Source organism: Desulfovibrio inopinatus DSM 10711, assembly GCF_000429305.1.
GTDB classification, from domain to species: Bacteria; Desulfobacterota; Desulfovibrionia; order Desulfovibrionales; family Desulfovibrionaceae; genus Alteridesulfovibrio; species Alteridesulfovibrio inopinatus.
Genome location: NZ_AUBP01000006.1, coordinates 1 through 57,671 on the forward strand (window position 1 = coordinate 1; position 57,671 = coordinate 57,671).

A 57,671-nucleotide genomic window follows, 5' to 3' on the forward strand; every position below is an offset into this window, starting at 1 on the left:
AATTTGTAGCCGCCGACAAGGCTTATGACTGCAACAGCTTCATAAGTCTCATTATCGGACAGAATGCCAAGCCTGTTATTCCGCCCAAAAAGAATCGTCGCAACCAGCGGAAATACGACAAGCACATTTACAAAGAACGACATCTCGTAGAGTGCTTTTTTTGCAAGCTCAAAGAGTTTAGACGAATCGCTACTCGTTACGAAAAATTGCAGATGACTTTCTTGGCAATGGTTACTATCGCCTCATGTCTCATCTGGTTGCGGTAATTTAGAAACACGCCCTAGACAAATCCTTCCTAATAGCTGCTCAAAAGCATTAAATATAAATATTTATTAATTTATACTGATTTATATTAGATTGTCTACACATCCTCCATGAGGAGGATGTGTTCAGGCTGTGCAACAGTGCCCTGCAGAATGTAAATCTTTCGCATCGACTGATGGCTTCTGTTGCGATAAATTCTGCGTTTCATTCATACATGAACGTTCAGGGCTCGAAACAAATGGAAAAGTTTCTTACGATCAGTATATTTGTCGCAATGGGGGCGTTCTTCAAACGCCTCCCGATTTTTCCCGCGCAGACAGCGCAAGTGTTGAATATGGTCGCCTTATATGTGGCGCTTCCGGCTGTCATTTTGTTGAAGGTTCCCCATATTCAATTCACATCCGAAATGATCGTCCCGGCAGTTCTTCCTTGGGGGATGTTATTGCTCTCTGCTGGATTGGTGTGTTGGGGAGGAAAGGTCTTTCGCTGGTCGCGGGAAACCATTGGGGTTCTTTTGCTTATTGTCCCCATCGGGAACACCTCGTTTATGGGGGTTCCGATGGTCACGGCATTCTTTGGTGAAGTGGGGATTCCACACCTGATTATTTATGATCAGGCCGGCACCATGTTGATTTTTGTCCTGTACGGCTCTGCCATTCTCGCATTGTTTGGGACGAACACCAAAATACAATTGTCACAAATTGTCAGCCGGATTGTTTTCTTTCCCCCCAGTATTGCGCTTATGGTCGGACTGATCATGAAGATGGGGGTGTGGTCCTACCCGGAGCCGTTGCTTCGCAGTCTTACGTCATTGTCCGAAATGCTTACTCCGCTGGTCATGATCGCCATTGGCCATCAATTGAAAGTTCGATTGAGTCCGGACACGCTTCGCCCGATGGGGTTTGGTCTTGTTGTAAAATTGATCGTTGCTCCCCTTGTGGCGCTTTTGGGATGTCGCATGCTTGGTTTGAACGGATTGGCTGTGAACGTTGCTATTTTCGAAGCTGCGATGCCCCCTATGGTGACCGCAGGGGCGCTTGCGATGGCGGCGGGGTTGGTGCCGGAACTGGCTGCTGCGATGGTCAGTCTGGGAATGATTCTGTCATTTTTGACGTTGCCGGTGTTGTATTGGATTCTTTGAACACGAGAGCTGTCTTTCTCTCGGAAACCATGCTGGGCAGATGATGATGTCTTGCCATGAGCAGGTTTGGATTCTTTGAAACCGTCGACCAGAGTCACGTAGCGTGTCATGAAAAACCTTGTCGGGGCGGGGGCATGCGCGTGTACGGCTTTGGGTTAGCGTGAAAAGAGCGCGTGTGTCTTGGGGGAGAGAGAGTTGCTCGGCGTGTAAGGTGTCAGCGTGTCAGCGGTTAGCGGGCAGGAATCAAATGGCATCTGAGGAAAGCTTTGTAGCACGTATGAGTCCAGGGCCACGACGTTCATCGCGGCCCTTTTCCTCGTCTTGCTCCAGCGGAGTAATTCCTCTTTGAGGGGAGCGTACTTATCTATCTCGTGGCTTTTATGATGCTGTTGTGTTCAAGGAATGCAATCACTTCATAGGAAAGAATGTCAGGGCTCTTTTCGCCTGATAAAAGAACGAGTTCCGGCGAGAGCGGGAATTCATACGGTGCATCAATCCCTGTAAAACCCTTGAGTTCACCCGCCCGTGCCTTTTTATAGAGACCTTTGGGATCTCTTGCTTCACATATTGTAATCGGCGTATCCACAAATACTTCGATAAATTCCCCTGGCAGGAGCTTTTTTCGAACGCGATCACGATCGGCGCGGTAGGGACTAATAAACGCGGTAATGGCGATGATTCCCGCCTCCGAGAATAACTTGGCGACTTCGCCGATACGTCGAATGTTCTCTTCTCGGTCTGTGGCGGAAAATCCTAAACCAAACTGCTGGGAAAATTCTTCGTCATGGTGTTGTTGAAGCGTCTGTACACCGGCATTAAGCCCATGGCGTACATTGTCGCCATCTAAAACGACACTGTGGATACGGTGTTGGTGAAGTTTGCAGTCAAGAATGTTGGCAATGGTGCTTTTTCCTGCCGCGCTCAACCCTGTGAGCCAGATCACGCAGCCTTTATGCCCGTTCAATGATTCTCGTTGAGCACGAGATACGATATGATCATGCCAGTATACATTGGTATCGGTATTCATTCATTTTTCCTTTTTAAAATCTGATTGTTATAGTTTGATGTCGTACGATGAATCATGCCAAATACATTGCGTCTGTTCATAAGCCTCACCTGAAAAAATCCTTGTCGTACCAGCGTTACTCCAACCTCATGCATCCTTTACTTCTTTATGCATCAATATCCCGTTCGCGTCGAAACAGACAAGTCCTCCGAGAAGAAATTTTGTAAAAAAATATCGGGGGGAATTTCAATGATCATATCAGAGGGGGGACGGAGAGGAGGATCGGTGTCTATTGAGGTCACGAATTTATTAGTTACAAAGTTCAGAGACTTATAATTCTATGCACGTTGACGCTAAGGGTAATTTGTTTGTGTCATAATCTTTTTCCAGTAAAGGAAAATGATGATACGTAATCTTTCCATGGTATTGGTTTTCGTGTCCATAACGTCTTCAACGTTTGCGGGAACAGCTCTTATTCCAGAACTTGAAACTTCAAGAACGATAAACGGCGCAAAGATAAAAAATTCAATGACGTATCTTCAGTTGACGAATATTCGTAACGAAGATGTTGCTGTCATTATTAAGATATATGATGAAAATGGAAATTTGAATACTGACGATGGACAAAACACAGAAGGTATTATTACAACAGGAAAGTGGCCATTTGTAGCCACAGATTATAGCGATAATATCGTGGATGGGAGCGTTTCATTTACGCTCCCGGCCAATTCAAGCATTAGACTCATGTATTTTGGAGAATCAACGTCGAACTCATATCATACTATGGGGTACAGCGAGATACAACGTGGTGCTCCAGATTCAATTATTGCGACAGGATCAATTGTTACAGGATATACAGATGGAGTGCATGGACGTTTTGCATATCAACAGAATGTCGTCATAAACGATAATCATTCTTTCTAACGTATGGATCAACATGGCTTCAGCCTATGGTGAAGAGCGCTCATTATATTCCTTGCGATGCACTATGGAGCGTAGCCCCGTAGGCGCCGACCATGTCGGGATTGTCCGGAATAACCGGCTGCTCGCCAAGAGCTTTGGCCAATAGTGCGACGATACAGGGATTGTTGGCCACACCTCCGGCAAAGACGAGGGGGGCTTTCATGCCCACGCGTTGTATCATGTTGACCGTTCTTTTGACGATGGACGCATGAAGTCCGAGAGCGATATTGTGGGGGGAATGTCCTTGTGCCATCAGGGACGTTGCTTCCGTTTCCGCAAACACCGTGCACATGGAATTGATCGTCAGCTCTTCGGTTCCCTGGAGGGCATATTGACCGAATTCATCAATGGCTATTTGGAAGACATTGGCAACATGTTCCAAAAATTTGCCCGTCCCCGCCGCGCAACGGTCGTTCATTTCAAACTTAAGGACACGACCTTTTTCGTTCAACAAGATAGCTTTGGTGTCTTGGCCTCCGATATCAACCACGGTGCGGGCTTCGGGGACCAGAGCTGAGACGCCGAGACCATACGCTTTGATCTCCGTGAGAGTCTCCACGACACGTTCTCCACTGTCGGAAAGAACTTGAGAGGCAAGCGTTCTTCCGTAACCTGTCGCCGCAATGGCGTCGAGTTGCAGCCCGTCAATGAGTTTCAAAAGCTGGGAACGGGGATCAAACGTGGTTGGGAGGCGACGGGTCAGTGTTATGTGACCATCTTCCAGACACACCAGTTCGATGGATCGCGACCCGATATCAATTCCTGCTATCATTGAATCCTACCGAAAAACGCGGCGAAACAGCCTGTTTCGCCGCGTTGATGATTGATTATTTTAACATTTCCACAAAGGCTTCAACGCGAGTTTTTAACTGCTCGACATCTTCCATGGAGTAGTCCGTGGAAATGGAGAGCGCCGGGATCTCTTCCGATTCGAGTGTCTTCCCGACTTTGATGGATTCATGCTCGTAGGGTTGGCAAAACATGAGAGAATATTGGATGACGCCGTCAGCATGTTGCGCTTTCGCCATGGAGACGACATTGTCCGTACGTTCCTCATTGGGTGTGAAACAGGCACAGTCGATGCGCATGTAGCGATCCACGATAGCATCAATCATGTCGTCCAGAGTTTCGCCGCTTTCATCCACGAGATCACGTGTGTTGCGTTCGCCGATGCACGACTCCTCTCCCACAATGACAGCCCCGGCACTTTCCACAACATAAGGAAGTTTCCAGTTAGGGACAGCCATGGGACAGCCCGCGAGAAGAAGACGAGGGGTGTTTGCAGGAGCCACGCCTTCACCTGCCGCAATGCGCTGTTCGATCTGGTCACACAGCGCGTTGATGGCACCGGTAAAGCGTATCGGGTCATCATAAAACCCAACCTGGTTGATCAGCAAGGCATCTCTTCCCGATATGGGAGCAGGGTTGGCGGAGCGCAGTTTGCTCAATCGTTGCAAAACCCGCCGGCGGTCATTGACGGTTTTGATACTTTTCTTGAGCGTTTCCGCTGTAATGGTTTTACCCGTGAGTTTTTCCATTTCATCTTTGTAACGCAAGACTTCCGCCTTGAATAACGCGCGATCGGCATCACGTTTTTGCTGCGGAACTTCCATCACGTACATGGGAGCATGCTCGGCAAACGCCTCGTAGGCCTTTTTCTTCCCGTCGCAGGTTGTTTCACCCACGATGAGATCGCATGACTCAGTGTATGGACAGAGCTTGGCCAGCTTGAAACCGATGAACGACTTGATCAAAGCACAGGTGTTGCGCGGAACGAGCTTTTCCGCTTGTTCTGTCCCGGCATCGGCACCGGAGCACAGACCGACGTGCACGGCCTCGGCGGCCAGCGTCAGTTCTTCCGGGACAAAAACGCAAAATGTGCCGACAATTTTCCGGCCTTCGGCTTTGGCGTCCTGAAGTTCTTTGATACGCAGGCCATGCACCTCGGAGAGGACAAAGTCCAGGTACTCCATGCCTTGAAGTCTGCCCTGTTGTGACATGTAAATATCACCGTAGAATTTTCCAAGGACCTCCAGCAACGCATCGTGTGCTGATAAATCCAGATCGAGCTTCTCCCACATTTCGCGGTATGACGCCTCGCCCATATCTGCCTCCTCAAAAAAATGATGTGACGAAAAAAAAATTGTTAAGGGAAAGGCCAGTCGATGACAAATATGTCAAGTAGATACATGTGTCGGCTTTCTATTTGAAAAACAAATGAGACATGGGCTTGCCTGCTATGATCTGGATATGTTGCCTTGGCAAAATTTCGTACTATGGACATGAAATCGAGACTTTTGTGCTTGTTAACCCCGGAGTGGTTCACAACGGTCGCGATGGACGGCGTGGCTCTTTCTTCTTCTACGTTTCATGATTTCCCCCTCACTTTGAGGGAGGAAATTCGGTCTCTTTTCCGTATGTCATGCAATCTTATTGACCTTCTTTCAATTCTCCTGATCTGGCGAGGGAATTGCTTAATCCAAGTGGTGTCATGTGCCCGGCAATTTTTGCCGTCTTGAGAACCCTATTACCAGAAGGAGAGCATCATGAGCATCTCGTCGGTAACTGGATCAAGCATCTTTGGCTCAGGGTTTGACTTTAGCCAGGTCTTGAATTCCTCCAGAAACAAGGGGATGAGTTCGGATGACATCGCTAACGCTATCGTTGGGAAAGACGATGCGGACGGTGATGGACTGTTAAGTCTCGAAGAGACTCCTCTTGACGAGGACCGGTTTAGTGCCATTGATACGGACGGTGACGGATTCGTCTCAGCCGAAGAGTTGAGCGCCAGTGCCATGGAGCACGTGAACGGCCAAAATTCGATGATCGGGCAATTGACCCTGGCCATGCAAGGAATTGATCTCGAAAAATTGGCCTCATCCATTGTTAAAAATGCCGATGGTGACGGGGATGGTCTGTTAAGCCTTGAAGAAACCCCTCTTGACGAAGACACGTTCAATTCCATTGATGCCGACGGTGATGGATTCATCACGGCCGACGAACTGAGTGCCAACATGGGAACGAACATGGCCGAAGGCATGCCCGCGCCTCCTCCTGAAGCGCAAGCTGCTGCAGGATCTGGCGGCGGGGAACAGGCCTCGGCGGCAAATTCTTCCGGTTCGGAGAGTGAAGAAGAATACGACGAATATGATGTGAATGAAGATGGTGTCGTCACGTACGACGAACTGCTTCAAGCATTCGACAATGGCGACAGCAGTCTGACTTCGTTGTTCCAAAACACGGGCGTCGCGACTCCGAATTTGACAAGCCGTCTCGCCATGAAGGCCTACCAAGCGCAGATGGCGTAATATCGGATTCGTCCCCCGATACGCCCATTGGGCGCCTCGCAATGGCCCTCTGCATAGTCTTTCACCGCTTCGCAATGGAATGCGGACAAATGATTGTGCAAAAGGGCATCTCCCTCAGGGACGAGAGAGATGCTATATGAGTTCATGCTCGTATTGTTTTTGTGAAAAAAATCGGTAGGTATCCGGGGTTGGAACTGTATTGTCTCATCGTACAGGAAGCGTTTCCCCTGATTTTGAAAACGGCGACGAACGATGGTCAGGATGACAAACTGTTCTAACACATAAGTTTGCTATAGCTTTGTACATGTTTATGACGTCAACCTTGGAATATATGGGGCGTCTTCTTATACTCCTATCGGCTCTATTCTGAGATTTTTTTCCTTTTGCCATGGTTTTCGAACTCATTTCGTATTATACTCCAGTGAGAGTGCTGCGCTCATGTTCCTCCCGATTGCTCATGAGGAGAGGAGCGACGTATTGACAATGTTGAGACCCGATCAGACTCAAATCAAATTCGCTTGCTTCGAACTGAGGGCTTTGATCTGGTAACTTACGTTTGATTTGATATTTCTTTTTCGAGCTAATGGCCTGGTATCTTTTTTGTTAAACATAAGAAATGCCTTTTGGGATAAATGAAGATACTCTTTTTTGAAACAGGCACTCAAAAGTAGGTAGCTGTAAGATTTGCAAGTCGTTTGTGATATTGTATGCTATAAAGGTATTTGTCCATGCATAAGTCGAATATTGCATCAAGAATGAAGACTGAGGATGTCCAGGGTAATAATAATCATCTCGGAAGGGTGTTTCCAATTGTTGGGATCGGTGCGTCTGCAGGAGGGCTGGAAGCTCTCGATAAATTTCTGGGAAATTTAGACGAAGAACCAGGGATGGCTTTTGTCATTGTGACGCATATGGACCCGCACCATAAAAGTTTGATGAGTGAGCTGTTGTCAAAGCGGACGACCATGGGAGTGTTCGAAACCGAAGACGGGCAAGAGGTCGTGCCGGACAATGTGTATATCATCCCGCCGAATCGAGATATCATCATTGAAAAAGGGGTGCTGCAACTCCGCCCTCCAGCGACATCCCGAGGGGTTCGCCAGCCTGTAGACACTTTTTTCAGATCGTTGGCCATTGACCGAAAGGAGGAAGCAATTTGCATCGTCCTATCCGGGACCGGCAGTGATGGAACTTTGGGACTCAAGGAAGTCAAGGGTGTCGGCGGCATGGTCATGGTACAGAACCCTGAGTCCGCCAAATATGATGGTATGCCGCGCAGTGCCGTATCGACTGGAATGGTGGACTTCGTTCTTGATGTGGAGGAAATGCCGGCCAAGTTGCTGGAATATGTCACACGGTCCAGACGCATCCGTACCCCTGACGATGGTCAAACAAAGGCTGTCAAAATTGATGATGCTTTTGTGAACATCCTCACCTTAGTCCGTCATCGTCTTGGACACGATTTCACACATTACAAACGGAGTACCATTAATCGCCGCATTGAAAAACGGATGTTAGTCAAAAATACAGAATCATTTGAAGCATATTATGACGTGTTAGAAAATGATAAGTCTGAGGTGGAAGCTCTGTTCAAGGATCTTCTCATCGGAGTAACTAGCTTTTTTCGAGATATAGAAGCATTTGAATTTATAGAAAAAATAGTAGTTCCGAACTTATTTAAGGGCAAGAAACCCGAAGATCCTATTCGTATTTGGGTCGCAGGTTGTTCAACAGGTGAAGAAGCCTATTCCATCGCGATTCTCGTCAAAGAATACATGGACCGTATCAAACGCACCTATGACGTGCAGCTTTTTGCCACGGATATCGATAAACATGCAATTGAGACAGCTCGGGCTGCGTCCTATCCGGAAAGCATCGCTGGAGATATCAGTTCTGAACGCCTGAAGCGCTTTTTTCGTTTTAAGGATGAACGATACAGCCTCATTCAAAGCATTCGGGAAATGATCGTTTTTGCGCCACACGACATATTGCGTGATCCTCCTTTTTTTAAGCTCGATATGGTGAGCTGTCGGAATCTGCTGATTTACATGACGCCGGAAATTCAGAAAAAGATCCTTCCGCTGTTCTTCTATTCGCTTAATCCCGGCGGACATTTGGTTTTGGGACCGTCGGAAACTGTTGGACAGTTTAACGACCTTTTCAAAGTCATCGACAAAAAATGGAAAGTTTTTCAACGGAGCGGGGTGGAGGCAAAGGCGCCCGTAGATTTCCCCCTTTCTCCAAGACGATTTGTGCATCATGATCATGAACGCATACGAGATTTGGCGCTCAATCGCATAAGTCCGTCCAACGTATTGGAAAAGCAGCTTTTGAGACGATATGCCTATCCGTCCGTGTTGATCGATCGGGACATGGATATTTTGTATTATTTTGGTGACACTTCACCGTTTTTTGTCTTTCCTGAGGGAGTGCCGACAGAGAATCTGATTAAGATAGCGCGCAGAGGACTCAAGCTTCGGTTGCGGGCGGCGGTACAAAAAGCCATCAAGACCGAAAAACCTGTCACCATAAAAAATGCAAAGCTTGAGACTCAAAGAGACAAGTACTTCAAAATTTTCGTCGAACCTATTCAAGATCCCATGCAGGCCAAAGATCTGCTGTATGTCGTATTTGAAGAATACGCAGATACTCCCGTGGCCGAGCCCACGAGTGAGCTGCAACTCGATCAATCTTCTGCGATATTACATCTGGAAGAAGAGCTGAAGATCACGAGCGAGGAGCTGCAAAACACCATTGAAGAACTTGAGACGACCAATGAGGAATTGAAATCTTCCAACGAGGAACTCATGTCCATGAACGAGGAATTGCAATCCTCGAACGAAGAGCTCGAGACCTCGAAGGAAGAACTCCAAGCCCTCAACGAGGAGCTCACCACGGTCAATGCTGAATTAAACAGTAAGGTGGAAGAGCTTCAGGAGGCCAACAGCCTTATTGAAAATCTTTTGGCCAGCAGCAATGTCGCGACGGTGTTTGTGGATAAAAAATTCGTTATACGCCGATTCACGCCTCAGGCGAGAAATATTTTTCATCTTATTCCGACTGATGTGGGTAGACCATTGGAGCATGTCGTCAGCAAATTGCGTCATCAAAATCTCCTTGATGAGTGCAAGCGGGTGCTCAAGACCCTGACGTGGCATGAAGCGGAAGTTGAGAACGATGAGGGGGAGTGCTTTCTCATGCGTCTCTTTCCCTTTCGCACAGTGGAAGACGCCATTGATGGCGTTGTGCTGACCTTTGTGGATATCACCGAGCGGAAAAAGAATGAAGAAGCACTCATGCTGGAGCGTGAGCGGTTGGCCCTTGCTTTGGAGGCGTCACAGGCCGGAGTGTACGACTATCAGATGCCTTTGGATGGTTCCGCATTTCACAGCGAACAATGGGCAAAAATTCTTGGTTATGAAAAGGGTGAATTGCCTAGGTATAATGACTTCATGAACTGGTTTGGTGAGCAGATTCATGAAGAAGACAAGGAAAGACTCAATAAGACGTATACGGCGTTTATTGACGGTTTGACTGATACCTATGATGCGGAGATGAGAATACGGCGTAAAGATGGGGAATACATATGGGTCCGTGATATCTCTAAGGCCGTGGAGCGAGGAGCTGAAAGGCGAGCGACCAGAGTTGTCGGATTGATGCAGGACGTGACCGAAAAAAAAGCCATCGAACTCGAATTAGAGAAAAAAGTTGCACAGCGCACTTGTGAGCTTACTGAACGGGAAATGATGCTGAACACCGTGATATCGTCCTATCCCGGAGGCTCTATCAATGTTTTTGACCGTGACCTGCGCTATGTTCTCGCCAAGGGTAAGGGATTCATCGATATAGGAGTGAATCCTGCCAATTTGGTCGGTAAGACGTGTGACGAGCTGTATGATGATGAATTTATCGATATCGCTCGTCCATATTATGAGCGCGCCTTTGCAGGTGAAACCGTCGAATTTGAGTTCCACTATGCCGAGAAGTCTTATCTGCTTACCGCCTCGCCCATTAATGATGACGAAGGGAAAACAGATCGAATCATAGTCGTCACAAGAGATGTGACGGAGGTGAAGAGTCAAGAACGTGCATTGATGCGAGCCAATGAGCGCCTCAAGGAGGCACAACGCATTGGGGGGCTTGGAGACTGGAGCTGGGATCCCGCTACCGATACCGTTATCTGGTCCGAAAATTTGTATGACATTATGGGGGTAGATTCCAACGACTCTCCTCCAAGCTATACTGATAATGCGGCGTTGTACTGTCCCAAGGACAGGGGGAAATTTACAGCCGCTGTCGAGGCCGCCTTGGCACATGGAACACCCTATAAACTCGAACTTTGCAGAGTTCGACCGGACCAAAAAGAATTGACGTTATGGGTGGAAGGGCGAACACACACAGATGAACAGGGAGCCGTCCTGCGTCTTTACGGAACGGTTCTGGACATTACTGAGCGTAAGCGGGTTGAACAGGATTTAGCACAGACGGCATCCATACTCCAAGCGGCTATGGATAACAGTCCTGCCGGTATTGCCATTGCTGATCATCCGGATGGGACATTGCGTTATGTCAATCAGGCTGGTTTGAATATCCGAGCGGGGAGTGAAAAAGAACTCGTCAGAGGGGTGGGAATTGATTCGTACGTGGAGTCCTGGCAAATTTGCCATTTTGATAGGAGGCCGTACACCCCTGAAGATGTTCCCCTGGCTCGTGCTGTGCTTAAAAAAGAGCATGTCAGCGAGGAGTTTCTGATTAAACGTCCCTCTGGGGAATGGCGAACGATTTTGGCGAAAGCGGCACCTATATTGGACCAAGACGATAAGGCTGTTGCCAGTATTATGGTTTTTTTGGATATCACGGATCGCAGACAGTCCGAAGAGGCATTGCGAGAAAAGGAACTGCGTCTTGTTGAAGCACAACGTATGGCAAAGATGGGGTCGTGGTCCTATGATCCGCAAACACAACAGTCGACCTGGTCCGAAGGGATGTTTCGTATCTGGGGGTTGGATCCTGAGAAAGGTGCTCCGCATTATCAGGATCATGCGCGGTATATTCATCCCGCCGATTTTTCGATGTTTGACGCAGCAGTAAAAAAAGCTGTGGAAGAGGGAGTGCCTTACGATCTCGAATTACGAATACTTCGTCCTGATGGAGAAGAACGAACCATTATTTCATTGGGGAAGGTGATTAAGGACGAATATGGTGCCATCATCGAGATACGGGGAACCAATCAAGACGTCACGGAGTGGAAGCGAATTGAAGAGGAAATAACGAGAGCAAAGGAGTCCGCTGAAAGCGCAAACCAAGCAAAATCAGAATTCTTAGCCAACATGAGTCATGAAATCCGGACACCGCTTAACGGTATTCTGGGAACACTCCAATTGTTACAAAGCACTTCTCTCGACTCTACCCAGGCAGAATATACTGACATAGCGATTCAGTCTTCCACACGGCTGACAGAATTGCTTTCAGATATATTGAACCTTTCCAGAGTTGAGTCAGGGAAGCTAACAATCGAGCATAAGCCAATAAATCTTGAGAAAACGATATTTCATACCTGTCAGTTGTTCTTAGTTACTGCCAAAGAAAAGCAACTCGCATTGAATTATTACGTTGATCAACGAATTGCAACAAACATTGATGGCGATGCATCAAGAATTCAACAAGTCTTGGGGAATCTGGTCGGGAATGCCCTCAAGTTTACAAACGAAGGAGAAGTCACCGTCGAAGCGTTTCCCCTGCCAGCCACGCAGCCATATACATGCAAGGTACTGTTTGTGGTTTCTGATACAGGGATTGGGATTCCTGAGGACGAGCAGGCCATTTTATTTGAACCATTCGTTCAAGGTCAAAAGGGCTATCAAAAGACGTATCAAGGGGCTGGGCTCGGGTTATCAATCTGTAAAAGAATCGTTCATCTCATGGGAGGAGATATATTCCTTGAAAGCGAACCTGGTTTAGGGTCAACGTTTTATTTTTGTATTTCTTTCCTCGTCCATAATACAGATGAAGAACATAATCGTACTACTTTGAGCAGCAATAACGATACGCTTCGATCATTATCGATTCTTGTCGCTGAAGATGACGAGATGAGTAGTAAAGTCATCATAAAAATTCTTGAAAAGCATGGACACAACGTATTCTCATGCTCAGATGGAAATGAATCTCTTGCAATACTCAAAAAGAAAGATATTGACGTCGTCCTTATGGATGTTCAAATGCCTGTTATGGATGGTGTAGAAGCAACAAAGGCTATACGACGAGGAGACGCAGGTGAAAAAAATAAGAATATTCCTATCATTGCTTTAACAGCGTACGCCATGCCAGGAGACAAAGACAAATTTTTGAAGAATGGTATGGATGGATATGTAGCGAAGCCTCTTGAGATAACAAACTTATTACATGCTATCGGGGATGTATTGTCTAGAGTATTTCAAGATTAAAATGCTCTAAGAGTGGGCCTGTTATCCCGTGCAGCGGAGAAAGAACGCGTTGCTAGGCGGCGCGCTGGAAATTCCAACCAGGCAATCCAGCCAACCAATCCGGCAAATCATCCACCGAGACCCCGATAATCGTCATACGAAATTTGCGGGGGCGTTGTACGATGGCCGTACCGACGCTGAACAACGAGGCCCCTTTGGGCAGGGTGGTGGAAAAAGATTTCAACGAGGATTGCAGAGCATCATCAACGGCACCGACAAAAAGATGGTCGAGGATACGGAACATTTTTTCAAGGCTCTGTTCCACAGAGTCCTGAAACGCGGTGTTCGCATCTACGTCCAAACGGTGGAGGGGGGCAAATACCCGCGGTACAGGAATATGAGAACTGTGAACGTCGAGGTCGAATTCAAGCCAAAATGGACCGAGGTCGTTAAAGAGTCGGCTGTGAGGATTGTGCCAGTCACGTAGAAAGTGACACAACTGTTCCATGCCGGCCGTATCTTCCTGGCGTGGTGAAACGTGTCGCGCCAAGCTGGCAATATGGCTCTCGCGAACGGTTTCTCTGGTGCAGTAGAGGGAGATATCCACCGGCGCGGGGCCGTTTCCCATGCGACATTCAAAACCGGCGTTTAATGGCGGGAAATGTTGGGTCACTCGGGTGATTGGTTCCAAAGCGGCTTCGGAGAGAAGCGAACCCGCTCCATAGGGCGCTGCAAGAGCAAAATCATGAGCAAGCGTGGGGGGATTCTTCATAGGTGTTCTCAAGAAATCGCGAGTTTTAGCCGAAAAGGACAGATCTCAACGCCTGATCGATCGTTTGTTCCGCGTTTGCATCCAGATTGAGCGTGAACGTTTCAACGAAAAAACGCTGTTCCTGGTTTAGTGAAATGCCTTTCTCCTGCAGGTAATGTTGTGGATTCGACGCGTACTTGGCTCGTTCCGTCTCCTCGCGCAGCAGCTTCAGGGCGCGCAATATATGACCATTGCGGAGGAGCGTGGAAAGGTTACTTTTATTCGCATGCATGAAGCTGCGGGCGATAATGTCGTATTCCTGTTCAGGGCTTGTGGTCAGCGGTGGCGATTCAAATTGCTTGTTGTCATGGGCTGAAATGTCCTGTTGTTGCAGGAGGTCTTTGAAGCAAAATGCCGGTGGTGCAAAGAGATCGCCTGTTTGACCGAACACCACGGCCGGACAACCGCGGCAGATGGTGAAATATTCACATTCTCCGCAACCACTGAAATACGCGGGCCGGCGAAATTTCTTCAATGTTTCCGAGCAGAGAAAGACTTCGGCAAAATCCTGTTCCGGAAGTTTACCCACAACCCAGGGAAAGCGCCTGCATGCTGCCACACTTCCGTCAGCCAGAATGGTTGTACACGTAAACCCCACCAAACACTCTCCGGCGTCCGGAGACACCGCATAGGGAACGGGCGTGACGTCTCCTCGCACTGCACGCAGCATTTTGAAAAGATGTGATTTCTCACGCAACACCAAAGGGTTGCCGGCTTCGCGCAGGAGACGCTTTTCTTCCAAGTAGCTGGTGAATGTTTCGAGTAGGGCATGCGGCCCCAGTTCCATGACATCGTTGTCCAGTTGCGTCCCGTTGCCGACGGCGGCAAGGAGGTCGAAGGCAAAACGATTTGCCGCGGTTTTCTCGGCTACATAGCGCACCAAAGGGAGTAACTCATGCCTGTTGCCCCCATGCAGTGTAAACATGATCTGTGTTTCAATGCCGCGATCTTTGAGTTTTTCCAGAGCAGCCACCGTTCTGGCGAAACTGCCTTTTCCTCGTAAGGAGTCATGGGTTTGCTTAAGGCCGTCCAGGCTCAGTTGGAATCGCTTCACGCCCAGTCGGGCCAATTCATCGAGACTGTCTTCATTCAGCGATTCCGGTACGCCCATGACAAGCACGCTCTTGTTCAGCCTGCGGAGTTCTTGGAACAATTCTCGCCAAACAGGGCGTTGTAAGGGATCTCCCCCGCTGATGGCGAAATGTGTCAGGGGGGTCTGCCACGTCTTTTCGAATGCACAAAGATTTTCCAACACCCGCCAGAGGGTTTTGTCGGAAAGCTCATGATGACGTTCGGCATTGTATGTGCGATCGTCATACATATAGCAATGTTTACACCGATTGGGACAACGCGTGGTAATACGCCACTGAACGGTAAGGCTCGATGGCTGGTACTGCATGAGTAGTGACGTCTATTTTCAACGGCTTGGTTGCTCAAGACAACGAGAAAAACATTTTTTCATATGGAAAAATGTATCCAGTTGCAGTATCTCCAGCAACTAGAAATTGAGTTCTCTTGATTAACTCCGTTTCCCTCTCTCCTTTTAACCTCATCACTGGAGGACCCTATGCCCCCAACAAACCCCTCGAGAAGAATTGACCGCAAAGATTGTCACCAAAGCACAACAAGACGCGACGTTTAAACAAGAACTGCTGAACGATCCGAAATCGACATTGGAAAAAGAATTCGGCATGTCCCTTCCCTCGGGGCTGGAGATCGACGTTGTTGAAGAGACGCCGCAAAAAGTCTTTCTTGTGTTACCCATCATCCCTGGAGATATCGAATTGTCCGACGAGATGGTGAAAAAAATTGCAGCCGGCTATGAGAACATCACGGGTTGTAGCTGAGAATAGTCTTCTGTCTTGATTTTTTTCGTGGATAAGGAGAGGAGCCGTTATGGGTTTCCCCAAAACATGACGGCGAAATATCTTCACGTAAGAACCTCTCCTTGTTCGAAAAATCATTTTCTGCGTCGTGGTTGAAGTATCGGGGCTGCATTCCAGAACGCATCACGTTGCATAAGAGATCCCTCCTTTAGAGTTCAAGAATCCATTTTTCTTCTCGTACGGTTTGATCGCCCATCGTGCCTTCTTTTTCTTCCACGCAGTGGAAACCGAATGCGCTATAGAGTTTCCGGGCGCTGTGGAGATGGGCTATCGTCCAAAGGAAGGTTTTAGCGTAGCCCGCTTGTCGGCTGAAGGTGATGGCCTGTTCCATGAGTGCTTTCCCGATTCCCAGTCTGCGGGCGTGGGGTTGAACGAGAAACCACCGGAGCTGTGATTCTTGGGAAGAGTCCTTGACGATAGCGATGCTGCCGACAGGTTTGTTCTCATATTCTGCTATCCAGACGTTGCTTCCTGCGTCTTTCTTGTTCAGGTATGCAGCAACACCAGCTACCACATATTCTTCAAATTTGTCCGAGAAACCATATTCTTGGGCGTAAATTTCGCCGTGTTGCGTGATGATCCACCCGAGTTCTCCTGCTTGCGCTGTACGAAGTCGGGGAGATTTCTGGGGAGATGTATGCTCTTCACGGGCTCCGAGGACAGAGCGCATAGTTTGTATCGCTTCTTGGAGACGTTGAAGATCTGGGTGATCAAGATGTCGGAGTAAATGGTGTGCTTGTGCATCGGCCATCTGGTTCAAATCATGTAAAAGTTTTTCACCATCTGGTGTGAGCGCCAATGGTAAAGGCGTTCGACCTCCTGGCCCTGTTTGGCGTTCAATTAATTCACGTTTGCGTAGTCCTGCAAGAATTCGACTCAACTGGCCTTTGTCCATACCCAAGAGCTGCGATAGGTCTGCAGCGGAAGAAGTTGGTGTTGCCCCAATTTCATAGAGCACCCGTCCTTCGGCCAGACTCAATGGACTCTCCAACAGCCTTTTGTTCAAGAGGCCGACAAATTGTGTGTAAAATCTATTGAATGACCGAAATTCTTTGATGGTCGTATTCATGCGCTGCTCCGTGTGTTTTTGGAGAGCTTGTGTTTTTGTGTTGATAAAGTCAACTCAAAAAGATCGTAGAACGATTCCGATATGAGGGAAGAGGAAAAAACGGTGTGACTGAGAAGGCCGACGAAACGATGTTCGCCGGCCTGAAATCACAGAGGAATTCGAGTATTACGATTGATGTACGCGCTCTTGTTGTCGTCTCCCGTAGCGCAATAGAAGAAACATGGTGCCGAGGAGACATCCTATCAGCAGGTTGCCCCCAAAGGTGATGCCGACAGCGTTGATAACAAGAGGGCCAAGGAAGTATCCGCATCCCCATATGAGGTAATAGTACCCAGACGCTTTCCCTTGGTTTCCTGGCAAGACAGACTCATTGACCAAAGCGAGCGAAGACACGGTGAATGTTCCGAGTCCGAAACCGAAAACGAGAGGCGCAAAGTCAAACCAGCGTGAAGAATCGGAAAGCAATCCCCACAACCCCACGGCGAGAAGAGCAAGGCCGACAGTGAAGAAGGGAGAACGACCATATCGGTCGGACAGGCTTCCGATGCAACTCTGCGCAACGGCGATTCCTGAAAAGACTTTGATATAGAATATCGCAATGGCATGCTGTGAAAGGCCGAGTGATGTCGCCAAGTGGACAGGAATACTGCTCGTCACAAGACCATAGACGGCCCCGCATAAGACGATACCACTGGCAAGGAATTTAAGGGACTGTGTCATGTCGGCAAGGCGATACTGTTCTCCAGAGCTTTTCGTTGAAGATGGAACAGCGTGAACCGTCATCACGACGAGAATTGTCGCTATGATACAGAGCCAGGCAAAAACAGTGAATGCCGTTGTGCCGAGTACTGCGGATTGCTGCATGATAATGATTGGACCGAGAATCATGCCAAAGTGGAAAATCGCATTGTACCCTCCCATGACGCGTCCGCGTGCTTCGGGGTACAATCGTCCAAGTAGAGCCGGCGCGCTTGCCCATACAGGTGCTTCTCCGGCGCCTTGAAGAAATCGTCCCAGATAGAGACCCATGGCGGAATCAGCCATAAGAAAAACTCCGGCTGCGGCGGCCATGAGTAGAAAACCGAGAGCCAGAACACATCGGTAACCGAAGCGATCTGCGAGGAATCCTGCAGGATATTGGCACACCATATACGAAACAGCGAAACATGACGATAACCAGCCCGCGGCATTGATGCTGCCGGAGAGCTGTATATAGTATTGTGGCATGGCGACTCCGGCCATACTCATTCCGATCATAGCGATACATACGGCAAGATAGAGCCCTGCCAACGCAAGGTGGCGTTGCATACTCTTCCCTCCTGGGAATAACGAAAATGTCTGTGAAGAACCGCCGGCACGGTTTGGACCGTGACGGTTTGTCAATAGACGCAGGAGGGGACAGAGAAGATTGGACGCAATATTCCTTGTGCCGTTGATGTAGGCATCACGGACAAAGGTGCGATCTATTCGCCGGGAAAGCCCCTCCTCTTAACGAAGAGGAGGCGAGATGGAGAAAAGAAGGGATGACATTGTGTAATAAACTCTCTTTTTTTCTTGAATAAACGTGGTGACACCGGGTGTCAAACGTATTCTCGGGAGAGAAGAAGTGATCCTGTCAGAGCGTGGGCTACAGTTATAGGGCCGATATCACTGTGGCCAGGGAAGACTGGGTGGGGGGGGTGAGGTTGGGGGTTCTCCCTCAAAGATAGGGGCAGGACCGGAAACTCAAAAAAATTGCTTTCTCCATCCTGCCTCATTATCCAGAAGTTGGCCCAGTGCAGCAATCACGGCAGCCTGAATCTATCTTGAAGATCAACACTCTCGAAGACAGTAACAACAAAAAGGGCCGCGACATACATCGCGGCCCTTGAATAAATATCGTGTGGTGCCGAGGGACAGAATTGAACTGCCGACACGGGGATTTTCAGTCCCCTGCTCTACCGACTGAGCTACCTCGGCATCGAGGTATTGGTGAAACAAAAAGAGGTCGCAATATGATCGCGACCCCTTGAGGGAAATTTTGTGGTGCCGAGGGACAGAATTGAACTGCCGACACGGGGATTTTCAGTCCCCTGCTCTACCGACTGAGCTACCTCGGCGCCGAGGAAGAAATGTCTATGCAAAATCTCCGGGCTTGGCAAGCATTTTTTTTTCACGTAGACAATTTTCTCATGAACACCGCAGACATCACGTTTTCCATAGTCGGCTTGGGGCTCTACCTCTTTCTTTTTCTCTATTAATTAACCACTTGAATTCATGCTGAAATTTATCATCATCTTGTTCGTTGCCGTCTGGTTGCTGGGTCTGCTGTTCGGCAACCAGAAACGCCTCATCAAAGATCTCAATCATCTCTTGCAGTTGGTGTTATGGGTGGCGTTCCTTCTGCTCGGGGTGAGTCAGTTCGATCGATTCGATGTGGTCAAAGAAAATGTTATCCTGGAAATCTTCCTCACCCTGCTCTGGATTTATGTGTCGTATAAAATATCCCGCCTGTTGCTCTATTTCTTCACCGACCCCAAAAAACGCGAGAAGACGCAAAAATCGCGTTCGTAACGTCTATTCCATGATGGAGCATTGATTCTTCCATCGGGCTTTGCTATTCTTTCATTCTGGTATTCTCCCGCAGTCCGCCCCCAACAGTGGGGCGGAGCATGTAGAGAATCCAGCAATATACAATTTCGCCGTTCTCTCAAGCCTGGAGGCAACATGCACTATGTCATCATCGGCAACGGCGTGGCATCCATCGGCGCCATCGAAGGTATTCGCAAGCACGACAAGACAGGAAACATCACCGTCATTACGGAAGAAGACGTTCCCACGTACGGCCGTCCTCTCATCTCGTATTATCTTGGTGGAAAAGTAGATCAAAAACGTCTCCAGCTCAAGGAAACATCGTTTTACGAAGTCAACAACGTCGATGCGCGACTGGGCTCGCGTGTCGATCATATTAAGCCCGAAGCAAAAACCATTCACACCACGGGTGGCCAAACCATCCCCTTTGACAAGCTCCTCATCGCCACGGGTGGCGAACCCGTCATTCCGCATATTCCCGGCGCGGTCTGTCCCGGAGTGTGCTGTTTTACGCGGCGTTCCGATGCGCAAACCATTATTGAACTTCTCGATTCCGCAAAAAGCGTCACGGTTGTCGGCGCGGGCCTCATTGCTCTCAAAGCCGCCGAAGGCTTGGTTGAACACGGCCAAAGCGTGACATTACTGGTGCGCTCTCGCTTGATGCGTGCCTATTTCGATGAATATGCTTCCGAACTCCTGGCCCGGTATATCGAATCGCAAGGCGTCCGCCTCGTTTTTGGTGCTTCACCCAAAACGGTCCTTTCCAATGGAGAGGGATATATCACCGGACTGGCGACCACCGCCGGTGATATCGCCACCGATCTCATTATTTTGGCCGCCGGAGTCCAGCCGCGTACGGAACTGACCAAGGGAACTCCCATCACTGTGGAAAAAGGCATTTTGGTCAACGACCACATGCTTACATCGGTTCCGGATATCTATGCCGCCGGGGACGTGGCCCAAGCCATCGACTTCCTCACCGGCAAAGCTGTTGTGATGCCGATCTGGCCAAGCGCCTATAACCAGGGGTTCATCGCCGGCCGCAACATGGCCGGAGGCGAAGTGTCATGCCAGGGAGAATTGTCCATGAACTCCATCAGTTATTTCGGCCTGCCTACCATGTCGGTCGGTATCGCCACCCCCGACAAGCCGGCCGATTACGAAATTCATACTACACGTGATGACGACACGTTTACTTATCGCAAACTCGTTTTTCAGGACGATATTCTTGTCGGTTATCTGCTCATCGGTGACATCGACAACGCCGGCCTCTACACTGGTTTTGTCCGCTTCCGCATTCGTCTCGACGAAGAGCAGAAAGCCAATATCATCGACGGCAAGCCATCACCGCTCGATTGGCCCGAAGCCATGTTTCATGCCGACCTCCGTCACGATGGCCCGCATTGGCATGTGCCGGAGTAAAATCCTCCGCGGTAACATGACAAATAATTCCACCCAGCACCGGGAAAGCCCTTGCCGGTCGGGGAGAAGGCATTATACGATAGAGTACAGTCCACGGCCGGCCATTATGCCGGCCGTCATTTCCTAAGGGAGGAACCATGTGCCTTGCCGTTCCCGCGCGGATCGAAAAAATTGATGGAGACACCGCCGAACTTCGCGTCGGCGATACCGATACGTTTATCACCGCCTCGCTCATGCTGTTGCCCGAACCCGGGCAAATTGGCGAATACGTTATTGTCCATGCCGGGTTTGCCATGCACAAACTCGATGTGAAAGACGCTGAAGAAACCATCAAGCTCATGCGCCTGATGGCTGAAGCCATGGAGCCGGATTTCCAAGAAAGTCCCAGTTAGGCGATCATCATGTCTGCCGCCAAGCCGACGCTGATTCGTCGTTGCACCAGCTATCTCAATGTCGAGCGACACGCCCGATGGCTTGGCCTGTCGCTTCTTGTCGGGGCGGTTGCCGGACTTGGCGCTGTGCTGTTCGACGTGTTGCTTAAACACGCCGTGCACTTACTCATTGATCTCCCCATGGGCCTCACCGATCCCCCTGTTGGAACGGAACCCGACGCATCGTTCTTGCCGTATCTCGGCTCGTATTGGATCGTCTTCATGGCAACACTCGGTGGTCTTGCCTCAGGGCTGTTGGTCTTCAACCTCGCTCCCGAAGCCGAAGGTCACGGCACCGATGCTATGATCGAATCCTTCCACCGACGAGGCGGCTATGTGCGAACCCGCGTTCCCCTTGTCAAACTCGTTGCTTCGGCACTGACCATCGGCTCTGGCGGCTCGGCCGGGAAGGAAGGCCCCATTGCCCAAATCGGTTCCGGATTTGCGTCGTTTCTCGCCACAAAGCTTAAACTAAAACCCCGAGAACGCCGGATTCTCCTGCTTGCCGGCGCGGCTGGCGGGATCGGTGCAATCTTCCAGGCACCGCTCGGCGGGGCGTTGTTTGTCCCGGAAGTGCTCTATCGCGATACGGAATTCGAGTTCGAGTCCATTCTTTCATGCATTCTCTCGTCCATCATGGCGCACGCCGTCTTTTCTCAAGCCATGGGACGACACGCCCTGTTCAGTCCAGGCCTGGTTCAGTTTTCCATGCCCAATGAACTCCCGGCCTATGCCTGTTTCGGCGTCGTCTGCGCCATTGTCGGCTTTATCTACATCAAGACGTTTTACGGATTACGAGACCACGTCTTTCACAAAATCCCAATTCCGGACATGTTCAAGCCAGCCATTGGCGGCTTTTTGATGGGATGCGTGGCACTATTCTATCCCGAAGTTATCGACGGTGGGTATGCACACATTCAAGATGCGCTCGCCGGAAATTTCTTCTGGGGCACCATGCTCATTCTCGCGTTCATGAAGATCATCGCTACATCGTTCACCATCAGCTCCGGCGGTTCCGGCGGTGTCTTTGGGCCGTCCGTCTTCATCGGCGCCATGCTCGGTGGAGCATTCGGGCAATTCGGCAACCATCTTGCTCCCGCCTGGGTTGTGCATCCCAATGCCTTTGTCCTTGTCGGTATGGGGGGATTCTTTGCCGGCGTGGCGAAAGTCCCGGTCTCTTCCATCATTATGGCCTGTGAAATGAGCGGAAGCTATACGTTGCTCGTCCCGCTCATGCTCGTTTCGACCATTTCTTATCTTCTGCTCGAACGCGTCAGTTTGTATGAAAAGCAAGTGTTCAACCGGATTTCTTCACCTGCGCACAAATCCGAAATCGCCCGAACACTGTTGGCGGACATGTTCGTCTACGAAACCGTGGCCGAACGCCCGATTACCGTCATCAACGAAGCCTTGCCCTTCAAAGACCTCGTTCGACTCGTCACCCAGTCCACGGAATCTTATTTTCCCGTGGTCAACAAAGCAGGTGACATGACCGGCATTCTCTCTATCAACGACATCCGGGAAATCATGTTCGATGATTCCCTCACGGCGCTCATTGTGGCCAAGGATGTCGCGACGTCCAATGTCGTCCGCGTTTACTGGCATGAGACCCTCGGCGATGCCTTGGACAAAATGGTCCGTCTCAATGTCAACGAACTTCCCGTGGTTCGCGAAAGCGACCCCGACCGCATCGTGACCATGATTTCTAAACAGGACATTATCACGCGTTATTACTCGACCGAATGCTCATACAGTTCATAACGACACTTTTGTTCAATCATACCCTTTGAAAACACAACCGCCCGGCTTCCTGTCCTCAAAATAAGAACAAGAGACCGGGCGGTGAATGTTTGTCACACTTCGACCAGCGTGTTGGGTCAACGTCGTCGCAATCGTTTCAGCCAGCCGGATTGATCCGGAAGCAAAAAAACAATAGGCGCCATAACGATAAATAACAGTCCGAAATACAACGACGTATCATTATACGACATCATAATCGCCTGCCGGTTCAAGAGGCGATTCATCAACCCCAGGGCAACCGTCGGCGCCGCCGTTGCGCTCACGCCGAGTTGATGGACCATCGCCGTTGCCGTATCCATGTAGGACTGCGTGATCTGACTCAAATTGCTGACATGCGATGCCATATGAAAACGATGCATTTGCTCTCCATGACTCACCAAGGTGGCAGCCATGGCGTATCCGATATTCCCGCCGATACGTCGTGTCAGGGTAAATATTCCCGATGCGTCGGTCATATTGCTTCTATCCACCGTACTCAACGACACCGTGCTCAACGGCACGAACACAAAGGGCATGCCTGCTCCCATAATGAGAAGCGATGGAACAAGATTCCAAAATCCGGCATTCAAATTAAGTTGCATGAGATCATAATAGGACCATGTGATGATCCCTAATCCCAATAAAATAAGTGTCCGAAAGCCAAGGCGATTGAACAACCATCCGGCTATCGGCATGAACATCAAGAGCGTCAAGCCGCGCGGTGCCAGCACCAAGCCGGCTTGCAAAGCGGGGTATCCCAAGAGTTGTTGGGTGAACTGAGGCAGAATGAATGTGGTTCCGAAAAGTGCGATCCCAAAGAGCAGCCCGATAAATGATCCGAGTGATAAATTTCGATCCTTGAGAACTCGCAGATTCACAACCGGCTCTTGCACGCGTAGCTCCCAGATAATGAGGACTAACAACGAAACCACAGCAATGGCAGTTCCCACAATAATTTGATCCGACTCGAACCAATTCTTTTCCTGACCACGTTCAAGCACAATCTGCATTGCCGTCAGGCACAACGTCAGGAGAGCAATGCCCTGCCAGTCGATGGATTTCACTCCACGCCGCAGATACGCCGGATCATGAATATATCGGATGGCCAGCGCCATGCCGAGCGCGCAAACAGGTACATTGATATAAAATATCCACTCCCAGCCATACGAATCGGTAAGCCACCCTCCAAGGATCGGCCCGACGGCCGGCGCCAAGACGACCCCCATGCCATACATGGCCATGGCCATGCTTTGCTGCTCTTCCGGAAAGGTTTCCCGTAAAATCGCCTGCGAAAGTGGAATAAGCGCTCCACCACCAATGCCCTGAATGACGCGGTAAATAATCATCTGTGTAAACGTCGTCGATGTACCGCACAGTATCGACCCCAGGGTAAACAGCGCATACGAGGCAAGAAACAGGCGTTTGCGTCCAATCAACGCCGACCACCAGCCCGTCATTGTCACCATGATGATCTCGGCGATACTGTAGCTTGTCGCCACCCAGGTAATCGCCGACAGATCCTCGCCGAATGTTCCCATCATGAATGGCATGGACACGTTGACCACGCTGATATCCATCACGGCCATAAACGCACCGAACATGACTGTCACGGCGATGATCCAGCGCTCAGCCGGAGTCAACTCTTCAATATCTTTATTGGTATCCATATACGATCACTCGGATACAACCGTAGACTGCTGCACTTCGGCATGTTGCTCCCCGACAGTATCGGGAGAAACGAAACCAGCAGCCGCTAATGAAGCGTTTTCTGTGTCGGTGATATCGACAACCGGTACCGTCGACATCCCTGGAGCCAACACATATCTGCTTGTGTTTTCATCCTGATCAAACACTATCTTCACTGGAATACGTTGCGTCACCTTCACAAAGTTGCCTGTGGCATTTTCCGGAGGCAACAGGCTAAAGCGCGCACCAGTTCCGCGCTGAATGCTGTCCACGCGGCCATGGAACGTCACATCAGGATAGACATCGACTTCAATATCCACCTGTTGTCCCGGTCGCATATCGGTGAGCTGTGTCTCTTTAAAGTTCGCCACCACCCAGACATCGGACTGGACGATGGACAACAAACCTTGCCCGACCTGCACATAGGATCCGGCTTCAACCGATTTTTTCGTCACATACCCGCTACACGGGGCAACAATATGTGTGTGCGACAAATCAAGTCGTGCCTGCTCCGTTTCCGCACGCGCTTTATCCAGATCGGCCTGACGCGCCTTCACTTGTGCCATCGCCTGAGAAAGTGATCCTTCGGCCACGTTGATGGCGGCTTCGGATTGCACAATTTTGTCGGATTGGGTCTCCATTTGTCGCTTGGCCGCATTCATCTTGGCTTGCGAAATGGTGGACGCCGTGGAAGCATGGTCAACATCCTGCACTGCCACGGACTTGGATCTGGCGAGACTGCGATAGCGAGTCAAGTCGGCTGCGTCACGTTCATACGCCGCTTGGGCTTGTGTCAGGTTGGCCTGCTCCAGATGCAATGCATCACGTTGATATTCCAGATCGGCCTGCGCTTGTTTAAGGCTGCTTCGGGCTGTGGCAACCTGGGCTTCCGCCTCGAGGACATCAGCTTCGGCGGCTTTTTCGGCAGCCAAAGAAGCATCAAGTGCCGCCTGATAATCCCGAGGATCAATACGGAGCAATTCATCGCCCTGTTTGACCGCCTGGTTATCCTCAACAAAGACTTGAAACACGTGCCCAGGTACGCGGGGACTCATCAACACGACATGGGCCTCGATAAACGCATCATCCGTCGACTCATGCGAAATGGCATGAAGATACAACGGAATACACGCCCCAACAGCCGCAAGAGCCAAAATGACTAGTACAATACCGGTTATGCGACGCCGCGGTTTTTTTGATGGCTGCGTATTATTGCTTTGCGTCGAATCGGGTGACGAGGGCTCCGTGCCGGGAGAGACTTCTTGGTGAGCCATACATATACTTCCTTTACATCAATGCGTTTTCCGCAAACTCTTCAACACAAAATTCAAAATATGTTCGCACATGATGTCCACATCCAGTGTGTCAGGCGCAAACAAAATGGCCGATCGAATAAGCCCTGGAACGAACACCGCTGTCAGCTCAGGATGCACATCCTCAAAAACTCCCTGCTCCACCCCCCGCCTGAGGACGGTTTCGATGAGGCCGTACATTTCCATGCGCTTTTGGTTCCATTCTGCCGTGTCCGGACAATTCACCACCGTGCCTCGCATCAGTTCGGTCACGAATTGTTTGCCATGCAGTGCATAAAAGCACTCTTTGATAATTCCGATGAGTTGCTCTTCGGGTGATTTCATCGTGGCATCGACATGCCCTCGCATCCGATCGACTATTGCTGAATATCCCGTCAGACTCACCGCGAGGTACAACTGTTCTTTGCTCTTAAAATATAAATACAGTGTCCCCTTCCCAACACCTGCAGTCTTGGCGACATCGCTCAAAAGCACCTTATGGAACGGAAGACTGGTAAACAGTTCTCTGGCCGCCTCCAGAATCCGCATACGTTTGTCATCATTTTGCATTGTCATACAAACCTATTCTGTCTTCAAATTAATCAGCCGATCTGAAACCAACAAATTTCATACACACCCGAATCCAAAACACTGATGTCCGGGTGCCGAAACGATGTACTGCTTACGTTCAATTTGTCCTTTTTTCTGAAAAAGAAGGAAGTCGGAGGGAAAACCGACGCAAAACTGACTGGTCAGTTCTGGATATGAGATGTAGGCGTGGACCGACAAACTGTCAAGGCCCCCTTTAATCTGCCCGTCCTTTCTTTCCGCATCATATTGAAGGCGACAATGGTGTATCGCTCAACAAAGTGGATTCACGCGTCCATATATTCCAGACGTAATCATATTTCTCCAGACAAATCGTCTTTTTCCAGAAGAAATTATGCTCGCCCCAAACATAATCAGCTGAAATAGCAATATTTATTTATGGTACGTTTCTTTCATAAGGTGAACACTAACTCAATTTCCATGTGCAACCTTCTCTAAAGGAATCAATATGAAAATCCGGCATACCGTGTATCAAATTCCGGCTCTTGTCATACTCTGCAGCATGATGTTCGTGGGCCAAGCACAGGCTGCCTATGATATAATTGATCTTTCGTCTTTTGTCTCATACGGCGGGAGCCAGGACCAAGGAAGTGCCTCCTATGATAATACTTCAGGCGTATTGACGCTCGGAACAGACACCTGGAAAGGTTTTGATATCTCAAGCCTTGACTTTGGCGATAATTCAACGCTGACGTTTGACTTCAAAGCTTCGGCAGAATCCGAAATCCAAGGTCTTGGTTTTGGCATTGGATCGAGTTCGACCGACGTCAATTCTTCAAATTTCAAACCATATACGTACCGACTCTACGGGGTCCAGACGAACTATGGCGCCAATACATCATATTCCTATACAGGGGATGGAGACTGGCAAACATTCAGTATCGATCTGAGCTCACTTTCCACCAAAGATTTCGACTACCTTGTCTTTATCAATGATTTTGACAACGACGTTAAAGGAGGCTCTGCCGCCGAAGTGGCGATTCGCAATGTCGCGATTGCCTCGACGCCTATTCCCGGAGCGCTCTGGTTGTTCGGAAGCGGAATGCTCGGCATGATCATGGTTCGCCGCAAGATTTCCTAGCAACGCAACGTTCACCTCCTGTGGATAAAGCGCCACCATAACGTTATCAAGACAATGGGGGATACCTCACGGCATCCCCCACTCAGCCTCCGAGTAGATCGGTAAAGAATTATAACGGTCTATCCACTGCTACCCGTTTGTATTTCCATACCATACTCTACAATACCTCTTGCATTCAACGAAGGAACAAATATGAAAACACGCCATCTTTTATACTCTGCTTCGGTGTTCATCATATTATGCACTGTGATGATTGGAGGACAGGCTCAGGCTGCATATAACAGCATCGATCTCTCCACCTTCGAATCGTATGGAAAGAAAAATCAAAGTACGGGAGACGCCTCATATACAGGTCAAGAACTGATTCTTGACTCGGACGCGTGGAAAGCAGTCAATATTTCCAATCTTGACCTTGATAACATCGCAAAGCTGAAACTGACGTTTGATTTCAAAGCCTCGGCAGAATCCGATATCCAAGGTATTGGCTTTGCGACCGGATCGAGTTCAAGCAGCGTCTATGAAAGCGACTTACGAAAAAACGCCTACAAACTCTCCGGGCTCGCTAAATATAATTGCTCCAATTCTTCATATACCTATACAGAAAATGGAGAATGGCAATCGTTCAGCATCAACCTGTCATCCTTGTACGATACGGATAGTGACTTTGATTATCTCGTTTTCTTCAACGACTACGACGGCAATGTAAAGGGAAGCAGTCCTTCCGAAGTGGCATTTCGTAATGTCGCCATTGCCTCGACGCCTATTCCCGGAGCGCTCTGGTTGTTCGGGAGCGGGCTCTTGGGCGTGGTCATGATTCGTCGTAAACGTGTATAACACCAAACGTTAATGCGCCGCGTTCATATCCCTGTACCCATGTTTGGTCGTTCGACACCAAAACAAACGGAGATCTCCCCAGCGGCTCTTCATTATTGGGAAAAAGACGACCAAAACAATCAAAAAACGCACATAAAAACAAGTGAATGTCACGTTCCTGTCAGCATTTTAACCCCTTCCTCAAGAACACGGTTCAGACCGTATTTGGCACCAAGGAGAATAATGAGAAGAAAACCAAGAAAAAATGTAAAAACAACCGATCCCAAAAAACTTTGTGTTATCGCTGCCCACCAGGACGTTTTGGCTTGTGCAAGATCATCTTTCAAGCGTCTTTCAAACTCAATGCGAATATCGTGGACCCGCTCAGACAAGACTTCGTTTTGAATCTCAGCAAGATCGTTCAGAGCCAATTGACGATACTGATCAATTCTATCATTACTCAAGTCATGGAATAACTTCAGATCTTCTTCCGTAGGATTTCGGTCGTTGTTCTCAGTTTTAAACCGTTCGATAAAATGTATTTTTTCTTGTTTATAGATTCCATAAGCAAGCAATCCAACAAGATCATCCGATTTTTCAACAAGCTTGGAGAAAATAAAATTAAACTGCCTTTTTGGCTCGGCGCTCATTTATCCTCTCAATAGCTTCAGAAATTTCATGGTAACCAACTTCCGGATCGACATTAATCGGTCTCCCCAAAAAATAGATCACACTCGGCTGATCAGCGGCTCCCCCTTGCCTCGCCATAATCCGATCATTGGCTCTTTGAACCATACGTGGTGTAACGATGAAAGTATTTCGATCCGCCATATTCTCCCCTCCTCGATATTCACTCAATACGGAGCAACTTCTTTGTCAGGTACGAATGCCTTGAGACTTTGTCAATTCCAACAGCATGGCACCTCGTTTCACTTTTCCCTATACACCTCGGCGTACTTCCGATCCCTTTGACTGATATGCCCAACAATCCAGTCTTCCAGAAAACTCCCGACATTGGCCGGAAAGACATAGGACTTGTCGCGATTGAGCTGCATGACTTCCCCGGTGATGCGCCGATGCTCCCGGATATGTTCTTCAATATCAGGGTAATTCATCTTGCGCATAAAGGTTTCTTCCCGAGCGAAATGTCCGGCTGTGTATTCCAGTAAACGATCGAACAACCGTGATAAGGCTTCTCGCCCTTGCCCTTGTTGGACGGCCTGTTGAAAATCCTCTGCGTACTTTACAAGCACACGATGTTCTGCATCAATAGCCGGAATGCCGAGTAGCAGATCGTCCGTCCACTTGATATCACATTCAAACCCACACGCCGTGGTCTCTTCACATTGTGCTGCGGCAACCAGGCAGTCTTCTTTTTCCAGCACCACATCCGGCGCGGGTTGGGTCAAACGTTCACCACTCTGCCGTGCCACGGCCACAGGCACTGCTGCCTTGGTCAAGACCATGGCTTCGGCAACGGTGATTGGCACATCTTTCATATGCCGATAAATACGCAAGCCGTATCCCATCGTTTCCGAAGGCTCGACAGCACTCACTTCATCGCCATGTCCTGTCTCCCGCGCGAGGATATGGGCAATCTGTTCTCCGCCCAAGGCAAGCGGATACACCACAGTATTGGCGCCAGCCCGGATCATTCGGTATTCAATGTCCGGATTTGATCCTCGTGCGACAATGTAGATATCCGGATGAAGCTCCCGAGCAGCCAATGCGATATTGATATTCGAGGCATCGTCATTGATACACAGTACAATGGTTTTGGCCTTGCGGATACCAACGTTCAAAAGCACTCCATCTGAAGCAGCATCCCCGTGTGCGGTCAGATACCCCCGTCGTCCGGCTTCTGCCAAATGTGCTTCATCAATATCGACGATAACAAACGGTAAGCGCATCTCATGCAACTTCAGCGCAACAGCCCGCCCAATCGTCCCGTATCCACAGACAATCGAATGGTGATTGAGTTTCAATACCTTGTCTCGTATTCGCCGTTTTTCATACAAATTACGAACTCCAGATTCAACAATCATTCTTGCTACTTGCGTGGCAAACACAGCAGCAAGTCCCAAACCGCAGAAAATAAGCCCCATGGTAAAGACACGGCCGGCCGGAGTCAGGCTATGGACTTCCCCATAGCCGATGGTCGTGATGGTAATGATGGTCATATAGAGTGCGTCAAGAAACGACCACCCTTCCTCAATGAGCATATATCCGACGGTACCCGCGGCAATAACAAACACCACGGCGAAGAGGATTTGCACACTCCGCCGTTTCGACTCATTTTCCATGCTTGGTCTCTTTTTTTCCCTCACTCGACCCGATACAACCGCACACCGTCCTGGTTGTCTTCCACTTTATATCCCAACGTTGCGAGTTCGCGGCGCAGGTTATCGGCTGTCGCATAGTCTTTTGCCCGACGAGCCTGTTCACGTTGCACCACAAGGTCAGTAGCATGCTGAGGCCATTCGGATTGCGGAAGAGGAACGGCACTGTGATCAATAATATGTAATATGGCGTCGATCCCGAGTAGGGCCTGACGGCAGACGGCAGCTTCCGCTGGCTGAAGGCGATTTTCAGCCAAAGCCGTATTGACGATTCGGCAAAACTCAAACAAATCAGGCCAAAAATGAAACAGACTCAAATCATCTTCAATGGCAGCGGAAAGCTGTTCGGAAAGTTGGTGTGCGGCGTCGGCAATCTGTCCCGTCGCCAGTTTGGGGTCAACATTGGTTGTATCGGCAAACGCAAGCGCGGCAGCCACATCTTGAATACGGCGCCAATTCTTCGTCCACATTCCCAGGGTTTCCAATGTTAACGACAACGGTTTGCGATAACTCGCCGAAAGGAGCCAAAGACGTATGGCAAAAGGAGAAATGGCAAGCTCATGAGCAAGCAAATCCGTCATGGTCGTGGCAACGAGTTTATCAAGCTTGGAGACGACACGCCGTGCCACCATCCAGGCCTCGGGCCCGGCCCCCGTCGTCAATGACCAGATGGCGCGAAGGTTTTCAAGGTGCGGGAATGTCTGTGCCTCACCGACCATCACCACGGACAAGCGCGGCAAGCCAGCCAAACCAGCGGCACACATCTGCAGGAACCAGCTCGGACGCACATTCCCCCATGTGGTGACAAGTCCTTCCCCCTGCTTGAGGTCTTGCAAACTGACACGCTTGAGCAGCGTGAAATCCATGGGATTTTCTTTAAGATAATTTTCCAGATCAACGGTTTTTCCAAGACTGAGCTTCCCGAGATCGGTCTGCAAGAGAGAGCCATAGGCTTTGTCACGAGCAACGTCGAAATAGACCGAACGCAGCTTTTCGTAGGCACTACCGCGAGCGACCAGTTTCTCCACCATGTCGAGCATATTCTTAGAATATTTGCCCGCTGTGACAAACTCGACATTTTCAGACACGGCAAGACGCTCGGCAATCTCATGCAGATGAGCAAGCGCCTGCCCGGTAAAATCAACGCGATTCAGTAAACGAGAGCGTGCTGCATCCAACGTACGGTCATCCATGTCGGCCAATCCCACGGCAACATGAACACGTTCTCCAGACGCGGCAAGGTGGTTGGCCAACACATCAAGAAACACAATCCGGCGCCAGGCATCAATATCATCTTCACCGGACAACGCCGGCCCGGTGGTGAACAGTCCGGTACCGCCACCTCCACGCACGGGGTGTATCTTTTCCGAAACAGCCACATTGTACAGGCTCACGCCTTGATGTTTGACGGCTGCAAACAGCGGCGTACTCAGATAGCGCTCGCCGCCATCCGGAAATATGACAACAATCAAACCAGACTCAAGACGTTCCGCCGTCATCAACGCCCCCGCCAATGCCGCGCCTGAACTCATCCCGACGAAGAGGCCTTCTTCGCGAGCAAGGCGTTTACACATATCAAACGCCACTTCATCTTCTACGCGAAGAACACTATCCAAAGACTTCTTATTATAAATACCAGGAGGATATGACTCCTGCATATTCTTCAAGCCCTGAATTTTGTGTCCCGGGCGCGGTTCAACGGCCAAGATTTTGACAGCCGGGTTCATTTCGCGCATGCGCTTTGTGATCCCCATAATCGTGCCCGACGTGCCAAGCGTGGCAACAACGTGCGTCACCTTACCATCTGTATCGTTCCAGATTTCAAGTCCCGTCCCATGATAATGGGCATCAATGCTGGCCGGATTATTGAACTGGTCCATCAAGACATATTTATCCGGGTGCTCACGATAAAGCCGATACGCTTCCTCAATGGCACCATCTGTCCCAAGATGTCCCGGTGTCAGGACAATATCGGCACCGTACGCGCGAACAATCCGCTTGCGTTCTTCCGATGCGGCCGACGACATGAGCAACTGGAGTTTATAACCTTTCATCGCGCACACCATGGCCAACCCGATGCCGGTATTGCCTGATGTCGCTTCAATTACGGTTTTTTCCGGGGTGAGTTCGCCCGAGGCTTCAGCCGCCTCGATCATGGACAGGCCCACCCGGTCTTTGATCGAACCGCCCGGATTGGTCATTTCCACCTTGGCGGCAATTGTCACGTTCTTATGGGGATTAATTCGATTCAGTACCACCAACGGCGTATTGCCGACCAGGGAAAGAACATCCTTATACAACATGGTTCACCTTCTGTATGCATTCAGGGCGTAATCGCACGTGTATTTCTAGTGAAAAAACGCTCTTCCCGCAACCTTGGCGCAAATTTTGCTAGTTTTATTGAAAATCGCCAACATGGTGACACACCACAAAGGATGTTCCATGCAGCCTACCACATTCCTTGACGCCAATCTCAAGACGATGGCGGCCCACAATGCTCCGTGTGCCCAATGGCTTACGGAAAGCCAAATCGATCCAACCAGCCTGAAAGAACATTTTTTTACAAATCATTTTGGCATGATAGATTACCGTCTGGAGTCGGGAGACGGGTTATATGAAAAGCTTCATGCCCCATCGGTGTATGCGAACTGGCGCCCGAAAAACAAGTCTGAGGGTGGTGCTACCGTCATCATCGGCGCTGGGCTCGGTTATGGGATCAACCATGTTTTGACAGGTACCCCGAACTCACACAAGGTCATTGTTGTAGAACCGCGCCCTGATATCCTTACAGCTTGTTTAAGCCAGACGAATTACAGCGAGTTCCTCAAAGCAGGAAAACTCTTTTTTCTTCCGCCTTCCCAGTCGGTCTTCGAACACGTCGTATCTCATCTTGATATCAGTTTCATGTTCAGCCAAGTCTATCTTCGCTGTGATCGTGCATGTGAACAAGTCGGGCCGGAGTATGTGAACTGGAAAGCGTACGCCGCAGCACGACTCAAACGGTTTGCAACGGAAATATCGACGTCTCGACAGCGCCAGGAGATCATAGTTGGCAACGAGATCGCCAACTATAGCAACGCCATGGACCATGGGAGTTTGCTCCCACTCCAGAACAAAGCCAACGGTGTCGCGGCTGTTATGCTCGGTTCCGGTTCCTCTCTCAAGAATATCGCTCAGCGTTTTATCGATGAATCAGGGAAGGCATTGTACATTTGCGCTCTCGATACATTACCGAATTTGCTACGCATGGGCATCACCCCGGATGTGTGCCTTGGTCTTGATGCTCGTCCAGAGACAAAACGCGACATTGAAGCCTTGAGCAAGTCTTCCCCTCTCGCAACAATTCCTCTCATCTATTCCACAAAAATGGATCCCTGTGTTGTTGACGTGTATCCTGGTCCGAAGCTTCCACTGTGGACCAAAGGCGGAATTGCCGACGCCGTTTTCGGGGATCGAGAACTTGTGCTCAATGCTGGAGGCAATGCAGACTTGGCGCTAGCGCGTCTTCTTCTTTGGCTTGGAGTTGCATCCATCACGCTTGTTGGACACGATTTTACACGAAAAATCGACCACGACACAGCATATGACGCACCGTTCTCATCCGGTGTTACCTCGACGTTCATTGAACTGACCAACAATGAAGGTAATCCGATATACACTGACAAGAACCAGCTCGCTGTCAAGCATGCTATGGAACAGATTGTTTCCACGACTGATATCCCCATTTTCAATCTGTATGGCGGTGGAGTTGCTGTTGAAGGGGTAACAGCCATCGACATTGATCGTTTTTTTGCTGAAGGCATTATGCATTCAGTGTCGGACTCCCGATCCGTATTTCTTCATGCACTTCGTGAGGCCATGGTTCCACGTTCTCGGCCGCGCTTCGAACCACGGAGCCAGCAATGGAAGGCTTCACTCAAATCCGTTACACGACGCATGGAGAAGCTCTTCAAAAAACCAGCCTGCAACCGAACCCAGATTCAGGAAACGTTGCATCAGGTCGTGCTCTTCACTCGTCAGAACCCAGTGTACCTTCCGTATCTTTACAGTGAAATCATGGACCTTGGCGGACTGCTGTATACCAAGACAAACTATGGACCGGCGGAGTTCGTCCTGTTCAAGAACATCACCAAACGTACTCTGAAGAAAGTCAAAGCAATGGACGCTCTCTTCGGTGTCTCTTCTATCCAAAGCGCGGCTTAGGCCGCGCTTTGGACCTTTCCTCTTGGTTAAGATTTCACGGCCAATGTTTCAGCCCAAGACAACTCCCGCTCAAAAGCAAGTAATGCGCTCTTAATCCAGTCCGACGCATCGTCTGCCATTCCGATATCAACCAAGAGATCTTTTCCCGATCGGGCATTGCCATGTTCCAAAGCACGAACAAACGCACGTCCCGTATCGGCGGGATGCTCTCCATGACGAACATAGAGTGCCCACCCTGCGGAGATTCCGGGCAACATATCCGAAGTCGTCGCGGAGGGATCAAGCAATGTGGGAAAAAGCATCCACCATCGGCTAAATCCTGTTGAGAACATCACATCGTGTCCCAAAACATCTCTATGTGCCTTCGCCCAGATCGCATCGGTCTGCAAAGGCTGTCCTCCTGAATTCGACAAGAACCGACCCGCCATCTCCATTTGAAAACGGCGTCGAATAGCGCCGCCAAACATTGATCGAAACATCTGTTCTAAAAGGAGGCAGGCGACGGCCAGACGTTCCTGTCTCGTAGACGCATGTTTGGCTAAATATGTTCCCATGCACCCATGAGCGTAGCAGGCACAAACCTGACGAAACAATGCATCAGCCTGACGCCGAAGAGGCCCCTGATCCCAAGCCGCCACAAATCCGGCGGCCCTTGTCAAAGCATGAGCCAGGTCGAACATAGCCTGGGGACCGTCAGACAGTGCTACACACAATGGAGGGCGCTGGGCAAAACCGGGTTCCACATACGGCACATCGCCATCAGCATAGACACGGGGCTGACAAAGCTGTTCGGATCTGACTATGTCAAGCAATGGTACAATCTCGGGAATCTGATGACTTAATCCCGCTATCGCCATAGCCATTGCTTCATCCGGCTCGGTCGCCAAGTCGACTGGTTCGGGCGCAGGTGCATACAATGTGCGTTCCGTGGGTTCGTCCTGACGCATCAAAAAGGCCTTGAGACTCATGTATCGACGTGCCAAATCAGTCTGGGAAGCAATAACTTCCCGAATCGTTTTTTCATCAGAAGTTCCACAGTCGGAATCGGCTCCAACAGAACGATCATCGGGCCAAGCCTCCGCCGCCACCTGATGCAACTGGACCAGATTCGTCCGTGCTGTTTCAGCCCAAGGAGACAATGTCACCAAGAGTTGATCAATCTCTAACATGCCATGTTTACTCGTTTTCTCGTCTCGTCCAAGAATATCAGTCCGTAAGGCCGACAGCGGACGGTGTTTTCTTCCGATTGTCAGTCCTTCGGCAACGTCTTCCACTGCGCGGAGCCAAGCCCGAGTCTGCGAATCCAGAAACAATCGTTTCACCCGCCGGCAGGCAAAATCACAAACATGACCACCTTCATACCCTCGGGTCAACAGTCCATCGAGTTCTTCAAAATCTGCTTGAGCGATATCAAGTCGATCCTGAATCATACGCAACAATCGTCGGGCAGCGGGACCGCGGTCCATCCCGACTTGCTTGCCCAGCGCATCGAGAGAAGCCATAATATCCCGCACAACTTCCAGCTTTTTGATTGCCTGGTCATGTTCAGATGGAGAGCGTTCCGCGACGCCAACTTGCTCGGCCAAATCATTGAGGCAGTAAGAAAGCTTATCGAGATCGCAACGAACCGCCGGGTCCGATGCCGATGAATAATGGTCCCGCAACTGGCGCGTATTCCATAAAGACAAAGAATCCATACATAACCTCAAATTGGAACCGACTCGTCAGAAGCCGTAAGGTCTATTTGTTCTTTGCAGAACTGACGAAACATTTTATTCTTTATGTCAACTCACACACTAAAACACATGAATCGACCATATTATGACGATATCTGAATTCCACACTGTGCATAGCGTGCACCGAATATCTCGTCTGAACCGGATGCACATTCTTCAGGTTTCGTCTTCTTCAGTCTTTATCGGATGACACGAATGATGCCTAAGCTCCATGCTACCGCGCGTTGCGCTATAATCGGTCTCATAATTTTCATCTGCATTTTTTTGCTCGCCGAAAAAATCCAGTATAATGAGACGAATAATGAATTACAGATAAAACTTTCCAGAATGGTCATCGGGCTCAACGAACGATTACGCAATACATATATCAGTGCAGCGCAAGGGCTAACACGCTCCCCGGTCCTGCAAGCCCGATTGCGCAATGAAATCTCATCCGATGATCCAACACTCATTGAAACTCTGCAAACAGCCCGGCTGCTGACGCATGCATCGTCTGCCGACGCTGTCAACAAAGACGGCATTATCGTTGCCATGGCGGATGCGCTCAGCCGCCCCAGTATCCTGAACACCGACGTTTCCTTTCGACCATATTTTCAGGCTGCACTCAAAGGAAAAAATAGCTTATACCCTGCATCGGGCATCAGGTCTGGGAAACGCCTCCTCTTTTTCTCCGCTCCCGTCTACGATAATACAACCAAAGAATTCCTTGGCATCACGGTATTAAATATCGTAGGAGAAAGCCTCGATAACTTCCTTGATTCTCTTGCAACACCCAGTGCTTTAGTCTCACCGGACGGTGTCATCTTCGCTTCCAATCGCCCAGACTGGGTTATGCACAGCTTATGGCCACTCGATAAATCAACATTGTCACGTATTGAAAAAACGCGTCAGTTTGGCCATCTTCTCCCTGCGCTCTTCCCGGATATTCCGCATGCTGCACCTCTATATTACAAGGAAAAAAGCTGGATTCCAGTCTCTGTACCACTTGATTGGACCGGAGGATGGTCATTGTTTTCCTTGGCACCAAAACAATTTCCTTTTCTTCTTTTTTTCCAATTGACAGCAGGAGTACTCGTCTTCGGATTGTTCATCACAACAACCTTCACCTTAATTTTGCGTAAGCGCAAGGAGTCACGCAGAAAACAGAGTGAACGACAATTCTATGATGTATTTCAGCATTCGAGCGACCCTATCATTCTCGTTCACAACGACCATTTCATCGATGCCAATGATGCAGCGATTAAACTTTTAGGATATAAGGATAAAGCACCTCTTCTTTCCCTCACTCCTGCCGATATATCTCCACCAATCCAACCGGATGGCTCTTCGTCGAAAGAAAAATTCCATCGCATTATCAAACTTAGCCTCGACAAAGGGACGCATCAATTTGAATGGATGCATGTTCGTGCTGACGGAGAATCGATTCTCGTCAATGTCACGCTCACCAGCATGCTTTTTGATGACAAAGAGATTATTCACGGGGTCTGGAAAGACGTTACTGATTTACGAAAAGCACAAAAGGAGCTTGAGCGTACCCAAAGGCAAATGCAGGGAATTCTGGACACAATCCAGTCTATGGTGTCCATTCGAGACCGTAGCGGGCATTACCTCCTCGTCAATCGTTTTTTTGAAGAACTCGTCGATGTCAGTAATGCAGAAATCCAAGGAAAGACGCCGTACGATATCCTGTCGAAAGATCAAGCTGACGCCGTATTGGCTGATGATGCTCTCGTTCTTTCGTCAGGTAAACCGTTCGTTCGCGAAGGTACAGTGTACCATGATGACAACTCCCGAACATGGCTTACAACGAAAACACCACTTTATGATGTAAACGGACAAATTTATGCTGTGTGCAGTCTCTATATCGATATTTCTAAACGTATCGAAATAGAAAATCGCCTGCGACGGGAACGCCAATTCCTCCAGACGCTTGTAAATTCAGTCCCTTCCCCGATTGTTTATGTTGATCATGATGAAATCATCCGACTTCTCAATACGGCCTTCATCGACCTTATCGACAAGCCTCGGGAATCTGTTCTTGAACAACCATTCTCGTTGGTCCTCCCCGAGCAAGCCCAACATATCGCCATACACTCCAATGGAAGCTCGCTTTCCGATCAAGACCAAACCACCCCTCTACGATTTCCTGCACCAAAGGGCTCGTCACGTTATTTTCTTTTCCATAAAGCTGCGTTTAAACAAGAATACGAAGATAATCCCGGCTGTATTATCGTTTTTCTCGATGTCACCGACATTGTCGCAGCCAGACAGCGCGCCGAAGATATGGCGTCTAAACTGTCGACAACTCTGTCGACCTCGGAAGACCTGCGATCCAAAGCCGATGATGCATTAGAGCAGGCAAAACGCTTTGCCGAAGAAGCGGACCGCGCCAGTCGCGCTAAAAGTGAATTCCTTGCTAGCATGAGCCATGAAATTCGTACCCCTCTCAATGTCATCGTGGGTATGACGGACCTGACACTCAAGAAGAAATTGCATGAAGATGTTGCTGAAAACCTAGATATCGTCAGAAGCGCAGCCGGTCATTTGCTCCAAATCGTCAACGATGTCCTTGATATTGCAAAAATTGAAGCGGGTCGGCTTGAGCTTGTCGGGCAGGATTTCAGCCCAACGGAGTTATGCAATGCAGTTATCGACATGTTTCGCCTTCAAGCTGAACGGAAAGGACTCAAGCTGAATCTGTCGATTGCTCCGGATGTTCCATCACATGTTTTTGGGGACGCAGCACGAGTACGGCAAGTCCTCGTCAATCTTGTTGGAAATGCCGTAAAATTCACAGAAAAAGGACATGTCCGAGTTTTCCTCGAACACCATGACGTTCCGCAAACGCAATACGGTCGCTATATTGGGCTCTGCTTCAAAGTGGAAGATACTGGTATCGGCATTGCCGAAGAGGATCAACAAACCGTCTTCGAAACATTTCGACAACTTGGCGGGTCATTAACCCGGCAGTATGAAGGAACCGGATTGGGGCTGGCCATCTCACGCCACCTTGCCGAGCACATGGGCGGGCACATCAAATTATCAAGCCAGTTCAATACAGGAAGTACGTTTATTTTCACGGCTCTCTTCGAACCATCGAAGAGTAGTCCACTTCTTGTCTCCACCCCAGTGGAATCCCAAAAGTCACCGCATCAATCCCTTTCTATTTTATTGGTCGAAGACAATGCATTCAATGCGCTTCTTGCCCGTAAAATTTTTGACCAACTTGGACATAGCGATGTCATCGTCGCAAAAAATGGACACGAAGCGTTAGATATCCTCAGCAACACTCCATTCAATATCATATTTATGGACCTTGAAATGCCTGGCATTGACGGCATTGAAGTGACCCGTCAGCTCAGGGCCGGACGTGCCGGCAGCATGAATCAGGACACTCCGATCGTCGCCATGACCGCCCATGTCGTCAAGGAAATCAAATTGCGTTGTGAAGCGGCAGGTATGAATGGATTTCTTCCTAAACCTGTGAATAATGCTCGGCTTGGAGCCATTCTGACCGACTATGCCGCCAAAACAGATTCTTCTTCACCACCTCAGCCTGCGTCCGATGTATGAATACAATCGAAAACGAAACATTCATCGATGCATAAATAACGCTTTCAGCCGTTTTTTCCTGATGTATTTTGCAAGCGGCTCATAAGAATTCCACAACATGCCTCGTCATGGGGGTGAATAAAAGATCATCCTTCTCCTGTTTTTATCGTTTCTGATTCCGCACTCAATGAGCTCTATAGCTTGCCTGTGTGAACACGACGTGGTAGGGCCGTGAGAGAGTGGTTTTTTTTATTCAATCGGGCGACAGCACCATGGCATACTGTGAACATTGTGGTCAGGACACACGGCTGGCCGACTCATGCAAAGGTGGACTCATCCGTGTTGGGGGTACGTGGTTTCCCCGTATCCTTTACGGAATGGGTGATGACGCCTGGGGAGAAGTTTTCGAGCGATGCCCCGACTGTGGCGTCCGTGTTGGTGGACTTCATCACCCGGGCTGCGAATTCGAGGAATGCCCCCGTTGCCATGGCAGATATGTAGACTGCCCATGCGGGCCAGACCCCGATTGCGTCACCTATGCAGCACGAAACGTCATCAAATCGTTAAAAATGCCATGATACATGGTCGCCTTTCCTTGTTTGCAGAAACCAAGGAGGCCATATGCGAACCGGTGACACCAACGAACAATGTGAAAATTGCCGTTTTTGGGCTCCCAAATCAGCTCAAGAAGTCAAAGGCGAATGTCGACGACGAGCCCCAGACCATAAAGGATGGGCCAAAACTCGTAGCTCCGACTTTTGTGGAGAGTTCGAGTACCTTAATTTCGAACGTGTATACCCTGAGTTCGACAAACACGACGACCACGACGACCATTCCCACCATCATCACGACGCCGAATGTCGAGATGCATCCTGCATTCATCTCGATCGCCATAAAAAAAGCTGAGTCTGCACAAGCCGAATATCGGCTGCAATTCATGCGACATATTTCCCCAAATGCTACACGATACAGTGGACCAGGAGGGAAACTTGCGAAAAAGAGCAGTTCAGGCTATGTGGGCCGCCACTCGGCTAAAGTTCTTGACGAGAACGATGCTTTGTCGGCCGATCTCAATTCCAATTCCGCGTAAGGACACGAACCATGTTGCGACCCGATTTCAAAAAATGCGGCGGCCTTGTTCCGGCCATCGCTCAGGATCATGCCACCGGCGAGGTACTTATGCTCGCCTATATGAATGAAGAATCCTATGATAAAACCCTGGAAACAGGGGATGTCCATTATTACAGCCGCAGCCGCAATACGCTCTGGCGCAAGGGCGGCACGTCCGGTCATGTCCAGAAAGTCAAGGCCGTCATGCTGGACTGCGATGCCGATACCATTCTTGTCAAAGTGGAACAACTTGGCGGCGCGGCCTGTCATGAAGGGTACCGCAGTTGTTTTTTTCGCGAAATCACTGACGAAGGCGAGTGCATCTGCTGTCCGAAAGTCTTCGACCCCAAGGAGGTCTATAAATAATGGCTGAGAACAAACTCAAACTTGGCATTCCCAAAGGCTCTTTGCAGGACGCCACCATCAAATTATTCGAACGCTCGGGGTGGAAAGTACGGATGCACCACCGCAACTATTTCCCCGAAATCAACGACGATGACATCATTTGCAGCATGTGCCGTGCTCAAGAAATGTCGCGTTATGTCGAAAACGGCACCCTCGACGTCGGTTTGACCGGGAAAGACTGGATTCTTGAAAATGAATCCGATGTCGTTGTCGTCTCCGACCTCGTGTACTCCAAGGTGAGCAACCGCCCGGCACGCTGGGTTCTCGCTGTTGCCGGCGACTCACCGTATAAGCGCCCTGAAGATCTGGCCGGCAAAAAAATTGCCACCGAACTTTGCCACTTCACCCAAACGTATTTCGAAAAAGCCGGCATTCCCGTCGATGTGGAATTCTCTTGGGGAGCCACTGAAGCCAAAGTTGTTGAAGGCTTGGCCGATGCTATCGTGGAAGTGACGGAAACCGGGACCACCATCAAGGCTCACGGTCTGCGCATCATTTCTGAACTGTTGCAGACCAACACACAGCTCATTGTCAATAAAGCCGCCTGGGAAGATCCCTGGAAGCGCAAGAAAATCGAAAACATCAACATGCTTCTCCAAGGCGCGTTGTGTGCTGAAAAACTTGCCGGCCTCAAAATGAACGTACCTGCAGACAAAATGGAAGCCGTCATGGGTATATTGCCCAGCCTGACCGCTCCAACAGTAGCCAACCTCTACAATAAAGATTGGCTCTCCGTTGAAATCGTGGTCGAAGAAGGCACCGTGCGCGATCTCATTCCGCAATTACGCGATCTCGGCGCCGAAGCCATCATCGAATACAGCTTGAACAAGGTTATCTAACGATTCGCTTTCGACTGCTTGCAGTTTTTACTGACTCGGCCGAAGAACACGCCGCTGTTCTTCGGCCTTTTATTATGCCACCCATTCTTCCCCAAGCATTCCATCTTGTCCGTACAGGCCTTTTCTTTGTATGATATCGTCACCTCAACCCGTCTCGATACGACTTTATCTCCATGAGGAGTTACTTCATGAAACGTTTGGCACTGTTGGTTCTGATTGCGAGTATGCTGGCTATCTGCCTGCCTGTTCATGCAGGTTCGAAAATGGCTATGGCGATGTCTGATCGGAAAATTTACACCTATTATCGTAATGTCGAGCATGCCTTACGAATGCTCGACACCGCCAACAACGTTGATGCCCAGTATAAGCAAATTTGCTCTGTCTATGTTTCAGTGATGACGGGCCTAGGGTTCGACTTTCAAAAAACAATCAATCACGCCCTCGATCGACTCGAAGGGAAAACTTTGACGATGGATAATCCCGACCTTCGGTTTCTCTTAGGACTTTATCGGGTACCGCCCGAAAAGTTCTTGCAGTTTGGCTACATTGATGAAGCAACATACAAGCGTCTGACCTCGCTCCGAGATAAAACGCAGCAAGAGTAACCGGAAAAACAGACACGTATGGTCTTCGTTGTACAGACGAAGATACCAGTCTTATGCTTCAAGAACGAAATTTTGCGCGTGATGCTGCTCGACGGGACGCGAGAAGAGAAATCCTTGGCCGAATTGACAGCCGAGCCGAACAAGGGCTTCGCACTGTTCTTGTGTCTCAATACCTTCAGCAACAACATCCATTTCGAGGTTGTGGGCAAGGCCGATAACACTTTTTACAATAATTCTATTTTCAAACTCATCCATACAGGAAACAAAAGCACGATCGACCTTGAGTGTATCGATGGGAAAACGTTGCAGATATCCCAATGAAGAATACCCCGTTCCAAAATCATCAATACTAATGGCCACCCCCAACTCCTTGAGCGCACGGAGTTTCCCCGCCGCGATCGCGGGTTTTTCCATCACCGTCGTTTCGGTAATTTCCAATTTGAGTTGCTTGGGATCAATATTGGAACGCAAAATGAGTTCCGATAAACTTGAAACGAGTTCCGGCTGAGAAAATTGTCGTGCAGAGAGGTTCACAGCCATCGTCAAATCAAGATCAGGACGCATATTCGACCAGGTTTCAAGCATGGCGAGAGCCTGTTCGAAAACCCACATGCCAAGCGGAATAATCAAGCCGGTCTCTTCGGCAATGGGGATGAACTCAGCCGGAGAAACCAGGCCGGATCCATTACGGTTCCAACGTAACAATGCTTCGAATCCAGATAGTTTCATGGGAGAAAGTGCATAGATAGGCTGAAAATACAGCTCGAAACTCTTCGCCTCTATTGCGAGGCGCAATTCGGTTTCTAAAGATAAAGCCCGCTCGGCAATGGCTCGCATACTTTCCTTGAAGACTTTGTATCGTCCCCCTCCCTGCGCACGAGCATGATGCATGGCAATATTGGCGTCCTGCAATATTTTACCGGGATGATTGTATCCATTCGGACCAAACAATATCCCGATACTTGCAGAGGTATACACGGTCTGATCATCAATCGTGACAGCACGTTTCAAACGATCTAGTATGCGCTTGGCGGCATGAACGGCTTCTGCTCTGTTGTCAATGTCTTCCAAAACAACCACGAATTCATCTCCACCAACCCGTGCGACGGTATCCATGGCCCGTACCGTGCTGGCAATAAGCCTCCCCACCTGCTGCAACAACGTATCACCGAAAGTTGGTCCCAAACTATCATTGACAATCTTGAACCGATCAAGATCGATAAACAGAACGCAAAACCCAATGTTCAAATTCCGCTTGGCACGTTCCATGACTTGCGTCAATCTGTCCAGGCACAAGGCGCGGTTGGGCAAATCGGTCAACGGATCATGAAAAGTCCGGTATTCTAGTTTCTGTTCCACGTTTTTTTGCGCGGAAAGATCATGTATAATGGTAGCGACCTGACCGAATTCTGGAGAATACGCCACAATGTCGAGATGTTTACCCAACACACCGAAATACTCTTCAAGATGGATGGGAGCACCCTTCTGCGCAACATCGTTATATAAACGAATCCAATAGGGCTCCAGGCCGGGAAATACTTCACTCCCACGACGAAGGAGCAAGTCTTCACGAGTGCGTTTGACCATGGAGCAATACGCCGGGTTGACTTCGAGAAAAACAAAATCGACGACTGTCCCGGACTCGTCAATTATCATTTCATGAAGGGCACAGGCCGATTGCATGGTTTCAAACAAACTGCGAAATCGCTGTTCTGTTTTTCGAAGCGCAATTTCAACATTATGCTTGTGGAGGGCGATTTCAATAGTACTTAAGAGCCACATCTGATCAATGGGTTTGACAATATAGCCATAAGGTGTGGTCGTTTTCGCTCGCTCAAGCGTGTTGTCGTCAGAGTGCGCTGTCAGGTAGACAACAGGTATATCAAACTGTTCCTGCACTTTACGGGCCGCATCGATACCGTCTAATTCGCCTGCCAACATGATATCCATAAGAATAAGGTTTGGAGGATTGGACTGTACAGCCTCGACAACATCCTCACCTCGCGAAATAGCACCTGTAATTTGATATCCAAGGCGCTCCAGTCGACGCGTCATTTCCAGAGCAATGATGGCCTCATCCTCAACGACCAAAATCTGAGTGCATTTCTCCATGGAGTCCGTCTACTTGTATACAGGATTGAAACTGTTTCTCGTTGTATCCGAAGAGGAGGCAAGGAGCAATTGCCTTTTTATGACAACATATTAACTAATTTTAAATAAATAATTCTCTAGAAGAAGAATGTTACACAAACATGTCATACAGTGAGCAGACAACGAAAAAACTGTTTCGCACAAGACACAACAAATACATATGTATTAAAAAAAACAATCTACAAACAATAATAAACGATACAAAAACCTCAAAACACCGATCAATACGCAAGAAGTACAACAACATATCGTCACAAATTAAATGCAGCATTAAATCTTACAAGAATTTTATAGAAATTCACAAATGAAAACAAGAGTCTATAAATAATTATCACAGAAATAATCAGTAACAGAACATATTCACAAACACGTTCAAAATCATACCACGAATCCCCACGAAAAAAGAACACATCACATAAGCAATGTTTTTATAATCATACCCTGGTATTCCCCAAGATCAGTGGCTCGTTTTTTGCTTTTTTATCTTGAGCATCGTCACTGTTTCGCTATGTTGGACTCTCACGTTGAGAAAAAATCATGTCCCGCACATTCATCTTCGCACTTTTTAATAAGGAGCTACCTATGAAAAATATTGCATTTCGATGTGTAACTGCAATTATCGCGATACTTCTACTGTATTCAACACCGGTTCTGTGTGCCGATGACAGTTATAACCCGATGAAATTTCCACCGATCAGAAGTACAGCCAGCCAAGATGAAATTCAAGCTTTGGTCATTGACATTCTCAATATCATATATGCCGGTGAAGATATTCCCATGGAGCTTATGGAACTTGTTGCGGAATATCCACTTTTTGGTGACTGTCCTGATATTTCGGCAACACCAAGCCTTGTCAGCTGGATAGGATTACCGACAACATTGACGCTAACTATCGATTTTGGAACAGGATGCACAGGGTATGATGGAGCATTACGCTCGGGAAACATTGTTGTTACGTTCTCCAACCTCGCACAGACGACATCAGGGCTAAGTGCCGATATCGATATTGTATTCAACGAGTTGAACAAGAATGGAGACCTCATTCTTGATGGAGCTGCGAGCGGCAGTGTCCGGACGACGATGGCATCGGGAGAACTTCAGGAGGTCTATCTTTCCCTCGCATTGACCGACCTGACAAACGGCTCGCAAACATTGAATGGTTCTTTCCAGATGACGGTAACAAAAGACAATAGCGGAGAATTCAATACGGCTAGTGTCACCGTTGCAAACCTGAGTATCGGCGATGTCACCGTCACATCAGGAACGATTGACATAACAAAAACCAATACCGGCGGAAGTGCAGAAATGCATTTGGATACATCACTTGGTCAGGTTGACATCGTCTTCTCCATCGATGCCACGCAACTTCCCGTTGTCGTCATTCAAGGTCAAACAACGGGAACCGTTGGGCCTTTCAATGTCGTCTTGACCGATGTGACGTATGATCCGACACAATGCTTGCAATATCCCATCAGTGGAACTGTCACCCTGACGCAAGGCCCTGTGACTTATGAAACCACTTTCACCGATTTGTGCAATGATCAACCCGAAGTGAAAACGACAAATCCTCTTGTCACTCTTCCCACTCTTCTCATGATCCTTGACGATGGATCCTAAATTCATGCGCTCCTGAGACGAGAGACGCGACATTGCAGAAGAGTGCCTTCCCGGTGGCAATGAGATATCAATATGTCCTTCGCCACCGGGCAAAACAACAGCAGTTACACACGCCCGCGCAGGGTAGCCCACGCCAGTCCTAAATATTCGTAAAATGCTCGACGAGTCTTGCGAATATTCTGCGGGTTGGGGAAGAATTCCCAAGAACATCTCGTCGCATTGTGCGTGAGAAAATTAGCCGGAGCCGGTATGGGATGCAAACCAAGTGCACTTGCCAAAGCCATTGCTCGTGGCATGTGAGCTGCGGAAGTAACAAGAACAAATGGAGCGTCGACAACAAGGGTTTTGATAGCAGCCAGTTCAGTGGCCGTATCACGCGATGCGGTGTCAATACGAATCTTTTCCGGAGGAATTCCGAAAAGAACGGAAATTTGCGACATGACTTCCGCCTCGGTTTCACGCTGATCACAGACATTCCCTGCAGCAAATACCATTTTGGCACCAAGTGTTTTTGCAATGATGACTCCCTCGCTCAGTCTGGCTAAGGACGCTTCACTCAAACGACTGGAAAGGGGTAAATCGAAATCATCATAAGAGCCCCCTCCAAGTACCGCCACATACGAGGGAAGAGAGGCACGATGGTGTTCGGCATAGACAACAGGATTGAAAGGGGGAAAACGTGACTCCAATCCGGTAAGAAGCGCTGAAGGCAACGGGTCCGTACTGATAAGAAGAAGCCAGAAAAATCCGGTGAAAAGAAATCCTATCCCGGCCTTTTTCCGTGTTGTAAACACGTGAAGATACAACCCAATGGCAAGGAATTCCAAACCAAGAGGAAACGGAAAAAGAAACCGAGACACAAACTTCTTGAATATAAACACAAGCGACCTCCAAAGACTTGAACAACGTTCAAAAAGTCTTCACAATGACATTGTGACGATAGGCTCCAACCAGGTGATCCCCTATGGCGAGACAGTATCAATCCCAACGATTCAGGAACAAAGACGTCATCTTTCGTGAAGGCGATCTTGGTTCACAGGCCTATCTCATTCGATCAGGCCGAGTGGAAATTTCCCGTACTATCAACCGAAAAAAAACCGTTATCGCCATCCTTGGCCCGAACGATATCTTCGGTGAGCTGGCCATTCTCGGCAAAACACCACGTACAGCAACCGCAACGTGCCTCGCCGAGACGGACACTCTGGTTGTCACGAAAGGTTCGCTTGAAAAAGACTTGGCGGAATCGCCACCCGTACTCCGCGGGATCATTCAATGTTTGGTAGACCGGCTACGCTCCACCACGGAAAAATCCCTTATGCTCCCAGACGTCTTTGAAGCGACAATCTGTATTCTGGATGCGCTGGAACGCCAGCGACAAGATACGCTGACGCGACAGGAAGTTATAGACCTTTTGATGACCACCCTCAAAAATCCGGAAGAGAGTATAACTCGCGTTCTTGATTTGCTGGAATATGCAGACCTCATTACTGTGGAACGAGACGATGAAGACAGCCCCCTCATCCGGATTACCGATAGAGAACGCTTTATGGAGAGTTCCAAAGTTTTTCATCGCACGATCCAATCTATTGTACGCGACGAAATGACATTCGTCTTTTCCTGAGAGGAACCATTACCATGGGCATTGTCCATTCCCTGAAAGACGTTGTGACCACGGCCACGCGCATCAGCCTTGAGCTTTTCAAGATCATGATTCCCCTGATCATCGTGGTAAAAATCCTCAAGGAACTTGACCTTATACGCTATGCTGCCATGCCGCTTTCACCCCTCATGGAATTTGTTGGCCTGCCAGCCCAAACCGGCTTGGTCTGGGCAACGGCTATATGCAGCAATTTCTATGCAGCACTTATCGTTTATGCCAACCTGCTCCCGGAAATGGGTGTTGTCAACGTCGCGCAAGCGACAGTATTGGCCACAATGATGCTCATTGCCCACAACATGCTTGTGGAATCAAAAATTTCGGAAAAATGTGGCGTCAATTTCTGGGGACAAAATGCCATCCGCCTTGGGGCGGCGTATACATGCGGCTTTCTCATGCACACCGTGTTCACCACCTTCAACATGTTTACTGAACCGGCTCAACTGCTGTTTTCTCCTCCCAAAGAAACCTCGGATGTGTTGCTCTGGGCACGTGGAGAAGTTCTCAACCTCGGCAAAGTCTTTCTCATTATTCTCTGCTTGGTGATCTTCATGCGTCTTCTCAAGTGGCTTCGAGTGGTTGCTGTTGCCGAATGGCTGCTCGCTCCACTTCTTGGGATCATGAAGATCGGCAAAGAGGCAGCCACGGTGACCGTCATCGGCTTGGTGATGGGGCTGGCGTATGGAGGTGGACTCATTATCGACGAAGTTCGCAAGGGGAGCATCAAAGAAGAGGACATTTTCCCCTCCGTAACCTTGCTCGCGCTGTCGCATTCCGTCTTCGAAGATACGCTGCTCATGGCTCTGATCGGCGCAACGTTGTGGGGAACGTTACTTTGCCGCGTTCTGTTTTCCATTGTCTTTGTCGCACTGCTTGTGCGATTAATCCCTTTTTTCACACCTTCCAAACCTTCGCGAGTTGAAGCATGAGCATGGATCCGGAGTTGAGCAGAAAGCTCGACGCACTCGTCAAAGGCCTTATGATCGGCGGCTCGGTCGGCGTTATCGGTGGATTATTTTTTCTTGATATGCGCCGAGCCTTTGTCCTAGGACTGATTGCCGGTTTTTTTGCGGCGCTAACACGCCTTCGTATGGATCGTTGACCAGCCTTGTTGCTTATTCCGGCTATACGGGAAAAACAAAACTCCCGGCAATCTCAAGGGATTGCCGGGAGTTTTGTTTTGAAGAGTGTCTTATCGAAGAAATCGTGAATCAAAACTGTCCAATTTTGGTAATCGCGACCCCATGCGGCAACGATAATTCATCAAAACAGATTGATTTCTGCGTCATCTCCACTTCAAAACTGGTACCGTCTTCTATGTCGTCAGGAAGCATGAGTTGTACTCGCTGTGAATGATCAAGAACAACATGCTCAAGCGCACGATCGTGTGCAGAATGTACAATAATATCGAGTTCGGGATCACTCAGTGAGACACAGGTATCGTTACGCTCGATGTCGATAGAAAGAGATGTCCCTCCCTTCTTCTTAATGAGCACGAAGGAGGCATATTGACCAATTCTTCCCTTCTCAGGATCTCCAACGGAGATCATCTGATGAACAGCCGAACGACTGCCGGGAACAAATTCTTCGGAAAAACCGCGTACCGAATCACTATTGATAATTTTTTTTGCCAACTCCTCCCAATTGCCTTTGGGCGTTTCATAAAAAACAGGAGCAAGCTCGACATCATCCGACAAAGGGACGTCTTCATTCCAAGAAAAAGACGGCTGTAACATGCGATATATCATTCTCGCAAAATATCCATATGCCGCCGGTGTCCCATGTTTCCACTTTTCTTCGAGATACTTCGGTTCAAGCAAGGCATGTGGTGTGACGACATATGGCGAGTGCAGAGCATGATTGGAAACAAAATAATGCACAACCTCCGAATTCCAGCCCGCAACATAAAAGAAAAATGTTGGGATGCCTTTTTGCTTCAAATCCTGCTCAGTATCTTTCAGCAAATCAAAAACCGCGTTCCATCGCGCATATGATTGAAAAGAATCATACATGAACCCTGGATAGACCATTCCGGCGGGGGCTCTCTTTTTGTAAAAAATGCCCCGCTCGGTTATGCCGACGGTGTCATCTGCATCGTTGATTGTCGGACAAAAAACGACGGCATCAGGTTGTATGAGATCAATATATGCGGAGAGGGATGCAATCTGATTGACAGTATTGTAGGCAGGAAGACCTAAAGTCCATGATTGAATCTTCTTATTGTACCCTGAATGCTCATTTGCATATTTCTCAAATTGAACAGGGAATGACTCTTCAAATCGTACCCCCATGCCATACGTCCAGGAATCACCGACAAACAGGACTCTCAAAGTCCCTTTTTCCTTCTTCGTATCATACGTTCTATAGCCAAGATCATTCGTCTTACACGCAGCCCCCCACACTTCAAACTCAGCATGAGGTTTCAACGTAAATCCCATATCGGGATAAAACCATGCAGGCCGATAATTACTCTGAAAAAGATGCTCAAATTTAGCGTAAAGCTTATGACTTTCCTCTTGCGACATAGAATATAAATCGTAATGGTCTTTATTATAGAGATAAACACACGCAGATACGGCAATAAGAAGCAGAAGAAACAAAACTGTACATAAGGAAAGAAGAAACGTTGCAATCTTACTATTTGTTTCTGGCACGTATTATAATCCAATGTTATATGGTACTGGTGCTGGTGCTGAGACCTCAGAACACGACAAACGGGACATCCACGAAAACGTGGGGGAATATATTTCATGCAATGTTACACCGCAAGAGCCTATCACCGTCGTATACATCGGACCCATTGAATGAAACCTGCCATGAATACATGGGAGCATAGATAACGGGAGAGGCTCACCGTCACGACATTTCTTCAATCGGTATGGATATAACGACTTCCGTACAACACTCGGAGGACTGATCAGGAGAGGAGAATACTTCGATGGTTCCGTGAAAAACTTGCAAAACACGCTTCGCTTTCGTCAAGCCCAACCCGACAGCATCGGTCTTGGTTGTAAAAAAGGGATCCATAACGTGTTTGAGAACTTCGTCCACTATTCCTTGGCCATTGTCGCAAATATGTAAAAAATAACACTGTGTATCAAATTGAGACGATCGAAAGGTACAAGCTTTGCCTTTCCAATGTCCGTGAATACGAATTGCGGGAGTATTCTTGTCAGCGTATTCTAAAGCGTTCTTCAAAATTTCAACGAGCGCTTTGACAAGGAGGCTTTCATCCAACCGAAGCCGTGCCGGTTCGATGGAGAGCGACCAATTCACGATGTTTTGCGGCTCTATAGCAATTTCGGCATCAAGTCGTGCCCGATTCACCGCATCGCCCATGGAAAATTCATGCGCAGGGCCGGGAACAAGGTTGATATAGTCACGAATGGACACCACAATACGTTCCAGGTTGTGGCAACAATCAATGATCGTAAAGAGATGGTACTCAAGCCGGTCATCATGAGGCAATTTTTTGCGCAATAAATTGGCGTTCCCTCCGATGCCAAGCAGGGGATTGCGTATTTGATGCGCGATGGAGTCAGCGAGGAGGCGTAAGGACTCTTCACGCTCATTATCGATGCGACTGGTTCGACGAGATTGTTCGAGACGCAATTCCGCCAACGTATTGCGGCGATGCTCCTGAACAAAGAGGAAAATGGTCATCCCCACCAAACAAATTAAGAAGGTAAATGCACTCAGTTGCATACTATGCAATGTCAGACTTGAATGCGACGTCAGGTAAAACAAATTCCAACCCATCTCCGGAAAAGCTTTCTGCACCAGGAGATAGTCATGATCATCGACCCGAGCCCAGCGTGCGCTTCCGCGACTGTATACCTGCGAAAACAACGGCGTAAGAGACTTTCCCGGATAGAGTTTCTGATTTCGTATCAACGACAATTCATCGGTCGGTAGAGGGTGCGTACTGCGATAAACCCACTTGCTGTTGCTGGACAAAATGGCGACGCCATAAGGGTCTGCGGCGAGAACGGTACCCTGACCGATATGCCACGCTGTTTGCAGTGACAATAATTCGAGTTTTGCAACCGCAACGCCAACGATCGAGTCGTCAAGCTCCACGGGACAAGAGAGGTAATATCCCGGAACGGCCGATGTCGTGCCAATAGCATACATCGCTCCTTCCTTCCCCTGAATGGCTTCTTTAAAATACTGCCGAAAACTATAATTTTTGCCGACAAAACTTATTGGGGTATCGAAATTGCTGGCGGCCAGGGTGTCTCCGGAAGGAGAAAGAATATAGACTGCTGAAGATTTTGACTTTTTTGCAATTTCTTTCAGAACAAGATTCGCCTCCTGGACAGAAGCTCTCCCTTCGAGAAGGCGAAGAATCGTTCGGTTGCGGGCAACGGAAAACGGCAAAGTACGATATCGATTGACGGTGGCGGAAATCAGCTCACTAAAAATTTCCAACCGCTCACGATCGTCTCTTTGCGCATTGTCCACAGCGTCTTGAAAGGATACGCTATAGGTCATCGCGGCAACGCCTAACGCGAGTGCGAAAACGACTATAACCCAAAGAAAACGTTTCATAGCAAGAAGATCCTTCCCGGCTGAAGACGAATAGCGCGTCATCCGATCGCAGGTTTGCTCTTCCAATCGACGCGATGCATACTGACTGTAGAGTATGCATCGATCGGGCCAGCCCGCAAGAACTCCTTTGTCGAAACGCTGAATCCCGTCGGCAACAACACCGTGAATCACACTTATTGTAAATCGATAACCATTTGAAGCAAACTGCCGTTTTTCGCAAAAAAACAAACGGCCAGATCACTGGAAACGATCCGGCCGTCTGTATCTACAAACGATTTTACCACGCGCAGTCACGCTTGAGACAAGAAATTCATTATCGCAACTAATTCAGCCCAGTGGAGAGCCCACCGCGGCCACGTCGCTCGGAAACGAGATCTTCAAGACCAAACTTTTTGATACGGTATCCCATCTGTCGTAACGTCAGACCAAGCTCCCGTGCTGCACGAGATTGAATCCAGTTGTGACGTTCCAACGCAGCTAAAACCTCACGTTTTTCAATATCCTGCAAACTTCCCGACTGCATAGGTGGCTTGTGATCCGGTTTACTGTCGAGAAAGAAATACGGGGGGATATCCGATAAATCGACCTTTTCCGACTCCACCATAATCGAGAGCCGTTCGACTAAGTTTTCCATTTCACGAACGTTCCCCGGCCAGTCATAGCGCACCAAAGCATCCAGGGCTTTGGGCGTAAAATACAGACGCCGGCCGTATTCGCGGGACAGCTTGTCGAGAAAATGATTCAGCAGTGCTGGTATATCTTCACGACGCTCGCGCAACGAAGGGACGAGCACAGGAAAAACATTGAGACGATAAAAGAGGTCTTCACGAAATTGCCCGTCAGAAACGGCTTCCGTGAGATCTTTGTTGGTGGCAGCGATGATACGGACATCAACACGCCGGGTCTTGGTGCTGCCAAGACGCTCAAACTCACGTTCCTGAAGAAACCGCAGCAGCTTGGCCTGAATTCCGGGAGAGAGCTCACCGATTTCATCAAGAAACAACGTCCCTTTATCGGCCTCTTCGATCCGACCCGGCTTTTTCCCCACAGCACCGGTAAATGCGCCTCGCTCATGCCCGAACAACTCGGATTCAAGCAAATTCTCCGGAATAGCCGCACAGTTGACCTTGATAAAGGAGAATTTGGCCCGGTCGGACAATTCGTGGATAATGCGAGCTGTTAAGGTTTTGCCTGTTCCAGACTCACCCAAAAGCAAAACAGTCGCTCGGGTGGGAGCGACTTTCTCGATCATCTGGTGAACCCGAACCATGGGTTGGCTCTGACCGACAATAAAGAATCGGTTATAACTTTTTGACAATTTGAGCCGCAGAGACAAATTCTCTCGGCGCAAGTTTTCCTCACGAGCCTTGATCTGTGCGTTGAGGCTGACCAATTGACCAATCAGCGCGGCGACAATAAATAAAAATCGAATGTCTTCTTCAAAGACAACTTCATCCTCGAAGAGCCGGTCCACCGTCAGAACGCCAATAGGCTTGGTGTGCAGAGTAATAGGCACGCCAAGAAAAGAAATCTGGCCTTTTTCAAATTGGCGAGATTTGGTCTTGTCAAGAAACAGTGGTTCCTTGGAAATATCTGGAACAACAAACGGTTGACCAGATTGAAAAATGCGCCCAGTCACTCCTTCATCAAGACGATAAACACCACGGTCCTTTTCCTCAGGGCTCAAGCCATGCGAACCACGAATGACAAGAAGATTTGATTCTTCATCCGCCAAGGTAATCGTCGCACGCTCCATGTCCAATGTCTCGGACAACGTTGCCAGGATATCGGCCAAAGCATGGTCGAGATTTAAGGCTTGGCTTATAACCCGGCTGATTTTGAACAGCACTTCTACTTCGAGATTGTAAACGTTATTCATCCGAGATCATTAATCCTACTGTTAGAAGGGGAATATATCTAAAACATGTATTGATTTGAGGCCGATAGAGAACAAGTACTGAATCGACACTTACATACTATACTACAATTTTGTCTCTTGGCAAGGCGGTTTTTTTTTCAAAAAAGGGAAACAATGGCTCGACGTTTTTGCTAAAAACACGAACCCAAACGTATTCGGACCATTATACGTCGTGGTATGAAAATATAAAAAGCGAAACCGGCACGAGGTCGGTTTCGCTTTTTATGTCAACACGAAGCACGTTAAATGACGATGTCAATCGGGAAACTTTAGTCTCAGCATCGTAGCTACGCGCAACGCATGAAGTCATCTCCATCGCCTTCATGATAAGCTAAAAAGCGCGCCAGCCCCTCTTTCCCCATGTATCGTTCCAGTTGTTTCTTCTCTGTTTGCAGTAAATCGACCAAAATCAGCCCGTCAAGAACTTCAGAGAAGTCGTGGTCCACATTGAAACACAACAACTTCCCTCCAAGTTTGAGATATTGCCTCAACAACACGGGAATGCCCTTCTGATCCGTTTCAATGTCAGCCAAGAGTTCAAGAAGGTCATCCATATTGCCGACGAGCGTATTGGCAGCCTGCTGCAACCATTGTCCAGGACGAAGCGGTGTACGCGGTTGAACAAGCTGAGAAAGCTCGGGCAATGCGTATTGCTCTTCAAAAAAGCGGGCCATAAGCTGACGCGAAGCGGTCTTGTATTCATTGGTGATGCTGACCGGACCAAACAGCATGCGATATCGGGGATTACGAGCCACGATTTGCGCGACCCCTCGCCAAAGCAGCAAAAGCGAAGAATAACTTTTTTGATATTCAGGCCGGACAAAACTGCGTCCCAACTCCAACGCCGGGGATATCTGATCGAGAAATTGCGGTTTAAGCTTGAACAACGTGCTGATGTAAAGCCCTTTGGTCCCATGCTCTTTCAAAATAACATCCGTTTTCCCGATGCGGTACGCCCCAACAATTTCTTGCTTTGCCCGGTTCCAGATAAAAAGATGAAGATAATAGGAGTCAAATTCGTCGAGATCGCACGCCTTCCCTGAACCTTCTCCGACTTTGCGGAACGTAAATTCGCGGAGTCGGCCAATTTCCCGCAGGACAAGGGGGATACGTCGAGCCGATGCTGCGATGACATCATAATCTCCGCTTTGAACCAGAAAGCAATCCTGCGGTAATCGACCGATTTCATCGGCCATGAGCTGTGCATTCAAAGGAGCTATTAACGCTTCATTACGCTGGGTTCCTTTGGGTACAAAAAATTTCCGTTTAGTCCGGGGTTTTTCCTGACGATTTTGCAGCAAATATGTCCGCATTTTCAGATACTGCATAATCGTTTCAGGCGTATCGGCGGCTGAAGAAAGTTTTCCCCAAGAAATAGGGTTACCGACCCGAACTTCAACGGTTTTATTTCGCCGTTTCATGAATTCACGCGGTAACAGTGCCGTACGCAAACTGGGATGGACCAAGCCCATAAGCTGAAACATGGCACTGTTGGCTCCATCAAAATATACGGGCACAACAGTCGCCTGCGTTTTGGCAATGAGTCGAGCCACACTTGGACTCCAGTTCGAATCGACCACGCCGCGGGAACTCAAATGAAAATGCGAAACTGTTCCTGAAGGAAACACTGCCAGCATCCCTCCCTGCTTCAACCAGCGCAGGCTTTGCTTGAGACCGGCAATATTCCGCAACTCGGCGTCTTCTCCACCAAATGGATCAACCAAAACAAAATATTTACGTAATTCAGAAATGCGATTGAGAATGTGGTTCGCCATGATTTTAATATCTTGGCGAACTCCAAGAAGCATGTGCGCCATGAAAATGCCTTCAGGCCCACCAAAAGGATGGTTGGCAACGACAACTGTAGGCCCTTCGCGCGGTATCCGTTCCCGATCTTCCGAGCTGATGCGATATGAAAAATCAAAGGCGGAAATAGCGGCATCAAGAAACTCATAATCATGCGCCGTATGTGGAATCGACTGGTATATCGAATAAATCTTCTTCAATGACAACAGATGATTAATAGGTGTGGTTACGGCGTTGAATACGGTATTCTTGATCGGTCCTGTAGAATGGACCTTAAAACAAAAATCTTCTCGTTGTTGGTTGTTGCGTTCAATCATGCCGACCCCCTTGTCGTCTGGAGGTAGTGCCATTCAGATGGCACCGCCAGACGGTGACTTTGCAAATATTGCGTTTCCAGGCAAAATATGCAGACTGGCCGGAAGAACTGTCACGGTCGTGTTAAAATTCAATGATATTTTACCCATGAAACGCTGAAAGGGACAATATATCGTACAGATGCAATAAATACAGCAACATGACAAAATTCATACACTCGATTTTTTTTATTGTTCTTGGTTTAGCTGATTCCCCCCCTGGAATCAAGAAACTCTCGTGTCTCACCAGACTCCGAGGAGAAAGCCGCCGTGTC

44 protein-coding genes and 2 tRNA genes (1 of these 46 running past the window's edge) are annotated in these 57,671 nt (G+C 48.8%); 23 read left to right on the forward strand and 23 right to left on the reverse strand.

Annotated features, from left to right (window positions below; all coding sequences use genetic code 11):
* Together G451_RS28000 and G451_RS0106255 are read left to right on the forward strand one after the other, a co-directional pair.
* The coding region (locus tag G451_RS28000; RefSeq protein ID WP_034641142.1) for an IS5/IS1182 family transposase at positions 1–266 on the forward strand (266 nt) is incomplete at its 5' end.
* A gap of 236 nt (positions 267–502) precedes the next feature.
* Complete coding sequence (locus tag G451_RS0106255) at positions 503–1,405, forward strand: AEC family transporter (protein WP_027183571.1); 903 nt, start codon at positions 503–505, stop codon at positions 1,403–1,405.
* Between the two features lie 364 nt (positions 1,406–1,769).
* Here the strand turns inward: G451_RS0106255 and cysC are convergent, their stop codons facing one another.
* Positions 1,770–2,432, reverse strand: a complete 663-nt coding sequence (gene cysC, locus G451_RS0106260; protein ID WP_027183572.1) for an adenylyl-sulfate kinase — start codon at positions 2,430–2,432, stop codon at positions 1,770–1,772.
* Positions 2,433–2,813: 381 nt separating this feature from the next.
* Here cysC and G451_RS0106265 point away from each other — a divergent pair, with 381 nt between their 5' ends.
* Positions 2,814–3,335, forward strand: a complete 522-nt coding sequence (locus G451_RS0106265; protein WP_027183573.1) for a hypothetical protein — start codon at positions 2,814–2,816, stop codon at positions 3,333–3,335.
* Positions 3,336–3,378: 43 nt separating this feature from the next.
* Here the strand turns inward: G451_RS0106265 and G451_RS0106270 are convergent, their stop codons facing one another.
* Together G451_RS0106270 and G451_RS0106275 are read right to left on the reverse strand one after the other, a co-directional pair.
* On the reverse strand, positions 3,379–4,146 hold the full coding sequence (locus G451_RS0106270; RefSeq protein WP_027183574.1) for a 3-hydroxyacyl-ACP dehydratase: 768 nt from the start codon (positions 4,144–4,146) through the stop codon (positions 3,379–3,381).
* A gap of 55 nt (positions 4,147–4,201) precedes the next feature.
* Positions 4,202–5,479 carry a double-cubane-cluster-containing anaerobic reductase gene (locus G451_RS0106275; protein ID WP_027183575.1) on the reverse strand — a complete coding sequence of 426 codons (1,278 nt, stop codon included), beginning with the start codon at positions 5,477–5,479 and terminating at the stop codon, positions 4,202–4,204.
* Between the two features lie 441 nt (positions 5,480–5,920).
* Between G451_RS0106275 and G451_RS0106280 the strand changes: the two genes are divergently transcribed.
* Positions 5,921–6,682, forward strand: a complete 762-nt coding sequence (locus G451_RS0106280) for an EF-hand domain-containing protein (RefSeq protein WP_027183576.1) — start codon at positions 5,921–5,923, stop codon at positions 6,680–6,682.
* A 728-nt stretch (positions 6,683–7,410) separates the two neighbouring features.
* Positions 7,411–13,125, forward strand: coding sequence for a chemotaxis protein CheB (locus G451_RS32375; protein ID WP_084448417.1), 5,715 nt, complete (start codon positions 7,411–7,413; stop codon positions 13,123–13,125).
* 52 nt (positions 13,126–13,177) lie between these two features.
* Here G451_RS32375 and G451_RS0106290 read toward each other — a convergent pair whose 3' ends face one another.
* Together G451_RS0106290 and G451_RS0106295 are read right to left on the reverse strand one after the other, a co-directional pair.
* Entirely contained in the window at positions 13,178–13,876 is a 699-nt protein-coding gene (locus tag G451_RS0106290) for a hypothetical protein (RefSeq protein WP_027183577.1), read from the reverse strand.
* Between the two features lie 25 nt (positions 13,877–13,901).
* Complete coding sequence (locus tag G451_RS0106295) at positions 13,902–15,314, reverse strand: radical SAM/SPASM domain-containing protein (RefSeq protein ID WP_084448418.1); 1,413 nt, start codon at positions 15,312–15,314, stop codon at positions 13,902–13,904.
* 196 nt (positions 15,315–15,510) lie between these two features.
* On the opposite strand from G451_RS0106295, the gene G451_RS28010 reads away from it, so the two are divergent.
* Positions 15,511–15,762 carry an NHLP leader peptide family RiPP precursor gene (locus tag G451_RS28010; protein ID WP_051261226.1) on the forward strand — a complete coding sequence of 84 codons (252 nt, stop codon included), beginning with the start codon at positions 15,511–15,513 and terminating at the stop codon, positions 15,760–15,762.
* A 187-nt stretch (positions 15,763–15,949) separates the two neighbouring features.
* On the opposite strand, the gene G451_RS28015 is transcribed toward G451_RS28010, so the two are convergent.
* The 4 genes from G451_RS28015 to G451_RS0106320 all read right to left on the reverse strand — a co-directional run bounded on the left by G451_RS28015 (position 15,950) and on the right by G451_RS0106320 (position 18,969).
* Complete coding sequence (locus G451_RS28015; RefSeq protein ID WP_051261227.1) at positions 15,950–16,870, reverse strand: bifunctional helix-turn-helix transcriptional regulator/GNAT family N-acetyltransferase; 921 nt, start codon at positions 16,868–16,870, stop codon at positions 15,950–15,952.
* Positions 16,871–17,035: 165 nt separating this feature from the next.
* Positions 17,036–18,178, reverse strand: coding sequence for an MFS transporter (locus G451_RS0106310; RefSeq protein WP_027183579.1), 1,143 nt, complete (start codon positions 18,176–18,178; stop codon positions 17,036–17,038).
* Positions 18,179–18,753: 575 nt separating this feature from the next.
* Positions 18,754–18,829 (reverse strand) — tRNA-Phe (locus G451_RS0106315).
* A 64-nt stretch (positions 18,830–18,893) separates the two neighbouring features.
* Positions 18,894–18,969, reverse strand: a tRNA-Phe gene (locus G451_RS0106320).
* Between the two features lie 157 nt (positions 18,970–19,126).
* On the opposite strand from G451_RS0106320, the gene G451_RS0106330 reads away from it, so the two are divergent.
* The 4 genes from G451_RS0106330 to G451_RS28025 all read left to right on the forward strand — a co-directional run bounded on the left by G451_RS0106330 (position 19,127) and on the right by G451_RS28025 (position 23,055).
* A complete protein-coding gene (locus tag G451_RS0106330) occupies positions 19,127–19,423 on the forward strand; it encodes a hypothetical protein (protein WP_027183580.1) in 297 nt (98 codons plus the stop codon).
* Positions 19,424–19,576: 153 nt separating this feature from the next.
* Positions 19,577–20,863, forward strand: coding sequence for an NAD(P)/FAD-dependent oxidoreductase (locus tag G451_RS28020; protein ID WP_051261228.1), 1,287 nt, complete (start codon positions 19,577–19,579; stop codon positions 20,861–20,863).
* A gap of 137 nt (positions 20,864–21,000) precedes the next feature.
* A complete protein-coding gene (locus G451_RS0106340; protein WP_027183581.1) occupies positions 21,001–21,255 on the forward strand; it encodes a HypC/HybG/HupF family hydrogenase formation chaperone in 255 nt (84 codons plus the stop codon).
* A gap of 9 nt (positions 21,256–21,264) precedes the next feature.
* Positions 21,265–23,055 (forward strand): chloride channel protein, encoded by a 1,791-nt coding sequence (locus G451_RS28025; protein WP_051261229.1) that lies wholly within the window; start codon positions 21,265–21,267, stop codon positions 23,053–23,055.
* Positions 23,056–23,171: 116 nt separating this feature from the next.
* On the opposite strand, the gene G451_RS0106350 is transcribed toward G451_RS28025, so the two are convergent.
* Genes G451_RS0106350 through G451_RS0106360 form a run of 3 tightly spaced genes read right to left on the reverse strand, consistent with a single transcriptional unit; the run spans position 23,172 to position 26,627 of the window.
* On the reverse strand, positions 23,172–24,740 hold the full coding sequence (locus G451_RS0106350; RefSeq protein ID WP_051261230.1) for a DHA2 family efflux MFS transporter permease subunit: 1,569 nt from the start codon (positions 24,738–24,740) through the stop codon (positions 23,172–23,174).
* Between the two features lie 6 nt (positions 24,741–24,746).
* On the reverse strand, positions 24,747–26,033 hold the full coding sequence (locus tag G451_RS28030; RefSeq protein ID WP_051261231.1) for an HlyD family secretion protein: 1,287 nt from the start codon (positions 26,031–26,033) through the stop codon (positions 24,747–24,749).
* A gap of 18 nt (positions 26,034–26,051) precedes the next feature.
* Positions 26,052–26,627 (reverse strand): TetR/AcrR family transcriptional regulator, encoded by a 576-nt coding sequence (locus G451_RS0106360; protein ID WP_034641145.1) that lies wholly within the window; start codon positions 26,625–26,627, stop codon positions 26,052–26,054.
* Between the two features lie 481 nt (positions 26,628–27,108).
* On the opposite strand from G451_RS0106360, the gene G451_RS0106365 reads away from it, so the two are divergent.
* Positions 27,109–27,741, forward strand: a complete 633-nt coding sequence (locus G451_RS0106365) for a PEP-CTERM domain protein (RefSeq protein WP_027183584.1) — start codon at positions 27,109–27,111, stop codon at positions 27,739–27,741.
* A gap of 192 nt (positions 27,742–27,933) precedes the next feature.
* Positions 27,934–28,575 carry a PEP-CTERM domain protein gene (locus G451_RS0106370; RefSeq protein WP_027183585.1) on the forward strand — a complete coding sequence of 214 codons (642 nt, stop codon included), beginning with the start codon at positions 27,934–27,936 and terminating at the stop codon, positions 28,573–28,575.
* A gap of 149 nt (positions 28,576–28,724) precedes the next feature.
* Here the strand turns inward: G451_RS0106370 and G451_RS0106375 are convergent, their stop codons facing one another.
* The 4 genes from G451_RS0106375 to G451_RS0106390 form a co-directional block, all read right to left on the reverse strand.
* Positions 28,725–29,204, reverse strand: a complete 480-nt coding sequence (locus G451_RS0106375) for a hypothetical protein (protein ID WP_027183586.1) — start codon at positions 29,202–29,204, stop codon at positions 28,725–28,727.
* Positions 29,176–29,385 (reverse strand): hypothetical protein, encoded by a 210-nt coding sequence (locus G451_RS0106380; protein ID WP_027183587.1) that lies wholly within the window; start codon positions 29,383–29,385, stop codon positions 29,176–29,178. The genes G451_RS0106375 and G451_RS0106380 overlap by 29 nt, the downstream gene beginning before the upstream one ends.
* Positions 29,386–29,483: 98 nt before the next feature.
* A complete protein-coding gene (locus G451_RS32380; RefSeq protein WP_051261232.1) occupies positions 29,484–30,857 on the reverse strand; it encodes a bacteriohemerythrin in 1,374 nt (457 codons plus the stop codon).
* Positions 30,858–30,877: 20 nt separating this feature from the next.
* The gene (locus tag G451_RS0106390; protein WP_027183588.1) at positions 30,878–33,196 is read right to left on the reverse strand and encodes a cysteine synthase; all 2,319 of its coding nucleotides are present in this window, start codon (positions 33,194–33,196) and stop codon (positions 30,878–30,880) included.
* 139 nt (positions 33,197–33,335) lie between these two features.
* Here G451_RS0106390 and G451_RS0106395 point away from each other — a divergent pair, with 139 nt between their 5' ends.
* Entirely contained in the window at positions 33,336–35,096 is a 1,761-nt protein-coding gene (locus tag G451_RS0106395; protein WP_027183589.1) for a 6-hydroxymethylpterin diphosphokinase MptE-like protein, read from the forward strand.
* A 26-nt stretch (positions 35,097–35,122) separates the two neighbouring features.
* Here the strand turns inward: G451_RS0106395 and G451_RS0106400 are convergent, their stop codons facing one another.
* Complete coding sequence (locus tag G451_RS0106400) at positions 35,123–36,793, reverse strand: hypothetical protein (RefSeq protein WP_027183590.1); 1,671 nt, start codon at positions 36,791–36,793, stop codon at positions 35,123–35,125.
* A gap of 234 nt (positions 36,794–37,027) precedes the next feature.
* Here G451_RS0106400 and G451_RS32385 point away from each other — a divergent pair, with 234 nt between their 5' ends.
* From G451_RS32385 to G451_RS0106430, 5 genes are all read left to right on the forward strand, one after another.
* Positions 37,028–40,405 (forward strand): PAS domain S-box protein, encoded by a 3,378-nt coding sequence (locus tag G451_RS32385; RefSeq protein WP_027183591.1) that lies wholly within the window; start codon positions 37,028–37,030, stop codon positions 40,403–40,405.
* Between the two features lie 487 nt (positions 40,406–40,892).
* Positions 40,893–41,474 (forward strand): hypothetical protein, encoded by a 582-nt coding sequence (locus G451_RS0106415; RefSeq protein WP_156921539.1) that lies wholly within the window; start codon positions 40,893–40,895, stop codon positions 41,472–41,474.
* A gap of 11 nt (positions 41,475–41,485) precedes the next feature.
* Positions 41,486–41,860: a phosphoribosyl-AMP cyclohydrolase gene (hisI, locus tag G451_RS0106420; RefSeq protein WP_027183593.1), complete on the forward strand. Its 375-nt coding sequence runs from the start codon at positions 41,486–41,488 to the stop codon at positions 41,858–41,860.
* On the forward strand, positions 41,860–42,738 hold the full coding sequence (gene hisG / locus G451_RS0106425; RefSeq protein ID WP_034641149.1) for an ATP phosphoribosyltransferase: 879 nt from the start codon (positions 41,860–41,862) through the stop codon (positions 42,736–42,738). The genes hisI and hisG overlap by 1 nt, the downstream gene beginning before the upstream one ends.
* 188 nt (positions 42,739–42,926) lie before the next feature.
* Complete coding sequence (locus tag G451_RS0106430) at positions 42,927–43,343, forward strand: hypothetical protein (RefSeq protein ID WP_027183595.1); 417 nt, start codon at positions 42,927–42,929, stop codon at positions 43,341–43,343.
* Positions 43,344–43,394: 51 nt separating this feature from the next.
* On the opposite strand, the gene G451_RS28045 is transcribed toward G451_RS0106430, so the two are convergent.
* Positions 43,395–45,455, reverse strand: coding sequence for a two-component system response regulator (locus tag G451_RS28045; protein ID WP_051261233.1), 2,061 nt, complete (start codon positions 45,453–45,455; stop codon positions 43,395–43,397).
* A 621-nt stretch (positions 45,456–46,076) separates the two neighbouring features.
* Here G451_RS28045 and G451_RS0106440 point away from each other — a divergent pair.
* A complete protein-coding gene (locus tag G451_RS0106440) occupies positions 46,077–47,111 on the forward strand; it encodes a hypothetical protein (RefSeq protein ID WP_027183596.1) in 1,035 nt (344 codons plus the stop codon).
* 104 nt (positions 47,112–47,215) lie between these two features.
* Here G451_RS0106440 and G451_RS0106445 read toward each other — a convergent pair whose 3' ends face one another.
* Positions 47,216–47,992, reverse strand: coding sequence for an ElyC/SanA/YdcF family protein (locus G451_RS0106445; RefSeq protein WP_027183597.1), 777 nt, complete (start codon positions 47,990–47,992; stop codon positions 47,216–47,218).
* An 83-nt stretch (positions 47,993–48,075) separates the two neighbouring features.
* On the opposite strand from G451_RS0106445, the gene G451_RS32390 reads away from it, so the two are divergent.
* From G451_RS32390 to G451_RS34530, 3 genes are read left to right on the forward strand one after another with little or no spacing between them, the layout of a single operon-like run.
* Positions 48,076–48,732, forward strand: a complete 657-nt coding sequence (locus G451_RS32390) for a Crp/Fnr family transcriptional regulator (protein WP_051261234.1) — start codon at positions 48,076–48,078, stop codon at positions 48,730–48,732.
* 14 nt (positions 48,733–48,746) lie between these two features.
* Positions 48,747–49,697: a hypothetical protein gene (locus G451_RS28055; RefSeq protein ID WP_051261235.1), complete on the forward strand. Its 951-nt coding sequence runs from the start codon at positions 48,747–48,749 to the stop codon at positions 49,695–49,697.
* Positions 49,694–49,870 (forward strand): hypothetical protein, encoded by a 177-nt coding sequence (locus G451_RS34530; protein ID WP_169727833.1) that lies wholly within the window; start codon positions 49,694–49,696, stop codon positions 49,868–49,870. Before G451_RS28055 ends, G451_RS34530 begins: the two co-directional genes overlap by 4 nt.
* A 109-nt stretch (positions 49,871–49,979) precedes the next feature.
* Here the strand turns inward: G451_RS34530 and G451_RS0106465 are convergent, their stop codons facing one another.
* From G451_RS0106465 to G451_RS28060, 4 genes are all read right to left on the reverse strand, one after another.
* A complete protein-coding gene (locus G451_RS0106465) occupies positions 49,980–51,422 on the reverse strand; it encodes an SGNH/GDSL hydrolase family protein (RefSeq protein WP_027183598.1) in 1,443 nt (480 codons plus the stop codon).
* A gap of 202 nt (positions 51,423–51,624) precedes the next feature.
* Entirely contained in the window at positions 51,625–53,490 is a 1,866-nt protein-coding gene (locus tag G451_RS0106470; RefSeq protein WP_027183599.1) for an ATP-binding protein, read from the reverse strand.
* Between the two features lie 151 nt (positions 53,491–53,641).
* Positions 53,642–55,198, reverse strand: coding sequence for a sigma-54-dependent Fis family transcriptional regulator (locus G451_RS0106475; protein WP_027183600.1), 1,557 nt, complete (start codon positions 55,196–55,198; stop codon positions 53,642–53,644).
* A 326-nt stretch (positions 55,199–55,524) separates the two neighbouring features.
* A complete protein-coding gene (locus tag G451_RS28060) occupies positions 55,525–57,360 on the reverse strand; it encodes a bifunctional lysophospholipid acyltransferase family protein/GNAT family N-acetyltransferase (protein ID WP_051261236.1) in 1,836 nt (611 codons plus the stop codon).
* 306 nt (positions 57,361–57,666) lie between these two features.
* Here G451_RS28060 and G451_RS0106490 point away from each other — a divergent pair, with 306 nt between their 5' ends.
* On the forward strand, positions 57,667–57,671 hold the 5' end (the start) of the coding sequence (locus tag G451_RS0106490; RefSeq protein ID WP_027183601.1) for a MerR family transcriptional regulator. Its footprint extends 592 nt past the window's final position; only the first 5 of its 597 coding nucleotides appear in the window; it begins with the start codon at positions 57,667–57,669; its stop codon lies beyond the right edge, outside the window.

Bases quoted from the DNA above. Each gene is read 5' to 3' on its own strand.
- G451_RS0106255 (WP_027183571.1), top strand. From the start codon at position 503: ATGGAAAAGTTTCTTACGATCAGTATATTTGTCGCAATGGGGGCGTTC.
- cysC (WP_027183572.1), bottom strand. From the start codon at position 2,432: ATGAATACCGATACCAATGTATACTGGCATGATCATATCGTATCTCGT.
- G451_RS0106265 (WP_027183573.1), top strand. From the start codon at position 2,814: ATGATACGTAATCTTTCCATGGTATTGGTTTTCGTGTCCATAACGTCT.
- G451_RS0106270 (WP_027183574.1), bottom strand. From the start codon at position 4,146: ATGATAGCAGGAATTGATATCGGGTCGCGATCCATCGAACTGGTGTGT.
- G451_RS0106275 (WP_027183575.1), bottom strand. From the start codon at position 5,479: ATGGGCGAGGCGTCATACCGCGAAATGTGGGAGAAGCTCGATCTGGAT.
- G451_RS0106280 (WP_027183576.1), top strand. From the start codon at position 5,921: ATGAGCATCTCGTCGGTAACTGGATCAAGCATCTTTGGCTCAGGGTTT.
- G451_RS32375 (WP_084448417.1), top strand. From the start codon at position 7,411: ATGCATAAGTCGAATATTGCATCAAGAATGAAGACTGAGGATGTCCAG.
- G451_RS0106290 (WP_027183577.1), bottom strand. From the start codon at position 13,876: ATGAAGAATCCCCCCACGCTTGCTCATGATTTTGCTCTTGCAGCGCCC.
- G451_RS0106295 (WP_084448418.1), bottom strand. From the start codon at position 15,314: ATGCAGTACCAGCCATCGAGCCTTACCGTTCAGTGGCGTATTACCACG.
- G451_RS28015 (WP_051261227.1), bottom strand. From the start codon at position 16,870: ATGAATACGACCATCAAAGAATTTCGGTCATTCAATAGATTTTACACA.
- G451_RS0106310 (WP_027183579.1), bottom strand. From the start codon at position 18,178: ATGCAACGCCACCTTGCGTTGGCAGGGCTCTATCTTGCCGTATGTATC.
- G451_RS0106330 (WP_027183580.1), top strand. From the start codon at position 19,127: ATGCTGAAATTTATCATCATCTTGTTCGTTGCCGTCTGGTTGCTGGGT.
- G451_RS28020 (WP_051261228.1), top strand. From the start codon at position 19,577: ATGCACTATGTCATCATCGGCAACGGCGTGGCATCCATCGGCGCCATC.
- G451_RS0106340 (WP_027183581.1), top strand. From the start codon at position 21,001: ATGTGCCTTGCCGTTCCCGCGCGGATCGAAAAAATTGATGGAGACACC.
- G451_RS28025 (WP_051261229.1), top strand. From the start codon at position 21,265: ATGTCTGCCGCCAAGCCGACGCTGATTCGTCGTTGCACCAGCTATCTC.
- G451_RS0106350 (WP_051261230.1), bottom strand. From the start codon at position 24,740: ATGGATACCAATAAAGATATTGAAGAGTTGACTCCGGCTGAGCGCTGG.
- G451_RS28030 (WP_051261231.1), bottom strand. From the start codon at position 26,033: ATGGCTCACCAAGAAGTCTCTCCCGGCACGGAGCCCTCGTCACCCGAT.
- G451_RS0106360 (WP_034641145.1), bottom strand. From the start codon at position 26,627: ATGACAATGCAAAATGATGACAAACGTATGCGGATTCTGGAGGCGGCC.
- G451_RS0106365 (WP_027183584.1), top strand. From the start codon at position 27,109: ATGAAAATCCGGCATACCGTGTATCAAATTCCGGCTCTTGTCATACTC.
- G451_RS0106370 (WP_027183585.1), top strand. From the start codon at position 27,934: ATGAAAACACGCCATCTTTTATACTCTGCTTCGGTGTTCATCATATTA.
- G451_RS0106375 (WP_027183586.1), bottom strand. From the start codon at position 29,204: ATGAGCGCCGAGCCAAAAAGGCAGTTTAATTTTATTTTCTCCAAGCTT.
- G451_RS0106380 (WP_027183587.1), bottom strand. From the start codon at position 29,385: ATGGCGGATCGAAATACTTTCATCGTTACACCACGTATGGTTCAAAGA.
- G451_RS32380 (WP_051261232.1), bottom strand. From the start codon at position 30,857: ATGGAAAATGAGTCGAAACGGCGGAGTGTGCAAATCCTCTTCGCCGTG.
- G451_RS0106390 (WP_027183588.1), bottom strand. From the start codon at position 33,196: ATGTTGTATAAGGATGTTCTTTCCCTGGTCGGCAATACGCCGTTGGTG.
- G451_RS0106395 (WP_027183589.1), top strand. From the start codon at position 33,336: ATGCAGCCTACCACATTCCTTGACGCCAATCTCAAGACGATGGCGGCC.
- G451_RS0106400 (WP_027183590.1), bottom strand. From the start codon at position 36,793: ATGGATTCTTTGTCTTTATGGAATACGCGCCAGTTGCGGGACCATTAT.
- G451_RS32385 (WP_027183591.1), top strand. From the start codon at position 37,028: ATGATGCCTAAGCTCCATGCTACCGCGCGTTGCGCTATAATCGGTCTC.
- G451_RS0106415 (WP_156921539.1), top strand. From the start codon at position 40,893: ATGCGGGCCAGACCCCGATTGCGTCACCTATGCAGCACGAAACGTCAT.
- hisI (WP_027183593.1), top strand. From the start codon at position 41,486: ATGTTGCGACCCGATTTCAAAAAATGCGGCGGCCTTGTTCCGGCCATC.
- hisG (WP_034641149.1), top strand. From the start codon at position 41,860: ATGGCTGAGAACAAACTCAAACTTGGCATTCCCAAAGGCTCTTTGCAG.
- G451_RS0106430 (WP_027183595.1), top strand. From the start codon at position 42,927: ATGAAACGTTTGGCACTGTTGGTTCTGATTGCGAGTATGCTGGCTATC.
- G451_RS28045 (WP_051261233.1), bottom strand. From the start codon at position 45,455: ATGGAGAAATGCACTCAGATTTTGGTCGTTGAGGATGAGGCCATCATT.
- G451_RS0106440 (WP_027183596.1), top strand. From the start codon at position 46,077: ATGAAAAATATTGCATTTCGATGTGTAACTGCAATTATCGCGATACTT.
- G451_RS32390 (WP_051261234.1), top strand. From the start codon at position 48,076: ATGGCGAGACAGTATCAATCCCAACGATTCAGGAACAAAGACGTCATC.
- G451_RS28055 (WP_051261235.1), top strand. From the start codon at position 48,747: ATGGGCATTGTCCATTCCCTGAAAGACGTTGTGACCACGGCCACGCGC.
- G451_RS34530 (WP_169727833.1), top strand. From the start codon at position 49,694: ATGAGCATGGATCCGGAGTTGAGCAGAAAGCTCGACGCACTCGTCAAA.
- G451_RS0106475 (WP_027183600.1), bottom strand. From the start codon at position 55,198: ATGAATAACGTTTACAATCTCGAAGTAGAAGTGCTGTTCAAAATCAGC.
- G451_RS28060 (WP_051261236.1), bottom strand. From the start codon at position 57,360: ATGATTGAACGCAACAACCAACAACGAGAAGATTTTTGTTTTAAGGTC.